General features: G+C 66.5%; 56 protein-coding genes and 1 tRNA gene (2 of these 57 running past the window's edge). 26 read left to right on the top strand and 31 right to left on the bottom strand.

Features of this window, described 5'->3' with window-relative positions; translation table 11 throughout:
* Positions 1 to 144: the end of a hypothetical protein gene (locus F3J15_RS06090; protein ID WP_166888717.1), read on the top strand. 150 nt of this gene lie to the left of the window's left edge; the window shows 144 of its 294 coding nt (coding positions 151-294); the start codon falls outside the window, past its left edge; the stop codon is at positions 142 to 144.
* 182 nt (positions 145 to 326) lie between these two features.
* On the opposite strand, the gene F3J15_RS06085 is transcribed toward F3J15_RS06090, so the two are convergent.
* The 9 genes from F3J15_RS06085 to F3J15_RS06045 form a co-directional block, all read right to left on the bottom strand.
* Complete coding sequence (locus F3J15_RS06085) at positions 327 to 944, bottom strand: 3'-5' exonuclease (RefSeq protein ID WP_089445852.1); 618 nt, start codon at positions 942 to 944, stop codon at positions 327 to 329.
* A 347-nt stretch (positions 945 to 1,291) separates the two neighbouring features.
* The gene (locus F3J15_RS06080; protein ID WP_166888714.1) at positions 1,292 to 1,756 is read right to left on the bottom strand and encodes an acetyltransferase; all 465 of its coding nucleotides are present in this window, start codon (positions 1,754 to 1,756) and stop codon (positions 1,292 to 1,294) included.
* Positions 1,757 to 1,871: 115 nt separating this feature from the next.
* Positions 1,872 to 2,363, bottom strand: a complete 492-nt coding sequence (locus F3J15_RS06075) for an NUDIX hydrolase (RefSeq protein ID WP_166888712.1) — start codon at positions 2,361 to 2,363, stop codon at positions 1,872 to 1,874.
* Positions 2,364 to 2,413: 50 nt separating this feature from the next.
* Positions 2,414 to 3,298, bottom strand: coding sequence for an NAD(P)-dependent oxidoreductase (locus F3J15_RS06070; RefSeq protein ID WP_166888708.1), 885 nt, complete (start codon positions 3,296 to 3,298; stop codon positions 2,414 to 2,416).
* A 97-nt stretch (positions 3,299 to 3,395) separates the two neighbouring features.
* Complete coding sequence (locus F3J15_RS06065) at positions 3,396 to 3,683, bottom strand: DUF971 domain-containing protein (RefSeq protein WP_089445848.1); 288 nt, start codon at positions 3,681 to 3,683, stop codon at positions 3,396 to 3,398.
* Entirely contained in the window at positions 3,680 to 4,675 is a 996-nt protein-coding gene (locus tag F3J15_RS06060; protein WP_166888705.1) for a HEAT repeat domain-containing protein, read from the bottom strand. The genes F3J15_RS06065 and F3J15_RS06060 overlap by 4 nt, the downstream gene beginning before the upstream one ends.
* Positions 4,676 to 4,706: 31 nt before the next feature.
* Positions 4,707 to 4,952, bottom strand: a complete 246-nt coding sequence (locus F3J15_RS06055) for a ferredoxin family protein (RefSeq protein ID WP_166888702.1) — start codon at positions 4,950 to 4,952, stop codon at positions 4,707 to 4,709.
* 10 nt (positions 4,953 to 4,962) lie between these two features.
* Positions 4,963 to 6,702 (bottom strand): fumarate reductase/succinate dehydrogenase flavoprotein subunit, encoded by a 1,740-nt coding sequence (locus F3J15_RS06050; RefSeq protein WP_166888699.1) that lies wholly within the window; start codon positions 6,700 to 6,702, stop codon positions 4,963 to 4,965.
* A complete protein-coding gene (locus F3J15_RS06045; protein ID WP_166888696.1) occupies positions 6,699 to 7,469 on the bottom strand; it encodes a GntR family transcriptional regulator in 771 nt (256 codons plus the stop codon). The genes F3J15_RS06050 and F3J15_RS06045 overlap by 4 nt, the downstream gene beginning before the upstream one ends.
* A gap of 323 nt (positions 7,470 to 7,792) precedes the next feature.
* Between F3J15_RS06045 and F3J15_RS06040 the strand changes: the two genes are divergently transcribed.
* The 11 genes from F3J15_RS06040 (at position 7,793) to F3J15_RS05990 (ending at position 17,998) form a co-directional block, all read left to right on the top strand.
* Positions 7,793 to 9,013, top strand: coding sequence for an MFS transporter (locus F3J15_RS06040; protein ID WP_089445843.1), 1,221 nt, complete (start codon positions 7,793 to 7,795; stop codon positions 9,011 to 9,013).
* A 277-nt stretch (positions 9,014 to 9,290) separates the two neighbouring features.
* A complete protein-coding gene (locus tag F3J15_RS06035) occupies positions 9,291 to 9,692 on the top strand; it encodes a DnaJ family domain-containing protein (RefSeq protein ID WP_006478536.1) in 402 nt (133 codons plus the stop codon).
* The gene (gene tadA, locus F3J15_RS06030; RefSeq protein WP_089445842.1) at positions 9,689 to 10,285 is read left to right on the top strand and encodes a tRNA adenosine(34) deaminase TadA; all 597 of its coding nucleotides are present in this window, start codon (positions 9,689 to 9,691) and stop codon (positions 10,283 to 10,285) included. The genes F3J15_RS06035 and tadA overlap by 4 nt, the downstream gene beginning before the upstream one ends.
* A 118-nt stretch (positions 10,286 to 10,403) precedes the next feature.
* Positions 10,404 to 11,342: a muramoyltetrapeptide carboxypeptidase gene (gene ldcA / locus F3J15_RS06025; protein ID WP_089445841.1), complete on the top strand. Its 939-nt coding sequence runs from the start codon at positions 10,404 to 10,406 to the stop codon at positions 11,340 to 11,342.
* Between the two features lie 309 nt (positions 11,343 to 11,651).
* Entirely contained in the window at positions 11,652 to 12,356 is a 705-nt protein-coding gene (locus F3J15_RS06020) for a GntR family transcriptional regulator (protein ID WP_089484138.1), read from the top strand.
* 150 nt (positions 12,357 to 12,506) lie between these two features.
* On the top strand, positions 12,507 to 13,991 hold the full coding sequence (locus tag F3J15_RS06015; RefSeq protein WP_089445839.1) for an NCS1 family nucleobase:cation symporter-1: 1,485 nt from the start codon (positions 12,507 to 12,509) through the stop codon (positions 13,989 to 13,991).
* A 10-nt stretch (positions 13,992 to 14,001) separates the two neighbouring features.
* Complete coding sequence (locus F3J15_RS06010; protein WP_166888694.1) at positions 14,002 to 14,793, top strand: aspartate/glutamate racemase family protein; 792 nt, start codon at positions 14,002 to 14,004, stop codon at positions 14,791 to 14,793.
* A gap of 148 nt (positions 14,794 to 14,941) precedes the next feature.
* Complete coding sequence (gene puuE, locus F3J15_RS06005) at positions 14,942 to 15,895, top strand: allantoinase PuuE (protein WP_069248242.1); 954 nt, start codon at positions 14,942 to 14,944, stop codon at positions 15,893 to 15,895.
* Positions 15,892 to 16,413 (top strand): 2-oxo-4-hydroxy-4-carboxy-5-ureidoimidazoline decarboxylase, encoded by a 522-nt coding sequence (uraD, locus tag F3J15_RS06000; protein WP_039342817.1) that lies wholly within the window; start codon positions 15,892 to 15,894, stop codon positions 16,411 to 16,413. Before puuE ends, uraD begins: the two co-directional genes overlap by 4 nt.
* A gap of 62 nt (positions 16,414 to 16,475) precedes the next feature.
* Positions 16,476 to 17,489, top strand: coding sequence for an allantoicase (gene alc, locus F3J15_RS05995; RefSeq protein WP_166888691.1), 1,014 nt, complete (start codon positions 16,476 to 16,478; stop codon positions 17,487 to 17,489).
* The gene (locus tag F3J15_RS05990; RefSeq protein WP_043187989.1) at positions 17,486 to 17,998 is read left to right on the top strand and encodes an ureidoglycolate lyase; all 513 of its coding nucleotides are present in this window, start codon (positions 17,486 to 17,488) and stop codon (positions 17,996 to 17,998) included. The genes alc and F3J15_RS05990 overlap by 4 nt, the downstream gene beginning before the upstream one ends.
* A gap of 144 nt (positions 17,999 to 18,142) precedes the next feature.
* Here F3J15_RS05990 and F3J15_RS05985 read toward each other — a convergent pair whose 3' ends face one another.
* On the bottom strand, positions 18,143 to 19,072 hold the full coding sequence (locus F3J15_RS05985) for an aminotransferase class IV family protein (protein ID WP_166888688.1): 930 nt from the start codon (positions 19,070 to 19,072) through the stop codon (positions 18,143 to 18,145).
* Positions 19,073 to 19,092: 20 nt separating this feature from the next.
* Between F3J15_RS05985 and F3J15_RS05980 the strand changes: the two genes are divergently transcribed.
* Complete coding sequence (locus F3J15_RS05980) at positions 19,093 to 20,013, top strand: LysR substrate-binding domain-containing protein (protein WP_166888685.1); 921 nt, start codon at positions 19,093 to 19,095, stop codon at positions 20,011 to 20,013.
* Positions 20,014 to 20,085: 72 nt separating this feature from the next.
* Entirely contained in the window at positions 20,086 to 20,496 is a 411-nt protein-coding gene (locus tag F3J15_RS05975) for an ACT domain-containing protein (RefSeq protein WP_166888680.1), read from the top strand.
* Between the two features lie 99 nt (positions 20,497 to 20,595).
* Here F3J15_RS05975 and F3J15_RS05970 read toward each other — a convergent pair whose 3' ends face one another.
* Positions 20,596 to 21,789 (bottom strand): urate hydroxylase PuuD, encoded by a 1,194-nt coding sequence (locus tag F3J15_RS05970; protein WP_039342830.1) that lies wholly within the window; start codon positions 21,787 to 21,789, stop codon positions 20,596 to 20,598.
* A gap of 52 nt (positions 21,790 to 21,841) precedes the next feature.
* Positions 21,842 to 22,195 (bottom strand): hydroxyisourate hydrolase, encoded by a 354-nt coding sequence (uraH, locus tag F3J15_RS05965; protein WP_011352401.1) that lies wholly within the window; start codon positions 22,193 to 22,195, stop codon positions 21,842 to 21,844.
* Between the two features lie 510 nt (positions 22,196 to 22,705).
* Here uraH and F3J15_RS05960 point away from each other — a divergent pair.
* The gene (locus F3J15_RS05960; protein ID WP_069248236.1) at positions 22,706 to 24,118 is read left to right on the top strand and encodes an 8-oxoguanine deaminase; all 1,413 of its coding nucleotides are present in this window, start codon (positions 22,706 to 22,708) and stop codon (positions 24,116 to 24,118) included.
* 102 nt (positions 24,119 to 24,220) lie between these two features.
* On the opposite strand, the gene F3J15_RS05955 is transcribed toward F3J15_RS05960, so the two are convergent.
* Together F3J15_RS05955 and F3J15_RS05950 are read right to left on the bottom strand one after the other, a co-directional pair.
* Entirely contained in the window at positions 24,221 to 25,150 is a 930-nt protein-coding gene (locus F3J15_RS05955; protein WP_006762467.1) for a LysR substrate-binding domain-containing protein, read from the bottom strand.
* 220 nt (positions 25,151 to 25,370) lie between these two features.
* Positions 25,371 to 25,580 carry a dodecin gene (locus F3J15_RS05950; protein ID WP_021160372.1) on the bottom strand — a complete coding sequence of 70 codons (210 nt, stop codon included), beginning with the start codon at positions 25,578 to 25,580 and terminating at the stop codon, positions 25,371 to 25,373.
* A gap of 135 nt (positions 25,581 to 25,715) precedes the next feature.
* Between F3J15_RS05950 and F3J15_RS05945 the strand changes: the two genes are divergently transcribed.
* Complete coding sequence (locus F3J15_RS05945) at positions 25,716 to 26,609, top strand: NAD(P)-dependent oxidoreductase (protein WP_166888677.1); 894 nt, start codon at positions 25,716 to 25,718, stop codon at positions 26,607 to 26,609.
* 66 nt (positions 26,610 to 26,675) lie between these two features.
* Here the strand turns inward: F3J15_RS05945 and F3J15_RS05940 are convergent, their stop codons facing one another.
* From F3J15_RS05940 to F3J15_RS05925, 4 genes are all read right to left on the bottom strand, one after another.
* Positions 26,676 to 27,122, bottom strand: coding sequence for a hypothetical protein (locus tag F3J15_RS05940; protein WP_027784713.1), 447 nt, complete (start codon positions 27,120 to 27,122; stop codon positions 26,676 to 26,678).
* Positions 27,123 to 27,455: 333 nt separating this feature from the next.
* On the bottom strand, positions 27,456 to 27,887 hold the full coding sequence (gene mscL, locus F3J15_RS05935; RefSeq protein WP_006487991.1) for a large conductance mechanosensitive channel protein MscL: 432 nt from the start codon (positions 27,885 to 27,887) through the stop codon (positions 27,456 to 27,458).
* 232 nt (positions 27,888 to 28,119) lie between these two features.
* Positions 28,120 to 29,283, bottom strand: coding sequence for a tetratricopeptide repeat protein (locus tag F3J15_RS05930; RefSeq protein WP_166888675.1), 1,164 nt, complete (start codon positions 29,281 to 29,283; stop codon positions 28,120 to 28,122).
* 88 nt (positions 29,284 to 29,371) lie between these two features.
* A complete protein-coding gene (locus tag F3J15_RS05925; RefSeq protein ID WP_069248233.1) occupies positions 29,372 to 30,052 on the bottom strand; it encodes a PspA/IM30 family protein in 681 nt (226 codons plus the stop codon).
* A 444-nt stretch (positions 30,053 to 30,496) separates the two neighbouring features.
* On the opposite strand from F3J15_RS05925, the gene F3J15_RS05920 reads away from it, so the two are divergent.
* Positions 30,497 to 33,010 carry a penicillin-binding protein 1A gene (locus F3J15_RS05920; RefSeq protein WP_166888671.1) on the top strand — a complete coding sequence of 838 codons (2,514 nt, stop codon included), beginning with the start codon at positions 30,497 to 30,499 and terminating at the stop codon, positions 33,008 to 33,010.
* 88 nt (positions 33,011 to 33,098) lie between these two features.
* Here F3J15_RS05920 and F3J15_RS05915 read toward each other — a convergent pair whose 3' ends face one another.
* From F3J15_RS05915 to mfd, 4 genes are all read right to left on the bottom strand, one after another.
* Positions 33,099 to 33,530: a DUF3574 domain-containing protein gene (locus F3J15_RS05915; protein ID WP_166888668.1), complete on the bottom strand. Its 432-nt coding sequence runs from the start codon at positions 33,528 to 33,530 to the stop codon at positions 33,099 to 33,101.
* Positions 33,531 to 33,675: 145 nt separating this feature from the next.
* Positions 33,676 to 34,695 (bottom strand): threonine/serine dehydratase, encoded by a 1,020-nt coding sequence (locus F3J15_RS05910; protein ID WP_046545939.1) that lies wholly within the window; start codon positions 34,693 to 34,695, stop codon positions 33,676 to 33,678.
* Between the two features lie 60 nt (positions 34,696 to 34,755).
* Positions 34,756 to 35,976 carry an acetylornithine deacetylase gene (gene argE, locus F3J15_RS05905; RefSeq protein ID WP_089484130.1) on the bottom strand — a complete coding sequence of 407 codons (1,221 nt, stop codon included), beginning with the start codon at positions 35,974 to 35,976 and terminating at the stop codon, positions 34,756 to 34,758.
* A 105-nt stretch (positions 35,977 to 36,081) separates the two neighbouring features.
* Positions 36,082 to 39,552 carry a transcription-repair coupling factor gene (gene mfd / locus F3J15_RS05900; protein WP_166888665.1) on the bottom strand — a complete coding sequence of 1,157 codons (3,471 nt, stop codon included), beginning with the start codon at positions 39,550 to 39,552 and terminating at the stop codon, positions 36,082 to 36,084.
* Between the two features lie 107 nt (positions 39,553 to 39,659).
* On the opposite strand from mfd, the gene ispD reads away from it, so the two are divergent.
* Entirely contained in the window at positions 39,660 to 40,370 is a 711-nt protein-coding gene (ispD, locus tag F3J15_RS05895; RefSeq protein WP_166888662.1) for a 2-C-methyl-D-erythritol 4-phosphate cytidylyltransferase, read from the top strand.
* A gap of 28 nt (positions 40,371 to 40,398) precedes the next feature.
* A complete protein-coding gene (ispF, locus tag F3J15_RS05890) occupies positions 40,399 to 40,884 on the top strand; it encodes a 2-C-methyl-D-erythritol 2,4-cyclodiphosphate synthase (protein ID WP_021160386.1) in 486 nt (161 codons plus the stop codon).
* Positions 40,885 to 41,018: 134 nt separating this feature from the next.
* Here the strand turns inward: ispF and F3J15_RS05885 are convergent, their stop codons facing one another.
* The 4 genes from F3J15_RS05885 to ompR form a co-directional block, all read right to left on the bottom strand.
* Positions 41,019 to 41,546, bottom strand: a complete 528-nt coding sequence (locus tag F3J15_RS05885; protein ID WP_011352388.1) for a carboxymuconolactone decarboxylase family protein — start codon at positions 41,544 to 41,546, stop codon at positions 41,019 to 41,021.
* A 76-nt stretch (positions 41,547 to 41,622) separates the two neighbouring features.
* The gene (locus F3J15_RS05880; RefSeq protein ID WP_006478563.1) at positions 41,623 to 42,171 is read right to left on the bottom strand and encodes a peroxiredoxin; all 549 of its coding nucleotides are present in this window, start codon (positions 42,169 to 42,171) and stop codon (positions 41,623 to 41,625) included.
* Between the two features lie 189 nt (positions 42,172 to 42,360).
* A complete protein-coding gene (locus F3J15_RS05875) occupies positions 42,361 to 43,722 on the bottom strand; it encodes an ATP-binding protein (protein ID WP_069248226.1) in 1,362 nt (453 codons plus the stop codon).
* Positions 43,723 to 43,762: 40 nt separating this feature from the next.
* Positions 43,763 to 44,488 (bottom strand): two-component system response regulator OmpR, encoded by a 726-nt coding sequence (gene ompR / locus F3J15_RS05870; RefSeq protein WP_004199523.1) that lies wholly within the window; start codon positions 44,486 to 44,488, stop codon positions 43,763 to 43,765.
* Positions 44,489 to 44,755: 267 nt separating this feature from the next.
* Here ompR and F3J15_RS05865 point away from each other — a divergent pair, with 267 nt between their 5' ends.
* The 3 genes from F3J15_RS05865 (at position 44,756) to F3J15_RS05855 (ending at position 47,957) form a co-directional block, all read left to right on the top strand.
* Positions 44,756 to 45,034, top strand: coding sequence for a hypothetical protein (locus F3J15_RS05865; protein WP_011352385.1), 279 nt, complete (start codon positions 44,756 to 44,758; stop codon positions 45,032 to 45,034).
* A 132-nt stretch (positions 45,035 to 45,166) separates the two neighbouring features.
* A complete protein-coding gene (locus tag F3J15_RS05860) occupies positions 45,167 to 46,669 on the top strand; it encodes a DUF1800 domain-containing protein (RefSeq protein ID WP_166888659.1) in 1,503 nt (500 codons plus the stop codon).
* A gap of 67 nt (positions 46,670 to 46,736) precedes the next feature.
* Positions 46,737 to 47,957 (top strand): DUF1501 domain-containing protein, encoded by a 1,221-nt coding sequence (locus F3J15_RS05855; RefSeq protein WP_166888656.1) that lies wholly within the window; start codon positions 46,737 to 46,739, stop codon positions 47,955 to 47,957.
* A 10-nt stretch (positions 47,958 to 47,967) separates the two neighbouring features.
* Here the strand turns inward: F3J15_RS05855 and hpnD are convergent, their stop codons facing one another.
* Positions 47,968 to 48,801: a presqualene diphosphate synthase HpnD gene (gene hpnD / locus F3J15_RS05850; RefSeq protein ID WP_166888653.1), complete on the bottom strand. Its 834-nt coding sequence runs from the start codon at positions 48,799 to 48,801 to the stop codon at positions 47,968 to 47,970.
* A gap of 237 nt (positions 48,802 to 49,038) precedes the next feature.
* Here hpnD and F3J15_RS05845 point away from each other — a divergent pair.
* Positions 49,039 to 49,125, top strand: a tRNA-Leu gene (locus tag F3J15_RS05845).
* Positions 49,126 to 49,398: 273 nt separating this feature from the next.
* Here F3J15_RS05845 and F3J15_RS05840 read toward each other — a convergent pair.
* Positions 49,399 to 50,163, bottom strand: coding sequence for a fimbrial protein (locus F3J15_RS05840; protein ID WP_166888650.1), 765 nt, complete (start codon positions 50,161 to 50,163; stop codon positions 49,399 to 49,401).
* 582 nt (positions 50,164 to 50,745) lie between these two features.
* Between F3J15_RS05840 and F3J15_RS05835 the strand changes: the two genes are divergently transcribed.
* Complete coding sequence (locus F3J15_RS05835; protein ID WP_166888647.1) at positions 50,746 to 51,039, top strand: hypothetical protein; 294 nt, start codon at positions 50,746 to 50,748, stop codon at positions 51,037 to 51,039.
* Between the two features lie 102 nt (positions 51,040 to 51,141).
* Here the strand turns inward: F3J15_RS05835 and F3J15_RS05830 are convergent, their stop codons facing one another.
* Entirely contained in the window at positions 51,142 to 51,378 is a 237-nt protein-coding gene (locus tag F3J15_RS05830) for a hypothetical protein (protein WP_089445820.1), read from the bottom strand.
* Between the two features lie 222 nt (positions 51,379 to 51,600).
* On the opposite strand from F3J15_RS05830, the gene F3J15_RS05825 reads away from it, so the two are divergent.
* Positions 51,601 to 52,599, top strand: a complete 999-nt coding sequence (locus F3J15_RS05825; RefSeq protein ID WP_166888644.1) for a 2-dehydropantoate 2-reductase — start codon at positions 51,601 to 51,603, stop codon at positions 52,597 to 52,599.
* A gap of 273 nt (positions 52,600 to 52,872) precedes the next feature.
* Here the strand turns inward: F3J15_RS05825 and F3J15_RS05820 are convergent, their stop codons facing one another.
* Both F3J15_RS05820 and F3J15_RS05815 read right to left on the bottom strand, forming a co-directional pair.
* Positions 52,873 to 53,322: a MarR family transcriptional regulator gene (locus F3J15_RS05820; RefSeq protein WP_166888641.1), complete on the bottom strand. Its 450-nt coding sequence runs from the start codon at positions 53,320 to 53,322 to the stop codon at positions 52,873 to 52,875.
* A 62-nt stretch (positions 53,323 to 53,384) separates the two neighbouring features.
* Entirely contained in the window at positions 53,385 to 54,530 is a 1,146-nt protein-coding gene (locus F3J15_RS05815) for a glycerate kinase (RefSeq protein WP_166888638.1), read from the bottom strand.
* Between the two features lie 389 nt (positions 54,531 to 54,919).
* Here F3J15_RS05815 and tig point away from each other — a divergent pair, with 389 nt between their 5' ends.
* Positions 54,920 to 55,769, top strand: partial view of a trigger factor gene (tig, locus tag F3J15_RS05810; RefSeq protein WP_089445816.1) — the 5' portion only. 497 nt of this gene lie beyond the right edge of the window; 850 of the gene's 1,347 nt are visible here — the first part of the coding sequence; its start codon is at positions 54,920 to 54,922; the stop codon falls past the right edge of the window.

Below are 55,769 nucleotides of genomic sequence, written 5' to 3'. Positions count from 1 at the left end.
GAAGTGGATGCCTCGAACACGGCGTTGCTGATCCAGATTGGAAACGCGGTCACAGCGCTTGGACAGAAGCAGAAGGTTGTGGCCTATCTGGGAGACCTCAGCCACGGCGGTACCCTCAAGGTGCTCCTCATCGGCCTTGCATAACACGAAAACAAGTTGCCGCTCAGTCGGTCAGCGTCGTGGGCGGCCACAAAATGGCCGTCCTGCCGTTGCCTTGTATTCCGAATCAACCGGAAGACTGCTGCGACAAGAAAACGGCTTGGCAGGTTGCCAAGCCGTTTTTCATTCATGGATTGCGCGAGTCGGAACCCTCGCGACCCGGATGCTCACGCGTGCGAACCCATGAGCGACCGCAGGTACGTCGGCACTTTCGCTTTTGCGGTGGCCTGCACACGCGTCATGAGCGCGTGATCGATGCGATTCAGTCCGTAAGTCCGCGCAATGTCGTGCTGCAATCGGCACCACAAGTGGCCGGCCATCTCGGCGTCGACCATCGCCCGGTGCGCACGGCCCGATTTCGGCAACCGCAGCATATCCACCAGGCTCGACAGGCGGTGACTCTGGGCATCCGGGTAGATACGTCGCGCCACGAGCATCGTGCACGCAAAGGCATGCTCGGCCGACATGCCAAGCAGCCCGAGTTCGGATTGCCAGAACCGTTTGTCGAAACCGGCGTTGTGGGCGACGACCGCATGCTTGCCGACGAACGCCGCGGCTTCCTTCATGACTGTCGACGCAGGCGGCGCCGCTGCGATCATCTCGTTCGTGATGCCGGTCAGTGCGACGACATCGGACGGTATGCGCCTGCCTGCATTCATCAGGCTCTGGAAACGATCGACGACTTCCCCGTCCCGGAGCAGGATGACGGCGATTTCGGTCGCTCGGTCGCCCATGTTCGGCGAAAGTCCGGTTGTTTCGAAGTCCAGTACCGCAACGGTTTGCATGGTCGAATCCTGTTGCTTCACGCGGTGTCGTTTAGAGTGGCCGAGAGGGTAGCATCTTCAGGCCCGCGACAGGCGTTCAGCCCGAGAAACGACCATCCGTGCGGCGCACGTCGACCCGATTGATAACCCTGAACGCCCGCGAATTCGTCTCGATCGGCCGTCGATTCGACAGGACGCTCGACGATGCAACAGGATGCTGGCTGCCGACTATTGGCCGCTCATTGATCCGCGCGTCATGCCGCAAGCCCGTTATCGCCTTCAACCATCCGGATCGGGCCGTGGTTTGTCCCGCACCCTGCCTGATGCTGAGTTCGATCAGGTCCTCGTCAATCTCGCGCCGGGCACGGCTATGCGTGCTGCGGCGAGGTCAGGGGTGCCGCGCGATAGCGCAGATGGATCAACGGATAAGCGCGCCCCTGCCCATCGAGCGCCGATCGCCCGGTGCGCTCGAAGCCGAGCCGTTCATAGAATCCCGCTGCCGATTCGTTCTGTTCGTTGACGTCGGTCGACAGGTCGGGGTGACGCTTGAGCGCGTCTTCCACAAGCAGGCGCCCGACACCCGCGCCATGGTGAGCGGGATCGACGAACAGCGCTTCCATGTGATTGCCGTCGAGCAGCATGAAGCCGATCGCGCGGTCGGTATCGTCGACGGCGAGATCGAGCGGTGCACCGGGCAGGAACGCGACGACTTCGGATTCGATCGCGCGTCGGTCGTCATCGCTGAGGAAATGGTGCGTGGCGTCGACCGCGTTGCGCCAGATATCCAGCACGTGTGTGCCGTCGGCCGGGGTGGACTTGCGAATTCTGATCATGGGTTGGCCCGTCTTTGATGTGTAATGGGAAGTTCGTCGGCGCGTAGCCGGCACCGTCATGGTCCCGGTCGGGCCGCTCGCAACGGCTGCGTGAAAGACGGCGGTATTTCAGGTTTCAAGTATTGGCCGGACGCTGCGCGTGACCCAGGACCGCCGCACGCTCGATCGCGCGTCGTGCGACATCGCGAACGCCTGCGCTCATCGGCAAGTCATCGCGGTCGAGTTCAGCGAGATCGAACCAGCGCGCGTCGAGCGCATCATCGCCGGCGGCAGGCGTGCCGCGCAACCATCGGCACAGCACCGCGACCATCACGAAATGCTGACGCACGTCGCCGCCGGCATCGTAATCGAACGCATCCAGCGCGGTAAAGGCGTCGAGCGCCTCGACGTCCATGGTCGTCTCTTCGGCGATCTCGCGCACGACCGCGTTCGCAATCGGTTCCCCCGCTTCGATCTTGCCGCCGGGAAAGCCCCAGCAGCCCGCATCTGGCGGATTGGCGCGACGCACCAGCAGCACGTCGCGCTCCCGCAGGACGATGCCGATCACGGCGGGAATCGGGCGGACGGAAGCGGGGGTGCTGGTTGGGGAGCGGGGTGAGTCGGACATGTGGTGCTACGCGCGGGTGCGTTCGAGTGTATGGGGCGGCCGGTGAAGATTCATTGCGCGCCGTCGGTGCGCTGCTCGATCGCGCGGATCACGGCGACCATGTCGTCCGCGCCATGTCCGGCCCGCTCGGTCTCGCCGTAGAGCGCATGGCAGATGTCGAGCAGCGGCGACGCGATGCCGATGCCGCGCGCGGATTCGGCGACGAGGCGCGCATTCTTCAGCACGTCGGTGATCGCGGCCTGCACCGAGAAATCGGCCGCGACGAGTTTGCCGAGCTTCACGCGCGACACGTCGCTCGCCATCGGACCCGCGTTCAGCACGTCGGCGAAGCGGGCGAGATCGATGCCGTGGCGTTGCGCAAAATGCGTGGCTTCGGTCAGGCCGGTGACCATCGTGATCAGGAACAGGTTCACGGCGAGCTTCATCGTCAGCGCCGACGGCACGTCGCCGCACACGAAGCTGTCGCGGCACAGCGGCTTCACGAGCGCACGGACGGCGTCGACGTCGTCCGGTGCGCCGGCGAGCATCACGACGAGTTGACCGGCTTCGGCCGGCTTGCGCGACCCCGACACGGGCGCTTCGACATAACGGCCCGATGCGGCGGCGATGTCGTCGGCCAGCGCGCGCGAATACTCGGGTGCGTTCGTGCCCATGTTCACGATGGTGTGGCCGCCGACACGGGCGGCGAAGCCGGTCGTGCCGCGCGCGAGGGCGCCGTCGATCGCCGCGTCGTTCGCGAGCATCAGGATCACGGTGCGGCAGGCCGCGAACACGTCGTCGATGTGCTCGGCCACGCGCGCGCCTGCGTCGCGCAGCGCATCGTCGCTGCCGTGCGACCGGCTCCATACGACGAGCGGCGTGCCGGCCCGCGCAAGATTGAGCGCCATCGGCGTGCCCATCACGCCGAGGCCGATGAATCCGACTGCGGTTTGCATGTTCTGGCTCCCACGGTGGGTGGAGACGAACGTGGGCGTCAGTATCGCAGCGTTTCCGCAGGCCTGCCATGTCATCCGCGCAGCCGCGGGAGCGACGTCACGGCCGCGCCGTCATGCCCGCCAGATACGGCCACGGATAGATGCCGCGCGCATGACCGTCGCCGAACACCACGCGGATGCCGTAGCCGGCTGTTTCAAGGCTGTCCAGCGTCAGGTCGGGCCGCGCATCGACACGACCGCCGTCGTGCCGGATCCGTCGACATTCCGCACACGGGCAATCACCGCGCAACCGGGCATAGCTGACGCGTTGCGTGTGACCGTCCGGCCAGCGGAGTGTCAACGTGCGCGCCGGATGATCGAGCACGATGTCGGTCGGGGAGATCATCGCGACGCCTCGTCGATCTGCCGGATCGCGATCCGCACGGCCTTGCGGACTTCCGGATCGTGATCCTCCACTGCGTGGGTCAGTGCGGGTAACGTCGCGCCGTCCCGCAATTCACCGAGCGCAAGCGCGGCTTCCTTGCGCAGGTTGCTGATCGCGTGCGAGAGCAGCACGACGACGGCCGGCGCCGCGGCCGCATCGCGCAGTTGCCCGAGCGCACGCGCGGCACGCAGGCGCACCTGCCAGTAGTCGTCATCGAGCGCGGCGACGAGCGGTTCGCGCGCGGTCGCGACGCGCAGCTTGCCGAGCGTCGTGGCCGCTTCCTCGCGCACCTGCCATTCGCGGTCGCGCAACGCGGCAAACAGCGCGTGGATGACGGTCGCATCGTCGGGTGTCGCGAACCCGATCGCGCCAACCGCAATACGTCGCACCTCCGTCGCGGCATCGGTTGTCGCGGTGCGCGCGAGCGGCGGCAGCGCACGCGGATCCTTGAGCCAGCCGAGCACCGCCACGGCTTCGACGCGCACCTCGGCGTGTTCGGCATCGAGCGCGTGCAGCGCGGGCGCGAACGCGCCGGGGTCGCGCACCTCGCGCAATCCGCGCAGCACGGCACGGCGCACGAACGGCTCGGGCCGGTCGGCCCATCGGCACAGCACGGCGCCCGATGTAGCGTCCTTCACTTCGGACAGGCTCTGCGCGGCGGCGTCGCGCACGTCGGCGTCCGGATCGAGCAATGCGCTGCACAGCGCGTCGACGACGTCGGGCTGCTCCCACGCGCCGAGCACGCGGGCGGCTTCGCCGCGCACGTCGGCCGACGGATCGTCGCTCAGCGCGGCGATGAACGCGGGCACGAACCCGGGGTCCTCGAGGTCGGCGAGTTCGAACAGGGCGACGCGGCGCACGGCGGCATCGGGCGCGGCGAGACGGGCGACGAGTGCGGCTTCGTCGGGGGCGTGTGCGCGAGGCGACGCGCTAGCGAAGGTGGAGTCGGGCATGGGCGACAGGAAAAGGCGTTGAGGGACACGGTCAGCGCAGCAGGTAAGGGATGTCGACCTTGACCGCGCCGGTCGGGCAGTCGCGCTCGCACGGCATGCAGTACCAGCATTCGTCGAACTGCATATAGGCCTTGCCCTTGGTCAGGTCGATCGCGAGCAGGTCGAGCGGGCATACGTCGACGCAGACGGTGCAGCCCTTGTCGGCGATGCACAGGGTCTCGTCGATCGTCACGGGTGCGCTGCTGCGCTGGAGGATGTCGTGCGGGGTATGGGGCATGGCAGGTTCCTCAAAGGGCGGCCGCGAGCGCGGCCGGCTCGCGGATGCGCAGATTCGTGTAGGCGCCGCGCTCGTCGTCGGCAAGCGGCACGACATACGGTTCGACCGGCCGCTTCTCGCTGCGCATCGCGCCGTCGGTGTCCTTGCGCAGCCAGGTATGGCAGAACCATTCGGCGTCGTTGCGATGTGGAAAGTCCACACGGTGGTGGTACAGCCCCCAGCGGCTTTCGGTGCGGAACAGCGACGCGCGCGCGGCCATTTCAGCGCAGTCGCGGATCGCGCGTACCTCGGCGGCGCGCATCAGTTCGTGCGGATGGTTCGCCTTTATCTCTTCGATATCCTCAGCAATGGCGTCAAAACGTTGAAGACCGATTTCCATCTTGCGTGTCACCTTCGGCGGTTGCAGATAATCGTTCACCATGCGGCGCAGCTTGTATTCGACCTGCGCCGGCGCGAGGCCGCGCTCGCGCAGCAGCGGGGCAAGCACACGGGTGCGTTCGGCGGCGACCTGTTCGTCGTTCACCGGCGCATGCTCGCGGCCGGCCACGTAGTCGGCCGCATTCTGGCCGGCAAACCAGCCGTACGTGAATGCGCCGAGCATGTAGTTGTGCGGGACGGCCGCCATGTCGCCGGCCGCGTAGAGCCCGGGCACGGTCGTCTCCGCGCGGGCGTTCACGTACACGCCGGATGCGCTGTGCCCGCTGCAGAAGCCGATCTCGGAGATGTGCATCTCGACCATCTGGCTGCGGTAATCGGTGCCGCGCCCGGCATGGAAGCGGCCGCGGCTCGGCCGCTCGTTCGTATGCAGGATCTGCTCGATGGTCTGGATCGTTTCTTCCGCGAGATGGTCGAGCTTCAGGAACACGGGGCCGTTGCCGCTTTGCAGTTCCTGGTAGAACTCCCACATCATCTGGCCGCTCCAGTAATCGCATTCGATGAAGCGTTCGCCCTTGCCGTTCGCGGTGAAGCCGCCGAGCGGGCCCGTCACGTACGCGCACGCGGGGCCGTTGTAGTCCTTGATCAGCGGATTGATCTGGAAGCATTCGAGATTCGCGAGCGCGGCACCGGCGTGATACGCCATCGCGTAGCCGTCGCCCGCGTTGGTCGGATTCTCGTAGGTGCCCATCAGGTAGCCCGAGGCCGGCAGGCCGAGGCGACCGGCTGCGCCGCAGCAGAGAATCACGGCCTTCGCGCGGATCACGTGGAACTCGGCGGTGCGACAGTCGAAGCCGAGTACGCCGCTCGCGCGGCCCTGCGCATCGGTCAGCACGCGCGTTGCGACGATCCGGTTCGTGATCGCGATGCGCGCGCGCTTCAGCTGCCGGTACAGCATCTTCTTGATGTCGTGTCCTTCCGGCATCGGCAGCACGTACGAGCCCATGTGATGGACCTTCTTCACCGCGTAGTCGCCGGTGCCGTCCTTCTCGAACTTCACGCCCCAGCGGTCGAGCTGCTCGATCGTCGCGAAGCTGTGCGTCGCATACGCGTACACGGCTTCCTGGTCGACGATCCCGTCATTGGCGATCGTGATCTCGCGCGTGTACTGCTCGGGCGTCGCATGCCCGGGGATCACGGCGTTGTTCAGGCCGTCCATCCCCATCGAGATCGCGCCGCTGCGCTTCACGTTGGCTTTCTCGAGCAGCAGCACGCGCAGGGACGGGTCGCGCTCCGTCGCCTTGATCGCCGCCATCGGGCCGGCGGTGCCGCCGCCCACCACGACGATGTCGTATTCGAGCACATGGGTAGTCATCGCTGTTTCCTTGCAGGTTTGCGCGGTTTCTGCCGGTCGATGCGCAGCCGGTACTGGAAGGCGTCGCCGCGGAAGTAGAGGTATTCGAAGTCGATCGGTGCGCCCGACGCGTCGTGCGTGAGGCGCTCGATGCGCAGTACGGGGCTGCTTTCCTCGACGTGCAGTGCATCGACGATCTCGTCGTCGGCGAGGATCGCGTCGATCGACACGTCGGCATGGCCGAGGGGGATGCCGCAGTCGTTTTCCAGGACCAGGAAAATGTCGCGGGTTGCGAGATCGGCGCCCGCGAGGCGCTTGCCGAGGGCTTCGGGCACCCACGTCTGTTCGAGCGACACGGGCTCGCGATTGAGCAGCCGCACACGATGAATCTCGACGAGCGGCGCGCCTTCGGGCACGTTCAGCTTCGTGGCGAGATGGCGGTCGGCCTTGACGGTGCGGAAGCTGCGCACCTGGTTGACGATCTCGTAGCCCATCGACGACATCGCCTCGGCGAAGCCCTGCAGCGAGGTCACGTTCTGGAATGCCTTCGGCTTCGACACGAAGGTGCCCTTGCCGTGCAGCTTGAACAGCAGTCCTTCCTTTTGCAGATCGCCGAGCGCCTGGCGCACCGTGATGCGACTGACGTCGAACATCGCGCAGAGTTCGTGCTCGGAAGGCATCCGGCTGTGCGGCGCATAGGTGCCGTCGAGAATGCGCGTGCGCAGCGTGTCCTTGATCTGCACGTAGAGCGGGGCCGCGGACAGCGGCACGACGTTGGAGGAGGTCATCGGTCAACTTGTTATGACAAGATCGCTCGAGTGTAGTCAGCCGGGTCGCGCGCCCCAACCAACTATTTCTGATTTCGACTTTCCGATTCCGGAAAAGCGCGGCGCCAGGGGCCGGACCGAACAGTCGATCCGACGTGCGGCGACGGCCGGTCCGCCCGTTGCGGGCGGAGCGGATCCGCGGACAATCAGAAAATTCGCCGGCGTGTGTGCCGCGCATGTCGATTTCGCGGTGCGCCGCCCGTCGTATCCATGTCGACCGGGCATTGCGCGAAGCAGGTGGCGCCTGGTTACCGAGGATCGCCGTAACGAAAAGGAGGTACCCCATGCCGGATTCCCGATACCGCTGGGTCATCGTCGCTGCGGGCGGCCTGATGGGCTGCATCGCGATCGGCGCGATGTTTTCGCTGCCGGTGTTCCTGCGCGCGATCGCGCGCGACACGGGCTGGTCGATGACCGGCATTTCCGGCGCGATGACGCTCGGCTTCATCGCGATGGCTTTCGCGAGCATGGGGTGGGGCAGCCTGTCGGACCGCATCGGCACGCGCCCGGTCGTCATCACGGGCGCCGTCCTGCTGTCGGCAAGCCTGGCGCTGGCGAGCCGCGCGCCGTCGCTGCTCGCGTTCCAGCTCACTTTCGGCCTCGCCGTCGGCGGCGCGACGGCTGCGATATTCGCGCCGATGATGGCGTGTGTGACGGGCTGGTTCGACACGCACCGCAGCCTCGCGGTGTCGCTCGTGTCGGCCGGCATGGGGATGGCGCCGATGACGATGGCCCCGCTGGCCGCGTGGCTCGTGTCGGTGCGCGACTGGCGCACGTCGATGCTGCTGATTGCGGCGCTGGCGGCCTTCGTGATGATTCCGGTGTCGCTGCTGGTACGCCGGGCGCCCGCGCTCGACGGCGCGCAGGCGGCTCCTGCGGCGTCGGCGCCTGCCGGCGAGCCTGCGGCGATGTCGGTCGCGGATGCGCTGCGTTCGCCGCAGTTCATCGTGCTGCTGCTGACCAATTTCTTCTGTTGCGCGACGCATTCGGGCCCGATCTTCCATACGGTCAGCTACGCGGTGACCTGCGGGATCCCGCTGATCGTCGCGGTGTCGATCTACAGCGTCGAAGGGCTCGCCGGCATGGCCGGACGGATCGCATTCGGGATCCTGGGCGACCGCCTCGGCGCGAAGCGCATGCTGGTGGCCGGGCTGCTTGCGCAGGCGCTTGGTGCGCTCGGGTACTACTTCGTGCGCACGCTCGACGGGTTCTACGCGGTCGCGATCGTGTTCGGCTTCATCTACGCGGGCGTGATGCCGCTGTATTCGGTGCTTGCGCGCGAGAACTTCCCGCTGCGGATGATGGGCACCGTGATCGGCGGCTGCGCGATGGCCGGCAGCCTCGGGATGGCCGCGGGCCCCGTCGCCGGGGGCCTGATCGTCGATACGTTCGGCAGCTACGGCTGGCTGTATCTCGGCTCGTTTGCGATCGGTCTCGGCGCGTTCCTGATCGCGATGATGTTCCGCCCGTTCGCGAATGCGCGGCGGGAAACGGTGGCTGCGTGACCCTGCGACCGAAGCGGGGACGGCTTCCGTTTCACCGGATCGGCGCGGCGTGGTCGGCGTTGCCACAGAAAAACAGGGCCCCACACCGTACCCGTTGGACGGTGTGCGAACGGCCCGCAGCCCGCTGCGGCGCAGCAGAGCGGCAAATGAGACCGATCGGCGTGCACGCCCCGCGATTCGGCCCCTAAAAATACAATATCGAGCATATATTCGAAGGGCCTGTCATACCTGCGTCACCCTGCTAGAATTCGGCCTGCCGCATTGTTCCGATTGACTGATGAGATTGCTTGACGCCCTGGTCGAACAACGTATTGCCGCCGCCGCCGCGCGGGGCGAGTTCGACGATTTGCCGGGTACCGGCGCGCCACAGGCGCTGGACGACGACCTGCTCGTGCCCGAGGAGGTGCGGGTGGCCAACCGTATCCTGAAGAATGCGGGCTTCGTGCCGCCGGCCGTCGAGCAATTGCGCGCGCTGCGCAACCTGCACGACGAAGTGCAGGCGGTCAGCGACCGCGCCGCGCGGTGCCGGCTGCAGGCGAAGATCCTCGCACTCGACATGGCGCTCGAATCGCTGCGCGGCGGCCCGATGGTGATGCCGCGCGACTACTGCCGGCGCATTGCGGAGCGCCTGTGCGAGCGCGGGCTCGACGAAGCGTCCGCCGAAGCGGGGCCGATGTGACGTCCGACGCGCTGCACGACGCAGCCCGGTCGGCAACCGCCCCGGCGGCCGAACCCGCCGCCGATTCCCCCGTTCCCGAAGCCGCGCCCGTATCGGCGCGCGACCTGCATTTCATGCGTCTCGCGCAGGCTGCCGCCGAAGAGGCGCGCGCGGCCGGCGAAGTGCCGGTTGGCGCGGTGCTCGTGCGTGGCGACGAAGTAATCGCACGCGGCTTCAACCATCCGATCGGCGGGCACGACCCGTCGGCCCATGCGGAAATGGCCGCGCTGCGCATGGCCGCGCAGCATCTGCAGAATTACCGGATGCCCGGCTGCGAGTTGTACGTCACGCTCGAGCCGTGCCTGATGTGCGCGGGCGCGATCATGCATGCGCGCATCGCACGGGTCGTCTACGGTGCCGCCGATCCGAAGACGGGCGCGTGCGGCAGCGTGATCGACGCATTCGCGAATCCGCAACTGAACCACCATACCGAAGTGACCGGCGGCGTGCTCGCCGACGAGTGCGGCGCCGCGCTGAAGTCGTTCTTCGCCGAGCGCCGTCGCGCGCTGCGCGAAGCACGGCTCGCCCGCGACGCCGAATCCGGCGCGTCATAGGCCCGCCCGCCGCGCCCGTCGCTCGATGCTCTACGCGAGCCGGGCGCACACGGTTCCGTGAACCGGAGACGGTTCGGACCCTCTAAGCAGGTTTGACGACCCGACACCTTTCTTCGCCATGTCCTTCCAGCCCGCCGCGTCCTACACCATCCGCCTGCTTGCGCCGTCCGGCTATCCGCACGACCCGGATGCGATCAATCGCGCGCTCGAGCGCCTCAGCACTGCACAGCATCGCATCGAGAACATCGAAGCGACGCAGCGGCGCTTCCAGCGGTTCGGCGGCACCGACGGCGAACGGGCAGGCGACCTGAACCGTCTTGCCGATCCCGAGCGGCCGCTGCCGGACATCGCGCTCGCGGTGCGTGGCGGCTATGGCGCCGCGCGCATCCTGCACGGGCTCGACTATCGCGGGCTCGAGCGCAGGCTGCGCGACCAGCCGGTCGCGCTCGTCGGCCACAGTGATTTCACGGCGCTCCAGCTTGCGCTGTACGCGAAGGCGCGCATCAAGACGTTCGGCGGCCCGATGCTGTCCGCCGACTTCGGCGCGGAAACGCCGAGCGACTTCACGATGCAGCACTTCTGGCAGACGCTGACGCAGCCGAGCACGACGATCATCGCCGAAGCGCCGCAGGTGCAGAGCGTGAACGTGACGGGCACGCTGTGGGGCGGCAACCTCGCGATCCTCACGTCGCTCGTCGGCACGCCGTACATGCCCGACATCGAAGGCGGCATCCTGTTCATCGAGGACGTCAACGAGCAGCCGTTCCGGATCGAACGGATGATCTATCAACTGCATCTGTCGGGGCTGCTCGCGCGCCAGCAGGCGCTCGTGCTCGGCCAGTTCACCGGCGCGCGGCCGTTCGAGTACGACAACGGCTACGACATGCAGGCGATGATCGAACAGGTGCGCGCGGTGATCGGGATTCCGGTCGTGACGGGGCTCCAGTTCGGCCACGTGCCTGACCTGCTGACGCTGCCGTTCGGCGCGCAGGCGCAACTGGTCGCGAATGCGCACGGTTTCCGGCTCACGTTGTCGGACTATCCGCACCTCGGTTGAGGCGGTCGGAGTCGGTCGAAAGGCGGGGGGTTCCCGCCTTTTTCTTTATGTAAGTGCGCAACTAACGGTCAAGTATTTTCGTCGACAGCAGCAAGGTCGTCACCGGATCTTGCACCAGTTTTGTCAACAAAATGACCGGGAGGGTATACGACGAGAAGCGCGCCTGTCATACGTATCAGCCTTGTCATGCATGGATTCGACGCATCGTGCACCGGACAGGGTCACGTCGATGCACACCGATTGTGCGCAATGCCGGAAAAGAATTGTTGACAATCTTTATGTCCACCCTAGGATGAGGATCATCACACGATGCCGATCATGAACGAGCCCGAATCCCACCCGTCCGGTGCAGCCAGTCCCGAAGCGATCGCCGAGCGGATCCGCACGGCGATCCTCGAGCATCGGCTCGCGCCGGGCGCGAAGCTGACGGAGGCGCAGCTCTGCGACGTGTTCAACGTGAAGCGCGGGGCGATCCGCCAGGCGCTGGCGCAGCTCGCGACCGACAAGCTGGTCGATCTCGAGCCGAACCGCGGCGCGTTCGTCGCGAGCCCGACGCTGCAGGACGTGCACGAGGTGTTCGAGATGCGCCGGATCATCGAGCTCGCCGTGGTCGAGCGGCTCGCGACCGGGCCCGGCGCGAAGCGGCTGAAGGGCGTCGCCTCGCTGATCGAGAAGGAACGCAAGGCGTTCGAGCGGCAGGACTTCGCGGCCTGGATCCGCCTGTCGGGCGAATTCCATACGGCGCTCGCCACGCTGATGGGCAATGCGACGCTCAGCGAGTGCCTCGAAGGGCTCGTCGCACGCTCGACGCTGATGTCTGCGCTGTACGAGTCGCACGGGCGCAGCCCGTGCTCGTGCGACGACCACGACGAGATCCTCGGTGCGCTGGAGGCCGGCGATCCGAAGCGGGCGGTGACGCTGATGGCGCACCACCTGCAGCATGTCGAACTGAAGATGCTGGACCGGCCCGCACAAGGGCAGGTCGATTTGCGCGAAGTGTTCGGCGGCGCCTGAGCGGCGACGCGAACCCGGCCACGCGCCACAAGAACGAGCGAAATGCAGGCCCGCGGCGTGTGCCGCGGGCCGCTGGTCCGACTCCGGGCGTCGATCCGGAGCGATATCGATGACGGTGGAGCGGCCTCCCGGCCGCGTCAAGGAGAAGTCATGGCTCAGTTCAGTGTGGCGCACGATAGCGCCTATCCGGCGGAAGAAGGCGGCGAGGGCGGTGATCCGACACTGCCGAATGGTTACAGTGAACGTCTGTACAACGAAGATTTGGCACCCCTGAAAAATCAGACATGGGGTTCGTACAACATCTTCGCGTTCTGGATGTCGGACGTGCACAGCGTCGGTGGCTACGTATTCGCGGGCAGCCTGTTCGCGCTCGGGCTGACGAGCTGGCAGGTGCTGATCGCGCTGATCGTCGGGATCGGCTTCGTGAACCTGCTGTGCAACCTGATCGCGCGGCCGAGCCAGCAGATCGGCGTGCCGTATCCGGTCGCATGCCGCGCGACGTTCGGCGTGCTCGGCGCGAACGTGCCGGCCGTGATCCGCGGGCTGATCGCGATCGCGTGGTACGGGATCCAGACCTATCTCGCGTCGAGCGCGCTCGTGATCGTCGTGCTGAAATTCTTCCCGCAATGGCTGCCTTACGCGGACGTGCATCGCTACGGCTTCCTCGGGCTGTCGGCGGTCGGCTGGGCCGGCTTCATGCTGCTGTGGGTGCTCCAGGCGTTCGTGTTCTGGAACGGGATGGAGACGATCAAGAAGTTCATCGACTTCGCGGGGCCGGCCGTCTACGTCGTGATGTTCATCCTCGCCGGCTACATGGTGTGGCGCGCGGGCTGGCGCAACATCGGCCTCAACCTCGGTGGCGTGAAGTATCACGGCGCGGAAGTGATTCCGGTGATGATCACGGCGGTGTCGCTGGTCGTGTCGTATTTCTCGGGGCCGATGCTGAACTTCGGCGATTTCTCGCGCTACTGCCGCTCGTTCGGCGAAGTGAAGCGCGGCAATTTCTGGGGGCTACCGGTCAACTTCCTTGCGTTCTCGCTCGTCACGGTGATCACGACGGCCGCGACGCTGCCGGTGTTCGGCGAACTGATCACCGATCCCGTCGAGACGGTCGGCCGCATCGACCATCCGACCGCGGTGATCCTCGGTGCGCTGACGTTCACGATCGCGACGATCGGCATCAACATCGTCGCGAACTTCGTGTCGCCCGCGTTCGACTTCTCGAACGTCGCACCGCGCCTGATCAGCTGGCGCGCGGGCGGGATGCTCGCGGCCGTCGCATCGATCTTCATCACGCCGTGGAACCTGTTCAACAACCCGGCCGTGATCCACTACACGCTCGACGTGCTCGGCGCGTTCATCGGTCCGCTGTACGGTGTGCTGATCGCCGACTTCTATCTCGTCAAGCGCGGCCGGCTCGTGCGCGACGACCTGTACACGATGTCGGAAAGCGGCACGTACTGGTACACGGGCGGCGTGAACCGCCGCGCGCTTGCCGCGCTGTTGCCGGCCGCGGTGATCGCGATCGTCTGCGTGATGGTGCCGGGCTGGCAGGGCGTCGCGAACTTCTCGTGGTTCATCGGCGCGGGGCTCGGCTTCGTGTTCTACCGGCTGCTCGTGAGCACGAAGGCCTGAGGAGCATGCGATGAAGATCCGACTGATCAATCCGAATACGACGCAGCGGATGACCGACGCGATGGGCCGCTGCGCGCGCGAGGTCGCCGCTGCCGGCACGGAGATCGTCGCGGTGAGCCCGCAGATGGGGCCGCCGTCGATCGAAGGGTATTACGACGAGGCGCTCGCGACGCCGGGGCTGCTTGCCGAGATCGCGCAGGGCGAGCGCGACGGCTGCGATGCGTACGTGATCGCGTGCTTCGGCGATCCGGGCCTGTACGCGGCGCGCGAGCTCGCGCGCGGGCCGGTGATCGGCATTGCCGAGGCCGCGATGCATGCGGCGAGCGTGCTCGCGCCGGGCTTCTCGGTCGTCACGACGCTCGCGCGCACCTGCGGGATGGCGTGGCATCTCGCCGAACGCTACGGGATGAAGCGGTTCTGCCGCAACGTGCGCGCGACCGACGTCGCGGTGCTCGAGCTCGACCGGCCGGGCTCGGCCGCGCGCCGGGTCATCGTCGACGAATGCCGGCGCGCGCTCGACGAGGACGGCGCCGACGCGATCGTGCTCGGTTGCGCGGGGATGGCCGAGTTCGCGCACGAGATCGAGCAGCAGATCGGCGCGCCGGTGGTCGAGGGCGTCACGGCGGCCGTCAAGTGGGCCGAGGCGCTCGTCGCGCTGCGTCTCGCGACCGCGAAGCGCGGCGACTACGCGCGCCCGCTGCCGAAGCGCTACGACGGCGCGTTCGCCCGCTTCAGCCCGCCGGACGGGGATCAGGCGGAACCGGTCGCGAATTTGCCGCAACCGCACATACACACCGTCTGACACGCACTATCTGCGCCGCTGTATGGGCGCGTATGGGCGTTTTCGCTAAACTGGGCCGTCATCGCATCGGCTTGCGCAGCCGGCCTCCGGCACCCGCGCAGTCGATGCGAACCCATTATTTCAGCGAGCTTTCGCCGCTCTTCGAACCATGTCACTCGATCCCAACTATCCTCGCGACCTGATCGGCTACGGCCGCCATCCCGTTCAGGCGAACTGGCCGGGGCGCGCCCGCGTCGCCGTGCAATTCGTGCTGAACTACGAGGAGGGCGGCGAGAACTGTGTGCTGCACGGCGATCCGGGCTCCGAGCAGTTCCTGTCGGAAATCGTCGGTGCGGCCGCGTATCCCGACCGCCACATGAGCATGGAGTCGATCTACGAATACGGGTCGCGGGCCGGCGTATGGCGCATCCTGCGCGAATTCGAGAAGCGCGGGCTGCCGCTGACGGTATTCGGCGTCGGCATGGCGATCGAGCGCCATCCTGAGCTTGCGCGCGCCTTCGTCGAGCTGGGCCATGAAATCGCGTGCCACGGCTGGCGCTGGATCCACTACCAGAGCATGACGCCGGAACTCGAGGCCGAGCACATGCGCCTCGGGATGGAGGCGATCGAGCGCGTGACGGGCGAGCGCCCGCTCGGCTGGTACACCGGCCGCGACAGCCCCAATACGCACCGCCTGGTCGCGGAATACGGCGGCTTCCTGTACGACTCCGACAACTACGGCGACGACCTGCCGTTCTGGATGGACGTTGAAGTATCGGGCGGCAAGAAATCGCCGCAGCTGATCGTGCCGTACACGCTCGACACGAACGACATGCGCTTTGCGACGCCGCAGGGCTTCAATACCGGCGATCACTTCTTCGACTACCTGCGCGATGCATTCGACGTGCTGTACGCGGAGGGCGACGAGGCGCCGAAGATGCTGTCGATCGGCATGCACTGCCGGTTGCTCGGCCGGCCGGGCCGGTTCCGCGGGCTGCAGCGTTTCCTCGATCACATCGAGAAGCACGATCGCGTATGGGTGACGCGCCGTGTCGATATCGCGCGTCACTGGCGTGAACATCATCCGTATCAGCCCAATCATCGAAACGAAGGGAAAGCATGAAGGCGATGCGCTACACGTTGGAACAACTGAACACGATGGCGCCGAGCGCATTTGTCGCGGCGTTGTCGGGGATTTTCGAACATTCGCCGTGGGTGGCCGAAGTCGCCGCGGGCGAGCGGCCGTTCGCGAGCATCGACGCGCTGCACAAGACGATGTCGGGTGCGGTGGAAACGGCCGGCGAAGTGCGCCAGCTCGCGCTGATCAACGCTCACCCGGAGCTGGCCGGCAAGGCCGCCGTGCGTGGCGAGCTGACCGCCGAGTCGACGCGCGAGCAGAGCGGCGCGGGCCTCGACCAGTGCACGCAGGAAGAGTTCGACAAGCTGCTGACGCTGAACCGCACGTATCGCGAGAAGTTCGGCTTCCCGTTCATCCTCGCGGTGCGCGGCTATGACCGGCACGGCATCATCGCGAACTTCGAGTCGCGCGTGAATCATTCGCGCACCGAAGAACTGCGGGCGAGCCTCGACCAGATCTACCGGATCGCGCGCTTCCGCCTCGACGACCTGATCGACGCCTGACACCGCAATACGGCCTGCTGCGTCGCAGCGGCCTGATCGTCTCACTGAAACAAGGAAACATCATGGCTGTTCCGCTTCTCGATCCCAACGCACCCGACTTCACGCGGCGCTACGTGAACCTCGCCGACCCGCGTCTCGGTGCGCAGGCGCTCAAAGCCAGCGACGATTTCTTCGCGCCGAAGGACCGGATGCTGAACCCCGAGCCGGCTGTGTTCATCCCCGGCAAGTACGACGACCACGGCAAGTGGATGGACGGCTGGGAAACGCGCCGCAAGCGCACGACGGGCTACGACTGGTGCATCGTCAAGCTCGCGCGCCCGGGCGTGATCAAGGGCTTCGACATCGACACGAGCCACTTCACCGGCAACTTCCCGCCGGCCGCGTCGATCGAGGCCGCGTTCGTGGCCGACGGCGCGCCGACGCATGCGACCGAGTGGGTCGAGATCGTGCCGTCGACGACGCTGCAGGGCAATAGCCATCACTACGTCGAAGCGAGCGATGCGCGCGCCTTCACGCACCTGCGCGTGAACATCTATCCGGATGGCGGCATTGCACGCCTGCGCGTGTACGGCCAGCCGCAGCTCGACTGGGCCGGCGCGAGCGCGACCGAGCAGTTCGATCTCGCGGCGATGGAAAACGGCGGTTACGTGGTGGCCGCGAACAACCAGCACTTCGGCGTCGCGTCGAACCTGCTGCTGCCGGGCCGCGGCGTGAACATGGGCGACGGCTGGGAAACCCGTCGTCGCCGCGAACCGGGCAACGACTGGGCGATCATCGCGCTCGCGCAGCCGGGCGTGATCCGCAAGATCGAAGTCGATACCGCGTTCTTCAAGGGCAACTATCCGGACCGCTGCTCGATCCAGGCCGCGTACGTGTCGGGCGGCACGGACAGCTCGCTGATCACGCAATCGATGTTCTGGCCGGTGCTGCTCGGCGAACAGAAGCTGCAGATGGACAAGCAGCACTACTTCGAACAGGACATCGCATCGCTCGGCCCCGTCACGCACGTGCGACTGAACATCATTCCGGACGGCGGCGTGTCGCGCCTGCGTCTGTGGGGGACGCTCGACAAATGAAGACGCTTGCCATCGAACCGCTGACCAAGGAAGCATTCGCGCCGTTCGGCGACGTGATCGAGACGGAAGGGGCGAAGCAGATCCCGATCAACCTCGGCACGACGATCCGCTTTCACGATCTCGCGAAAGTCGACGTGACCGATGAAGACGGCCGCACGCTCGTCAACCTGTTCCGCGGCCAGCCGCGCACGCTGCCGTTCGAAGTGAAGATGCTCGAGCGGCACCCGCTCGGCAGCCAGGCGTTCGTGCCGTTGAACGACCAGCCGTATCTCGTCGTCGTGGCGCCCGCAGGCGATCTCGATCCGGCGAAGATCCGCGCGTTCGTGACGAGCGGCTGGCAGGGCGTCAACTATGCGAAGGGCGTGTGGCATCACCCGCTGATCGCGCTCGGCGGCGTCAGCGACTTCATCGTCGTCGACCGCGGCGGCGATGGCCTGAACCTGAACGAGCAGGACCTACAGGAATCGCTGTGGCTCACCGACGAGGCGCTGCACGCGCTGACTGCGTGACTCGCTCGCGCCTTCGCGACTGACTGCTTGTCGAAACCCGCGCAATTCGCGCGGGTTTTTTTATGTATGGTCGCTTGCTCGCGATTCAGGTCGCTTTGGTTTTGCGTGCGGCGCGCGAACCGTGGCCGCCGCGACGCCAGCGCGTCACGGCGCGACCGGCGGCTCCTGTTCGTATGCGCGATGCAGCAGCGCGACGAACGACGATGCGTCGGGCAGTGTCGTCGCGCCGAACCGGCGCACGGCGATCCCGGGCGTCCACGAATTCATCACGACGGCGCCGGCCATCGACGGCAGGTCGGCCGGCGTCAGTTCGCGATCGTGCTGCGCGACGCCCAGGCGCGCCAGTTGCCGGCGCAGGATACGCATCGTGACCCCGCCGAGCATGCCGGCCACCGGCCATACGACCGCGTCGCCGGTCCAGAACGCGAGATTCCAGATCGAGCCTTCGCTGATGCGCCCGTGGCGATCGATGAAGGCCGCATCGTCGAAACGCTGCGCGATCGCGCGGCGCAGGAAGTGCGTCTTCGCGACTTCGCCGACGTGCTTGATGTCCGGCAGCACGCGCTCGTATTCGAACAGCGCGAGATCGAGCGGGCCCGCCGGGCCCGACGACGGCGGTGCCGTGCGGACCAGCACGTCGAGCGTTTCGTCGTCGCGCGGCGCGACGAATTCGCCCGTCGTCGCATGCACGGTTGCCGTCAGCGACAGCGCCGACGGCGCGCGCTCGAGCGCTGCACGCAGGAGTGTGCGGATCCTGTCGTCGGGCAGTGCCTGGCCGAACAGCGTGTTCGACGCATCGCGCAGCCGCGCGAGATGCAGGTCGAGGCCGCGTACGTGGCCGTCGCGAACCTGCATCGCGGTGAAATGCGCGTGGCCCGCGAACGCGAGCGCGGCGAGCGCGTCCGGGGCGGCGACGACGCCGTTGAGCTGGGCGACGGACGGGAACGGGGCAACGGTCATCGATGGATCTCCGGGTTCGGCCGCGCGCACGGGGCGGCGCGCGACATCTTCAAGAAAGCCTATTGTTTGCTTATTGATGCTGTCTTGAAAAACGAGTAATTTTGGAACGCTCATCAAATCCGGTTTGAAGATCGATGGAACGCATGTGGCCCGGTACGCGCGCGCTGAGGACGTTCGATGCAGCGGCGCGGCACCTGAATTTCTCGCGGGCGGCCGACGAGGTCGGGCTGACGCCGGCGGCGGTCAGTCACCAGATCAAGGAAATCGAGGCGCAGCTCGACATGGCGCTGTTCGTCCGCACGAGCCGCAGCATCCGGCTGACGCCGGCCGGTGTCGTGCTGGCTGCTGCGGCTGCCGAGGCGCTGGCGGGGATGCAGCGCGCGACTGCCCGGGCACGGCGCGTCGCGCGGGAGCAGGCGGAGTTGCGCGTATCGGTCGGCGCGCGCTTCGCGACACACTGGCTGCTGCCGCGCCTGCCGCGTTTCAGGGCCGAGCATCCTGCGTTCGAGCTGTCGTTCGATATCACCGACCGGTTGCGCGATTTCGATGACGACGACGTCGATGCCGCGATCCGCTTCGGCACCGGGCGTTATCGCGATGCGTGCGCGCAGCGCCTGTTCGATACGTCGGTCGTTGCGATCTGCAGCCCGGCTCTGTTGTCGGCCGGCCCGCCGTTGCGCAAGCCGCGCGATCTGCTGCGCCACACGCTGTGCCACGTGGACTGCGAAGTCGACGGCGTGACCTGGCCGCGCTGGTCGGCATGGATGGCCGCTGCCGGCGTCGACGGTTTCGACGACAGCCGGTGCGTCGCGTTTCCTGATTCGAGCCACGTCGTGCAGGCCGTAATGGACGGTATGGCGGTCGGGCTGGCGGAGCCGCACATGATCGCGCGCGATCTCGCGGAAGGGCGCCTCGTCCGGCTGTTCGACGTGAACGTCGACGTGGCGCCGGGGCTTGCCTATCACGTCGTATATCCGGAGCACACACAGGACGATCCGCGCATCGTCGCATTGCGCGACTGGCTCGCGGATGAAGTCACGACGATGCGCGCGTAGCGGTGACGGTGGCGCGTGCTATCGTGCCCGCATCTCCACCGCGCGATGCCCGATTCCGGGTATGTTCCTCCGATGAGCCAACCTGAAAACGACCTGGCGATCCTGCTGAGCACGATGCAGCCCGAACTGCATCCGGGTGCGTTCGCCTTCGTATCATTGCCGACCGGCGCAGACGTATCGTTATCCGAAGTAATCGCAACGTTCCGCGAAGCGGAAGGGCTGACGGTCGTGGTCGAAGAGGAGACGGCAGCACGTCACGGCTGGCCCGTGCTGTTCCGTGCGGCCTGGATCACGCTGACCGTGCATTCCGACCTTGCGGCTGTCGGCCTCACGGCGGCGTTCGCACGCGCGCTCGGCGCGGCCGGCATCAGTTGCAATGTGATGGCGGCGGCCTGCCACGATCACATCTTCGTGCCGTTCGACGACGGCCCGCGCGCACTCGATGCGCTCGTCGCGCTCCAGCGCGACGCGATGCGGGGCTGACGCGCGAAGGGCGTCCGGGACTCGCAAAAAAAAGGGCCCGTCACCGGGCCCGAGAACGGAGAGGATTGCGCCGGAAAATCACACCCGGCGCACGGCGGCTTACTTGTTCGCGCCACCCTCGAACCAGGCGGCGAGCTTCGTGCGCTCGTCGTCGGTCATGTGCGTGACGTTGCCGATCGGCATCGCCTTCAGGCGCACGGCCTGTTCGTAGATGCGCTGCGCGTTCTTCGACACTTCGTCCGGCGTGTCGAACATCACGCCTGCGGGCGCGCTGCCCATCAGCGTCGGCTTTGCCGAGTGGCACTCGACGCAGCGCTGCTGCAGGATCGGCATGATGTCGTTGATCACGACCTTCGGCGCGTTCGCGGCCTGCGCTTCCGGTGCGACCGGCTTCGGCGTCGTCCAGACCAGTGCGCCTGCCAGCAGCGCGACGCCGCCGATCGGCAGGTACCACAACTGCTTGCCGCGGTGGCGCATCACGAAGAACTGGCGAATCAGCGCACCGGCCAGCATGATCAGCACGAGCACGACCCAGTTGAACTTGTTCGTGTACGTCATCGCATAGTGGTTCGACAGCATCGCGAACACGACCGGCAGCGTGAAGTACGTGTTGTGCACCGAGCGCTGCTTGCCGCGCTTGCCGTAGATCGGGTTCGGCTCTTCGCCCTTGAGCATCTTGTCGACCATCTTGCGCTGGCCGGGGATGATCACGAAGAACACGTTCGCCGACATGATCGTTGCGAGCATTGCGCCGACGATCAGGTAGGCGGCACGACCCGCGAAGATGTGGCACGCGAGGTAAGCGGCGGCGACCACGTAGATGCCGACGCAGATGCCGAGCACGCGGTCGTTGGTGCCGAGGATGCGGCACAGCGAGTCGTAGACGATCCAGCCGGCGGCGAGGAAGCCGAGTGCGGACGCGACGGCGACCACCGGGCCCATGTCGAGCACGCTCTTGTCGATCAGGTACGTGTTCGGTGCGAGCAGGTACAGCACGAAGAACAGCGAGAAGCCCGACAGCCAGGTCGTGTACGACGGCCACTTCGACCAGTGCAGGTCATCCGGCATTTCCGGCGGGGCGACCGTGTACTTCTGCATGTTGTAGAAACCGCCGCCGTGGACGTGCCACAGCTCGCCGAACACACCGCGCTTGCGCTGGTTCGGGTCGGTCGGCGGCTTCAGGCTGTTGTCGAGCGCGACGAAATAGAACGACTCGCCGATCCACGCAATGGCGACGATGACGTGCAGCCATCGCAGCGCGAGGTTCAGCCAGTCGGTGATGAAGCCTTCCATGAAACTCCTCCAGACTCAAATCGTTTGTTTGATGCGGGCGCTGATTCGAATGTCAGCTGCCGCGATAGGTGCTGTACGACCACGGCGACACGAGCAGCGGCACGTGATAGTGCGAGCCGGTGTCGGCGATGCCGAAGCGGAGTACGACGCGATCGACGAAACGGGGTTCGGGCACCTTCACGCCGAGCGACGCGAAGTAGTCGCCGGCATGGAACACGAGTTCGTATTCGCCGGCGGCGAGCGCGGCGCCTTCGAGCAGGGGTTCGTCGCAGCGGCCGTCGCTATTGGTCAGCACGGTCTTGATCGCGCGGCGCGATTCGCCGTCCAGCGCGTAGAGGTCCACCTTGATTGCAGCGCCGGGACGGCCGTGCGCCGTATCGAGTACGTGGGTAGTGAGCTTTCCCATTCGTTGTGTCCTTGTGTGAATGCGAGGTTCGGCGGCGACTCGATCCATTGACTGTGCGGCGGATCGAGGCTCCACGTCACGTGGCTACATACCCGTCGGCGAGATTGAAGCGAGCGCCGTGCAGGCATTGTAAAAAGGTTCCCCGCGCAAATACGGGCGCGATATCAAAGATAATGCGCCGCGCATGAGCGACTGTCGACGGCACGCCGGATACGGCTTCCGGCAGGCGTTTCGGGCCGCCGGCAGGGTGTTGCGCGGCGTACCATATCGAAACCGTGAAACGCGGTATTCCGGATCGCGCATTGTGTGCGGCGCGCGCTTGGGCGATCCTCCCGCCGTGCGCGTCGGCCTGAGGCCCGCGCGTACCCCGAAGACGGCGAGCACGCCGGGTAACCGGGCCAGGGCGTTCGAACGGACGCAGGCACCGGCGCGTGCCGCGATTCAGCGTTCGAACGGCTGTGTGACGACTTCCAGGATCAGCCCCTGGAAGCAGACCGACGCGGAGAACGCATGAATCTCGAGCAGCACGCTGGCGCACGCGCGCCGAACACCTCCTCATCCCGCCCGACAACCCTGCTGGTCAAGCACGCCGACGTGCTCGTGACCATGGACGACACGCGTCGCGAGCTGCGCGATGCGGGGCTCTACATCGAAGACAACCGGATCGTCGCGGTCGGCCCGACCGCCGAGCTGCCCGAGACGGCCGACGAAGTGCTCGACCTGCGCGGCCACCTCGTGATCCCGGGGCTCGTGAACACGCATCACCACATGTACCAGAGCCTGACGCGCGCGGTGCCTGCGGCGCAGAACGCCGAGCTGTTCGGCTGGCTCACGAACCTGTACAGGATCTGGGCGCACCTGACGCCCGAGATGATCGAGGTGTCGACACTGACCGCGATGGCCGAACTGCTGCAGTCGGGCTGCACGACGTCGAGCGATCATCTGTACATCTACCCGAACGGCAGCCGCCTCGACGACAGCATCGGCGCCGCGCAGCGGATCGGCATGCGATTTCACGCGAGCCGCGGGGCGATGAGCGTCGGCCAGCGCGACGGCGGGCTGCCGCCCGATTCGGTCGTCGAGCGCGAGCCCGACATCCTGCGCGACACACAGCGCCTGATCGAGACCTATCACGACGAAGGTCGCTACGCGATGCTGCGCGTGGTCGTCGCGCCGTGCTCGCCGTTCTCGGTGAGCCGCGACCTGATGCGCGATGCGGCCGTGCTTGCGCGCGAATACGGCGTGTCGCTGCACACGCACCTCGCGGAGAACGTCAACGATATTGCGTACAGCCGCGAGAAGTTCGGGATGACGCCAGCCGAATATGCGGAAGACCTGGGCTGGGTCGGCCACGACGTGTGGCACGCACACTGCGTGCAGCTCGACGATGCGGGTATCAGCCTGTTCGCGCGCACCGGCACGGGCGTCGCGCACTGTCCGTGCTCGAACATGCGGCTCGCGTCGGGTATCGCGCCGGTGAAGAAGATGCGTCTCGCGGGCGTGCCGGTCGGCCTCGGCGTCGACGGTTCCGCGTCGAACGACGGAGCGCAGATGGTCGCGGAAGTGCGGCAGGCGCTGCTGCTGCAGCGGGTCGGTTTCGGCCCCGATGCGATGACCGCGCGCGAAGCGCTCGAGATCGCGACGCTCGGCGGCGCGAAGGTGCTGAACCGCGACGATATCGGTGCGCTGAAGCCCGGCATGGCCGCGGACTTCGCCGCATTCGACCTGCGCCAGCCGCTTTTCGCGGGCGCGCTGCACGATCCGGTCGCGGCGCTCGTGTTCTGCGCGCCGTCGCAGACGGCGTACACGGTGGTGAACGGGAAGGTGGTGGTGCGGGAAGGGCGGTTGGCGACGCTCGATCTGCCGCCAGTCATCGAGCGTCACAACGCGCTTGCACATGCGCTCGTCGCGGCATCGCGCTAACCCACGCTGAAATCGTCAGGCGGCCGCCTTGCAGGGCGTGCCGCCGGCGGTCGTCGTGCCGCGAGGTGTCGCGCGCTACGACGGCGCGGGCGGCTTAGGCCGCTACGCCTCGATCAGCGTGCGGGTGGCTTCGGCGACGAGGCTGCGCAGCCAGCGCACTTCGTCGGAGTAATGGCAGCGCTCGTGCCACAGCTGGTAGTACTGCATCGGCGGGAAGTCGAGCGGCGCCGGCACGACCGACAGCGGCAGGAACTTCGCGTAGTGATCGGCGAACAGTCGCGTCGTCGTGAAGATCAGGTCGGACTTCACGAGCACGTACGGTGCGAGGTTGAAGTACGGCAGCGTGACGACCACGTGGCGCTTGAGCCGTTCGCGCGCGAGATGCACGTCGATCGCGCCGCGCTGGCCGACCGAGTACGGCGTCGGCGCGAGATGCGGGGCGTTCAGGTACTGGTCGAGCGTCAGCCCGCCGCGTTTCGCGAACGGGTGCGTGTTGCTCATCAGGCAGACGATTTCGTCGACGAACAGGTTCGACAGGTGCAGCTGCTCGGGCGGCTCGGGCCAGTTGCCGACGACGATGTCGAGCTTGCCGTCTTCCAGCGCGAGTTCGTAGTCGAACGCGGGGCCGAGCGAATGGAACTCGAGCGTCGCGTTCGGCGCGGCCTGGCGGAAGCGCTCGACGACGGTCGGCACGAACAGCACGTTCAGGTAGTCGGGGCAGCCGATCCGGTAGCAGCGGATCGACGTGGCCGGGTCGAAATTGTGCTGCTGGAACTTGATGCGCTCGATTTCACGCAGCGCGTTCTGCACCGGCTCGAGCAGGCGCAGCCCGTATTCGGTCGGCACCATGCCGGATTTGCCGCGCACCAGCAGCGGATCGCCGGTGATGTCGCGCAGGCGCCGCAGCGCGGCGCTGATTGCCGGTTGCGACTGGTTCAGTTTGACGGCCGCGCGCGTGACGCTGCGCTCCATCAACAAGGTGTGCAAGACGCGCAAGAGGTACGTGTCGATCGCCTCGCGTTGCTGACTCATGTTATCTCCGGTTTATATGGCTGGGCTGATCGAGGGGTGGGGTGGGTATATCGTTTTTAATATGAACGAAAATCAGCGTCAAGAGATGGATACCCGCAGGGACCCGCCGGCCGGGCCGCGACAAGGGGCCTGAACGGGGCGGATTGCGGTGCGCGCGGCGCCGCGCGGAAGCGCGTTGCACGGATCCGGATAGCGGCGCGGCGTGTGATGCAGGGGCGCGTCAGTCGTCGATGCGCATGCCGACCTTCAGCGTGACCTGCCAGTGCACGACCTGGTCGCCTTCGATGTGGCCGCGCGTTTCGGTCACCTGGAACCAGTGCAGGTTGTGCAGCGTCTTGCCGGCTTTCGAGATCGCATTGCGGATGGCGTCGTCGCTCGATTGCTGCGACGAACCGGTCAGCTCGATCATCTTGTACACGTGGTCGCTCATGATGCGCTCCCTGGGATGTCGGTATGAATGGCCGGCGCAAGCCGTGGTCCCGAAGCGGCGCCGCGCGTGCCCGGCTTCTTGAGTGATAGGTATGATGGGCGGCAAGTTCAACCCATATCGGAGACGAGGAGCATCGTGGAAGTCGGATTTTGCGGACCGGGATTGATGGGCGCGCCGATGATTCGGCATTTGCTGGCGGCAGGGCATCGGGTCAGCGTGTGGAATCGCTCGCGCGACAAGGCCGAGGCGCTCGTGAAGGACGGCGCGCAGGTGGTCGGCACGCCGCGCGAACTGGCGGAACGCGTCGAGACGGTATTCGTGTGCGTGCTCGACGGCCGCGCGGTGGGCGATGTCGTATTCGGCGAGCACGGCCTGCTCTCCGGCGATGCGCCCGCGCGCCGCCTGCAGCGCATCGTCGATCATTCGAGCATTCCGCCCGCCGCCACGCGTGATTACGCGGCGCGTGCCGCGGCGCTCGGCGTCGGCTGGGTCGATGCGCCGGTGTCGGGCGGCGTGCCCGGCGCGCAGGCAGGCACGCTCGCGGTGATGGCCGGCGGCCGCGCGGCCGATCTCGACGCGGTGCGGCCGCTGATCGACACGTACGCGTCGCGGATCACGCATATGGGTGACGCGGGCGCGGGGCAGACGGCGAAGCTGTGCAACCAGGCGATCGTCACCGCGACGGTGACCGCGATCGCCGAGGCCGTCGGTCTGGCGCAGGCAAGCGGCATCGACGCCGCGCGGCTGGCCGAAGCGCTGGCCGGCGGCTGGGCTGATTCGGTGCTGCTGCAGACGTTCGTGCCGCGCATGACGTCGGGCGGTCATGCTCCGATCGGCGCGCTCAGCACGTTCCAGAAGGACGTCGATGCGATCGCCGACGCGGCGCGCGACACGGGCGCGGTGATGCCCGTATCGGCCACCGTGCAGCAGGTGTTGCGGCTCGGCGCCGCGCAAGGGCTCGCCGGTGCCGATTTCGCCGCGTTCATCGACATCGTGCGACCCGGCAACGGGCGTCAGCAGATGTCGTGACGGGCAAGCGGGGCGCGTGAATGGCAGATGGGCCGCCCGGAGGCGGCCCATCGAATGGCAGGGTGATCAGCCGAGGGAGCGTGGTGTCGTGTCGCCGGCATTCTGGCGACCGAGCCCGCCGCGCAGGCTCGCTTTCGTGCCTGCACCAAACTCGGGCAGGATGCGCGCACGCGCACGGCTGGCGAACACGAGGAAGCCGAAGCCGTTTGCTTCATACCAGTAACCGCCGTTCTCGAGGCCGTCCAGCGGTTGCTCGAGCGCGTTGGCGATCGATTCGATGCAGCGCTTGCGCAACTCGGCGATGGCGGGATAAGGCGGTTGGGCGCCGCGTACGCTGCACAGGAGCACGTCGAGACCGGGCAGCACATGTGCGTACAGGACGGGTTCGTCCTGCGCACGGGCGCGGGCAATCTTGGTGTCGAGCTGGGCAAACGGTTTCGAGTGGCGCAATACCGCGAGGAATGACTCCTGGCCATCCTGCTGGGCACGCCGACGTTTTTTCGGGAAGGACATAAACACTCGCCTCAAAAACAATTGCAAGAAATGCGGCACTTTCATGCGACCCACTCCCGGCTATGTACGCCGCATGTCGATCCTTTATAGCACACGAAAATGCTGCCTTCGTGCAGTACGACGATCAATGTCTCCCGTCGACCTGCTCGCCATGATCGACACAGCCAGCGTCTTGGCGCCCGTACTGTCGTTTAGTCTCCATCATAGACCTGCTTTCCCCGCGCGTGCATTCGCCCGTCACAAAAAAGTGAGATAGGCCGCATGCGGCGGCGCATCGCGCGCGCAATAAAAAGGCCCGCTCGGGGCGGGCCTGGCTGGCGGGGCGCTTGGCGATCAGCGCTGCTTCAGCGAATCGCGGATCTCGCGCAGCAGCACCGTGTCTTCCGGCGTCGCGGCCGGTGCGGCTTCTTCCGGCTTGCGCAGCTTGTTGATGAATTTCACCATCAGGAAAATGATGAACGCGAGGATGACGAAATTGATTGCCACCGTGATGAACGAGCCGTAGCCGAACGCGGCGACACCCGCGGCCTGCAGGTCCTTGAACGAATCGGGATTACCCTTGAACGTCGGGGGGATGGTGCCGAGCAGAACGAACTTGTTCGAGAAATCCAGGCCGCCGGTCAGCACGCCGATGACCGGCATGATGAGGTCTTTCACGACCGAGTCGACGATTTTCGAGAACGCGCCGCCGATGATCACGCCGACGGCGAGATCCATGACGTTGCCCTTGACGGCGAACTCCTTGAATTCCTTGATGATGCTCATGAGCGGCTTTCTCCTGTTTGGGGCGAGGGGAGGCGTGCCGCGACGCGCAGGGATGCAGAGCGTCGAATGAGGGTCGGTGGCACGCCGATGGCCGCATGATAGCGAACGCTCCCCATTGCCGGTAGTCCATCTTGAAATGATTGACAAATCCGCGCGTCGGCGCGGCCGGCCATGCAGGGGAGCGTGGCGTGCGTTGCAGCGCGTCGCGGGGGCGTCGACGCGCTGCGCAACTTCAGGTGTTGTCGTCGGTCCAGCCGTCGTCGTTGCTGCCGAGATCCATGCCGCCGCCGCCGTTGCCGTCGCTCCAGTTCGAACTGTCGCCACGGCCGAGGTCGACACCCGGGTCGTTTTCCTGCCGGCGGCGCTCGCCGTCGACGATCACGTCGCGTTCGACCACGCGCTCGCGGCCGCCGGACATCGCCTCGCCGAGCAATACGCCGGTCAGCAATCCACCCATGCCGCCGCCGAAACCACCGCCGCCTTGCTGGATCACTACCGGCGGTTGCTGCTGCGGGTAGGGCTGCTGCGGATACGGCTGGCCTTGCGCGCCCGTCATGCGATCGGCTTCCTGCGCATACACGGAGCCGCTGCCGTTCGCCGGGGCCGCGGGCTGCGCGGCCGGGTCGGGACGGCCTTCGACGCGTGCCTTCACGCTGGCATGACGCTGTTCGAGTTCATCGACGCGATACGGCGGCACCGGATTCTTGCCGTTCGACAGCGATTCGACGAGCGTGCGCGCATCGGTCTCGATCGCTTCGAGCTCGCCCGTGAGCGCTGCGGCGCCGGGCGCCGTCGACAGCTTCGCGTCGAGTTTCAGCGGGCGGATGTCGTTCAGCACGTCGGTGGCGCGCTTGAGCTGCGTGCGGCGTTCGTCGTCGGCGCGGCTGTCGTCGGCCGTGCGTGCGCGCCGCAGCGTCCAGCGCAGCACCAGCGCGATCACCGCGACGATCAGCCCGAGGCCGATCCACATGCCGGTCGACGGACCGTGTTTTTCGGCCGGCGCGACAGCGGGAGCGAGCCCCGGCTGCAGCGTCCCTGCCTGCGTGGCCGACGGCACGTTGCCGCTCACGCGCGCGGCGTCGGCGCGGATGCGCGACTCCGTCTGCGCGAAGCGCGATGCGTCGGTGAACTTGAGTTGCGGATCGAGCGACTTCGCGCGCTGCAGTTGCTCGAGTGCGTCGGACGCGCGGCCTTCGCGGTCCAGCACCTGTGCGTACAGGTAGCGCGCATGCGCATTGTTCGGATGGGCGTCGATGACTTGCGACAGCTGCGTGTCGGCTTGCTGCCAGTTGCGTTGCGCGATCGATTGCTCGACCTGCTGCAGCGACGGGACCGCAAACGCGGCGGACGACAGCACCATCAGCGAGAGGCCGAGTGCGGCGAGAGATTTCTTCATGGTCGAACCGGGCGCAGGCGCCCGTCTCCTGACGATCGGTTCGCGCCGCGCCCGGGGCGGGCGGCGGCGCGGTGGCCCGCAGTGGCCGTTACTGCGCGGGCGTATCGAGCTGCTTCTTCAGCGCGGCGAGGCGATCCTCGACCGACGGGCCCTTGTTCAGCGCGGCGAGCTTGTCGTCGAGCGCCTTGCCGCTCGACGTGTCGGCCGAATTCAGGCGCGCGTCCGAGCGTGCGTTCTGCAGCGCGACCTTGTCCTCGAGCTTCTGGAAGTCCTCGGACAGGTTCTTGCCGCCGATGCCGCCCAAGGCGCTTGCCGCGACGTCCTTCGCCTGCGCGATTTCCTGCTTGGCCTGCAGGATGTTCGAGCGTGCATTCAGGTCGTTGCGGCGCTGACGCATGTCGGCGATCTGCCCCTTCAGCTTCTCGACCGACGGCTCGAGCGTCGTCAATTCGGCTGCGAGCGCGTCACGCTCGGCTTCGGCGTTCGACTGCGCGCCGAGCGCCTCGCGTGCGAGTGCTTCATTGCCGGCCTGCAGCGCGCGCTTCGCGCCGTCCTCGTACTTCTTCACCTTGTCGTCGGCCGCATCGCGCTTGCTGCGCTGGGTCGCGACCTGTGCCTCGATCTCGATCAGCGAATTCTCGGCACGGCCGATGCTGTCGTCGAGCTCCCGCACGATCTGCCGTGCGTCGCGCGACGGATCCTGGACCGAATCGGCCGCATCGTTCAGCAGGCCTTTGATCGTGCGCGAAACAGAGTCGAAAAGCGACATGAAATCCTCCGTGGTTGAAAGGCGCCGCGTGAGAGCGGCAGTGCCCGTTGCGAGCCGGTTCCGACCCGCATGAGCCGGCGGATATTACACCACCGGTTCACTTAAATACGGCTTAAACGCGCGAGTTCAAGCGGCTTGCGCATCAGGATGCCGAACCTTTCGCGATTGAAAGAAAGTTGGCGCGTGCGCGCGATATTGCGTGTCCATGATAGGCAGAGGATGCCGACAATACGTTCCTTAAATCACGGCATTGCGGGAATTTTTACAAAAAATCGCGAAGGCACCCGGTCGATTTCATTAAAATGCGCTGTCACGTCGCGGGAACGGATCGCCGCGCGGCGGGGTCTGTCGACGTGACAGCTGCATCACGCTGTATCCGCTCTGATCCATTCGCCTGCATTTCCGCATGCGTCCGAGGGCGCCACGACCGCCCGCCATTCCGACATGCCAATTATCAAACGACCGCCTTCTTCTTCCGACAGGAACGAACCCCACTACACGCTGCGCCGTTCGCCGTCCGGAGCCTATTACCCCGATGACGACGATCGCGACGACGACCGCCGCACCCAGCGCAGCGGCGGAGGGCGCGGTCGCTCGTTCGGCTCGCGCGTCATGCTGTGGTTCGCCGGCCTCATCGCGACGTTGGCGATCGTCGGCGCGCTGATCGTCGGCTACGCGCTGGTCGTGATGGCGCCGCAACTGCCGTCGCTCGATGCGCTGACCAACTACCAGCCGAAGGTGCCGCTGCGCGTGTTCACGGCCGATCATGTGCTGATCGGCGAGTTCGGCGAGGAGCGCCGCAGCCTCGTGCGCTTCCAGGACATTCCGGACGTGATGAAGAAGGCGGTGCTCGCGATCGAGGACTACCGCTTCTACGAACACGGCGGCGTCGACTTCGTCGGCATCCTGCGCGCGGGTGTCGCCGACCTGATGCACGGCGGCGCGCGCCAGGGCGCGAGCACGATCACGATGCAGGTCGCGCGCAACTTCTTCCTGTCGAGCGAGAAGACCTACACGCGCAAGATTTACGAAATGCTGCTCGCGTACAAGATCGAGAAGGCCCTGACGAAGGACCAGATTCTCGAGCTGTACATGAACCAGATCTATCTCGGCCAGCGCTCGTACGGCTTCGCGGCCGCCGCGCGCGTGTATTTCGGCAAGGACCTGAAGGACATCACGCTCGCGGAAGCGGCGATGCTCGCGGGGCTGCCGAAAGCGCCGTCCGCGTATAACCCGGTCGTCAATCCGAAGCGCGCGAAGGTGCGCCAGGAATACATCCTGAAGCGCATGCTCGAGGTCGGCTACATCACGCAGCCGCAGTACGACGCGGCCGTGAAGGAAGAGATCCACGTGCGCACGCCGGGCAACCAGTACGCGGTGCACGGCGAGTACGTCGCCGAGATGGTGCGGCAGATGATGTACCAGCAGTACAAGGACGAAACCTATACGCGCGGGCTGACCGTCACGACGACGATCAACTCGTCCGACCAGGAAGCCGCGTACCAGGCCGTGCGTCGCGGCATTCTCGACTACGAGCGCCGCCACGGCTATCGCGGGCCGGAAGCGTCGATCAAGCTGCCCGCGGCCGGCGACGACCGCGACGAGGCGATCGACGACGCGCTCGCCGATCACCCCGACAACGGCGACCTGCAGTCGGCGGTCGTGCTGTCGGCATCGCCGAATGCGGTCGAGGTGCAGTTCGTCGGCGGCGCGACCACGACGATCGGCCCGGCCGGGCTGCGCTTCGTGGCGGGCGCGCTCAGCCCCCGCGCGAACGACACGCTGCGCATCAAGCCGGGTTCGGTCGTGCGCGTGCTGAAGGACGGCAAGACGGGCTGGCAGGTCGTGCAGCTGCCGCAGGTCGAAGGCGCGCTCGTCGCGATCGCGCCGCAGGACGGCGCGATCCGTTCGCTCGTCGGCGGCTTCGACTTCAACAAGAGCAAGTTCAACCACGTGACGCAGGCATGGCGGCAGCCGGGCTCGTCGTTCAAGCCGTTCATCTACTCGGCGTCGCTCGACAAGGGGCTCGGGCCGGCGACGATGATCAACGACGCGCCGCTGTACTTCCCGCCGAGCGTGCCGGGCGGCACCGCCTGGGAGCCGAAGGACGACGACCAGCCGGACGGCCCGATGACGATGCGCACCGGCCTGCAGCGTTCGAAGAACCTCGTGTCGATCCGGATCCTCGCGTCGATCGGCACGCAGTATGCGCAGGAGTACGTGACGCAGCGCTTCGGCTTCGATCCCGCGAAGACGCCGCCTTACCTGCCGATGGCGCTCGGCGCGGGCCTCGTGACGCCGCTGCAGCTTGCGACCGGCTATGCGGTGTTCGCCAACGGCGGCTACAAGGTCGATCCGTACCTGATCGCCGAAGTCGACGACGCACGCGGCCAGCCGCTACAGAAGTCGCAGCCGGTGCTCGCGGGCAGCACGGCGCCGCGCACGATCGAAGGCCGCAACGCGTACGTGATGAACAGCCTGCTGCATTCGGTCGCGACGGCCGGCACGGGCGCGGGCACCAACGCACTGGGCCGCAGCGACCTGCAGGGCAAGACGGGTACGACGAACGACGCGAAGGACGGCTGGTTCGCCGGCTACCAGCAATCGCTCGTCGCGGTCGCGTGGATGGGCTTCGACCAGCCGAAGAGCCTCGGCAGTCGTGAGTTCGGCGCGCAGCTCGCATTGCCGATCTGGGTGAACTACATGCGCACCGCGCTGAACGGCGTGCCCGAGCAGCAGATGCCGATGCCGGACGGCCTGACCTCGATCGACGGCGAGCTGTACTACGCTGATCGCACGCCGGGCAACGGCTTCGTCGCGAATGTCGACATCAACCCGGCCGAGAACGCGATCAGCGCGAACGACGCGCTCGGCTCGGCTGGTGCGGCGGGGCTTGCGCCGCCGCCCGTCACGCCGCAGGAGAAGCAGCAGATCATGGACATGTTCGAGAACAAGTAAGCGGCACGCTGCGGTTCCGGCATGCGACGGGCGCCTTCGGGCGCCCGTTTTTTTTTGCGCGGATTGCCGGCAGATGGAGAAGGGGAAATCAGAACGATGCGCAGGCCGGCACGACCGTCATGCCGACCGATTGCTGATGGAAGCGTTGCATGTACGTTTGCCGGATCGCGGCGAGCCGCGTACGCGTGTCGGGCGTATCGTCGGCGATGATACGGATCACGAAGCTGTCTTCGCGCGTGGTCCCGCCGCTTGCCCGGTCGCGCCACTGGCCGTGCGTGTCCCAGTAGGTGAGGCCGTCGGGGAACCGTGGTGTGACCGTGTCGGCGAGGAATGCCGCGCGCTCCGCATCGGTGACGGGGCCGCGCCCCGTGATGTCGCGCCCGAACAGCAGGTCGGCCTGCAGCATGGAGTTTTCGCCCGGCTGCGTGCAGGCCGACGGCGCGCCGGCGACGGGCGAGCGCGGTGCCGCGCAACCGGCGAGCAGTGCGATCGCCATGACGCATGCGGCCAGCGACCGCATCTGCCCATTTCGTGACGATCGACCTCCGCGCGCGCAAAACGCTGCGCGCTCAACCACTTGCGTGCTTGTCCGGCGGGTTATCAACAGGGCTGTCAACATTATCTGGGGATAACCCTAGGTTCGTTCACGTGTGCCCGAGGTGGGGTCAGTGCTGCAGTTTCGCGTGCGCGAGATGCATGCCGAGCGTGGCGGGGTCGGTATTGGTGCCCGACAGCAGCACGCCGACCCGCTTGCCCTGCAGCGTTTCGCGCAGCGGGCCGAGCAGGGCGGCCAGCGCGGCCGCGCATGCCGGTTCGACCGACAGTTTCAGTTGCGAGAACAGGAACAGCATCGCGGCCCGCAGCGCGTCGTCGGACACGGTGACGATGCGGTCGACGTGGCGCCGGCACAGCTGGTAGCTGTATTCCTCGGTATGCGGCGCCATCAGCGAATCGGCGATCGTCTGCATCGCGCTCATCTTGATCGTGTGATTCGCCGCGAAGCTGCGGCTCATCGCGTCGGCGCCTTCCGGCTCGACGCCGTACACGTGTACGCGCGGGTTCGCGAGCCGCAGCGCGGTCGCCATGCCGGCCGCGAGCCCGCCGCCGCCGATCGGCACGATCACCGCGTCGAGGTCGGGCGTCTGGGTCGCCCATTCGTAGCCGAGCGTCGCGGTGCCGAGGATCGTGTGATAGCCGTTGAACGGATGGATGAAGAAGCGGCCTTCCTCGGCCTCGATCCGCCGGACCAGATCGAATGCCTGCGATGCGCTGCCGGCCAGCACGACTTCCGCGCGGTACTGCTTGCACTGCGCGATGCGTGACGGACTTGCGGTATGGAACATCACGACCTTGGCGCTGCTGCCGAGCCGCATCGCCGCGTACGCGACGGCCGCCGCGTGATTGCCGGCCGACACGCAGGTGACGCCGGCGTTCTTGCGCGCCTCGTCGAGCGCGAGCAGGTGCGTGAATGCGCCGCGCGCCTTGAAGCTGCCGCTGACCTGCAGCAGCTCGAACTTGAAGTTGACGTGCGTGCCCTCGAGGGACGGCAGGTCGGCGCGTTCGAACACGGGCGTGCGCGCGACCCACGGCGACAGCGCGAAATGCTGCGCGGCGATTTCGTCGAGCGTCGGGATCGGCTCGCCGTCGATCGTCGTATGGGCGGTGCCCTGTTGTTCAGTCGACATGACGTGGCGGGTGGCGGAGTGGGCCGGCCCGCACACGCGGGCCGGCGTGGCGGGAGGCAGTCAGTGTGCGTCGACCGACATGCTGCGGATGAACTTGCGCAGGAACTGCTCGCAGCCGGCGAGTTGCGCGAGCTCGACATATTCGTTCGGCTTGTGCGCCTGCTCGATGTTGCCGGGCCCGCACACGACGCTCGGGATGCCCGCTCGTTCGAACAAACCGGCTTCGGTACCGTACGCGACCTTGCGCTTGTCCTGGTCGGCCGTCAGCGCGCGCACGAGCTGCGTGATCGCGGCCTGTTCGGTCGCGTCGAGGCCGGGCGCCGCGGCGATCTTCGAGAACTCGATCGCGGCATTCGGATGCTCGCGCAGCATCTGCGGCAGCAGCGTTTCCTGCGCATACGCTTCGATGCGGGTGAAGATCTGCTCGGGATCGAGCGTCGGCAGGTTGCGGAACTCGAAGTCGAAGCGGCATTCGGCCGGCACCGTGTTGATCGCGTTGCCGCCCTGGATCGTGCTCGTCTGCGCGGTCGTGAACGGCACGTCGTACAGTTCGTCGAACGGGCCTTCGGCGCGAAAGCGCTCGGCGATGTCGCGGATGTGGCAGATGAGGCGCGCCGCATACTCGATCGCGTTCAGCCCCTTCGGCGTCAGCGACGAATGCGCGGCGTGGCCGCGCACGCAGCAGCGGTACGCGTTGATGCCCTTGTGCGCGATGATCGGCCGCATGCTGGTCGGCTCGCCGACGATGCAGCCGGACGGCTGCACGCCGCGCTTGACCAGATCCGCAATCATCAGTGGCGCGCCGGCACAGCCGATTTCCTCGTCATAGGACAGCGCGAAATGGATCGGCTTCGCGAGCTTCGTCGCCTGCATCTCGGGCAGCAGCGCGAGGGCCGCGCCGATGAAGCCCTTCATGTCGCAGGTGCCGCGGCCGTACAGGCGGCCGTCGCGGATTTCCGGCGCGAACGGGTTGCTGTCCCATTGCTGGCCATCGACCGGCACGACGTCGGTATGCCCCGACAGCACGATGCCGCCGTTCGTCGAGCCGTCGTGCGCGGGCACGGTCGCGAACAGGTTCGCCCAGCCTTCACGCGGATCGTGCGTGATCGTCGATGCGATGCCTTTCGCGGCGAGCGCGTCGCGCACCGTTTCGATCAGGCCGAGATTGGGCACGCGGCTCGTGGTGTCCATCGACACGAGTTGCTTGATCCAGGGCAGGCTGACGAGCGACGCTTCGCCCGGAGTTGCGGCGGAAGGCGCTGTCGCGTCGAGAGTGGACATGGCAAAACTCCGTCTGATGAATGGGAAAATCATACTCAAAAACGCGTCGGCCCGCCTTCGTCGGGCGCGATGCGGTGCAGCAACGTCGCGCCCGTCAGGATTGCGTCAGCGGGCCGCGACGGCCGCCCCCTGTTTCGGGCCGAGCGCGCGCAGCGTTTCCTTGATCGTCGACACGCGGATCGCGAGATCGGGCGAGCGCGTCTCGATGCGCAGCTTGTCCTGGCCCGCGAGCTTGATGTGCCGGTGCTTCTGCACCATCTCGATGATCCGCATCGGATCGATCGGCGGACTCGGCTCGAACTGCAGCCCGATCGCCACCTCGCTCGCATCGATCTTCACGATGCCGAGCGGTTTCGCGGCGATCCGCAGCCGGTGTGTCTCGACGAGCGCGTGCGCCTGCGGCGGCAGCTTGCCGAAGCGGTCGATCAGTTCTTCCTGGATGCCGTCGATCGCGTCGCCGTGCTCGCAGTTCGCGAGACGCTTGTACAGCGACAGCCGCTCCTGCACGTCCGCGCAGTAGTCGGCCGGCAGGATCGCCGGCGCATGCAGGTTGATTTCCGTCGTCGCGGCGAGCGGGGCGGTGAGGTCGGGCTCCTTGCCGTTCTTCAGCGCCTTCACCGCGTCGTTCAGCATGTCCGTATAGAGCTGGAAGCCGATCTCGTGGATTTCGCCGGACTGCTTGTCGCCGAGCACTTCGCCGGTGCCGCGGATCTCGAGGTCGTGCATCGCGAGATAGAAGCCGGAGCCCAGTTCCTCCATCTGCTGGATCGCTTCCAGCCGGCGCTGTGCCTGCTTGGTCAGCGCCTGCGGATCGTGCACCAGCAGGTACGCATACGCCTGGTGGTGCGAGCGGCCGACGCGGCCACGCAGCTGGTGAAGCTGCGCGAGGCCGAACTTGTCCGCGCGGTGCATGATGATCGTGTTCGCGCTCGGCACGTCGATACCGGTCTCGATGATGGTCGTGCAGAGCAGCACGTTCGCGCGCTGCGCGACGAAATCGCGCATCACCCTTTCGAGTTCGCGTTCGTGCATCTGGCCGTGCGCGATCACGATGCGTGCTTCGGGCACGAGCGCCTCGAGCATCGCCTTGCGGTTCTCGATCGTCTCGACCTCGTTGTGCAGGAAGTACACCTGGCCGCCGCGCTTCAGCTCGCGCAGCATCGCCTCGCGGATCACGCTTTCTTCCTCGCGGCGCACGAAGGTCTTGATCGCGAGCCGCTTCTGCGGCGCGGTCGCAATGACCGAGAAATCGCGCAGCCCTTCGAGCGCCATCCCGAGCGTACGCGGGATCGGCGTCGCGGTGAGCGTCAGCACGTCGACTTCCGCGCGCAGCGCCTTCAGCGCTTCCTTCTGACGCACGCCGAAGCGGTGTTCCTCGTCGATGATCACGAGGCCGAGGCGCTTGAACTGCACATCCGACGACAGCAGCTTGTGCGTGCCGATTACGATGTCGACGCTGCCTTCGTTGATCTGCGCGATCGCTGCGTTGACTTCCTTCGTGGTCTTGAAACGCGACAGCTCGACGATGCGCACCGGCCAGTCCGCGAAGCGATCGGCGAAGGTCTGCGTGTGCTGCTCGGCGAGCAGCGTGGTCGGCGACAGCAGCGCGACCTGCTTGCCGCCCAGCACCGCGATGAACGCGGCACGCAGCGCGACCTCGGTCTTGCCGAAGCCGACGTCGCCGCACACGAGGCGGTCCATCGGCTTGCCGCTCGTCATGTCGCCGATCACGGCCGCGATGGCGGCCGCCTGGTCGGGCGTTTCCTCGAAGCCGAAGCTTTCCGCGAACTTCACGTAGTCGCGCGGATCGAGCGAGAACGCGTGGCCTTCGCGGGCCGCGCGGCGCGCGTACAGGTTCAGCAGTTCGGCGGCCGTATCGCGGATCTGCTGCGCGGCCTTGCGCTTCGCGCGCTCCCACTGGCCGGAGCCGAGCGCGTGCAGCGGCGCGCTGTCGGGATCGGCGCCGCTGTAGCGCGAGATCACGTGCAGTTGCGCGACGGGCACGTAGAGCTTGCTGTCGCCCGAGTATTCGAGATGCAGGAATTCGGTCTCGCCTTCGCCGAGATCCATCGACACGAGGCCCATGTAGCGGCCGATGCCGTGCTGCGCGTGGACGACCGGGTCGCCCACCTTCAGCTCCGACAGGTCGCGCACCATCGCGTCGACGTTGCTCGCCTGTTCCTGCCGGCGGCGGCCCGCGCGGCGGCCGAGCGCGCCGTACAGCTCGGTTTCGGTGACGACCGCATAGCCTTCGCCCGGCACCGCGAAGCCGTTGGCGAGCGGCGCGACGCCGAGCGCGAAGCGTGCGTCGCTCTCGAGCCAGCCGGCGAAGTGGTCGTTCGACGCGGGGCGCAGATGGTGTTCGGCGAGCAGCTGCAGGATCGTTTCGCGGCGGCCGGCCGATTCGACGGTCAGCAGCACGCGCTTGCCCGACGATTCGACGAACGTGCGCAGCGACGCGAGCGGATCGTCGGCATGGCGATCGACGGTGAGCTCGGGCAGCGCCGTCGCCCAGCCGCCGGCCGGCTGCGCGGGCAGCACGACGCGCGCGAACGGCTTCGCGAACGCGAAGAAGTCCTCGTCGGACAGGAACAGGCGCTGCGGCTCGAGGATCGGCCGCTCGCGATCGTGCGCGAGGAACGCATGGCGCTGCTTCGTATCGGCCGTGAAGCGGCGGATCGACGCTTCGAGATCGCCGGTGAACACGAGGTGCGCGTCCTGCGGCAGGTAGTGGAACAGCGTGGCCGTCTCGTCGAAGAACAGCGGCAGGTAGTACTCGATGCCGGCCGACGGCACGCCGTTGCCGATGTCCTTGTAGATCGGCGCGCGGCTCGGGTCGCCTTCGAAGGTTTCGCGCCAGCGGCTGCGGAAGGCCGTGCGTGCGGCTTCGTCGAACGGAAACTCGCGACCGGGCAGGAGGCGCACGTCGCGCACTGGGTAGAGGCTGCGCTGCGTGTCGGGGTCGAACGCGCGGATCGAGTCGACCTGGTCGTCGAACAGGTCGATCCGGTACGGCAGCGGCGAGCCCATCGGGTACAGGTCGATCAGCGAGCCGCGCACGCAGTATTCGCCGGGCCGCACGACCTGGCTCACGTGCTCGTAGCCGGCCAGCGTGAGCTGCGCCTTCAGCTTTGCCTCGTCGAGCCGCTCGCCCTGCGCGAATGCGAACGTGTACGCGGCCATGAACGACGCGGGTGGCATCCGGTACAGCGCGGTGGTCGCGGGCACGAGCAGGATGTCGCAGCGGCCCTCGCCGAGGTCATGCAGCGTCGCGAGACGCTCGGACACGAGATCCTGGTGCGGCGAGAACGTGTCGTACGGCAGCGTTTCCCAGTCCGGCAGCAGGCGCACGCGCGCGTCGGGCGAGAAGTAGCGGATTTCCTGCGAGAGCCGCTGCGCGTCGACCGCGTTCGCGCAGATCACCGCGAGGAGCGGCACGTCCTGGCGGTTGTCGGCGAGATAACGGGCGATGGCGAGCGCGTCGGCGGAGCCGTGCGCGCCGTCGAAGGCGAAGCGCTGGCCGGGCTTGACGCGGGCAACGGGCGAGGCGGACGGGGTGGAAGCGTTATCTGGCATAGGGACGACAGGGGTGGCGTGCACGGGCGCATCGCGGTGCGCCGGTCGAGACGAAAGACCTATTATAAAATCCGCTTCTCGATTTCATCTTTCCGGCGTTTCCTTTCGTGACTCCCCGACTTTTCGCCCTGATTCCCTGTGCCGGCACCGGCAGCCGTTCCGGCTCGGCCGTGCCGAAGCAATACCGCACGCTGGCCGGCCGCGCGCTGCTGCATTACACGCTTGCCGCGTTCGACGCGTGCAGCGAATTCGCGCAGACGCTCGTCGTCCTCGCGCCCGACGATTCCCACTTCGACGCGCGCCGCTTCGCGGGCCTGCGCTTCGCGGTGCGCCGCTGCGGCGGCGGCTCGCGCCAGGCGTCGGTATTGAACGGGCTGCTCGAACTGGCCGAATTCGGCGCGACCGACCACGACTGGGTGCTGGTGCACGACGCCGCGCGCCCGGGCATCACGCCGGAGCTGATTCGCACGCTCGTCGCGACGCTGAAGGACGATCCGGTCGGCGGCATCGTCGCGCTGCCGGTGGCCGATACGCTCAAGCGCGTGCCGGCCGGCGGCGACGCGATCGCGCGCACCGAGTCGCGCGACGCGCTGTGGCAGGCGCAGACGCCGCAGATGTTCCGCATCGGCATGCTGCGCGACGCGATCCTGCGCGCGCAGCGCGAAGGGCACGACCTGACCGATGAAGCGAGCGCGATCGAATGGGCCGGCCATACGCCACGCGTCGTGCAGGGTAGCCTGCGCAACTTCAAGGTCACGTACCCGGAAGATTTCGCGCTCGCGGAAGCGATCCTCGCGCGCTCCACGAACGCTTCCTGACTTTCACCCCCTCACAATCGGAATACGCATGGATTTCAGAATCGGACAAGGCTACGACGTGCACCAGCTCGTCGAGGGGCGCCCCCTCATCATCGGCGGCGTGACGATTCCGTACGAACGCGGCCTGCTCGGCCACTCGGACGCGGACGTGCTGCTGCACGCGATCACCGACGCGCTGTTCGGCGCGGCGGCGCTCGGCGACATCGGCCGTCACTTCTCCGACACGGACGCGGCGTTCAAGGGCGCCGACAGCCGCGTGCTGCTGCGCGAGTGCGCCGCACGCATCAAGGCGGCCGGTTTCACGATCCAGAACGTCGACAGCACCGTGATCGCCCAGGCGCCGAAGCTGGCGCCGCATATCGACGGGATGCGCGCGAACATCGCGGCCGATCTCGGGCTGCCGCTCGATCGCGTGAACGTGAAGGCGAAGACCAACGAGAAGCTCGGCTATCTCGGCCGCGGCGAGGGGATCGAGGCGCAGGCTGCCGCGCTGCTGGTGAAGCAGGGCGGCTGATGCCCGGCTGCGGCGGCGCGCGGTTCGCCCGCCGCGCCGCGCGGCGGAAATGAAAAATGCCACGCGGATGCGTGGCATTTTCGTTTGGCGCGGCGACCGGGCCGGCGCGACTGCCGGCCGGGTGGCGCAACCGCTTATTCGCCTTCTGCGGCGATCACTTGCGCGGCGGCGTTGATCACCGACGCGATACGGCCGACGTCGCGCAGCTGCGTGACGGTCATTCCTTGCTCGTTCTTCAGCAGCGCATAGTGCGACTTCACGCAGAAGTGGCACTTGCCGACGATCGACGCGGCGAGCGCGTACATCTCGAACTTGCGCTTGTCGACGCCACCGTGCGTCGCATACGCGCCCATCCGCAGCTCGGCGCGTTGCGTCTTCAGGTCGGCATCGTCGGCCATCTCGACATACGGATACCAGGTGTTGTTCATCCCCATCAGCGCGGCCGCCGTCAGCACGGCGTTCGTCTCTTCGGGCGACAGGACGCCGGCTTCGCGGATCGTCTTGATGAGCACCGTGCTCTTCGCCGCGATGGCCGCCGCCAGCGCGACGCCGACCGCGTCGGTGCCTTCGAGCGACGAGCGCGAGATCGTGCCGTCGAGGTTCAGGCGAATGTCCTTCGCGTAGTCGGGAATACGCGCCTTAATCGAATCGATGAATTCCATTGATATCTCCTATGGGTTGGCCGTTAAAAAAGCCCGCAGGCAGGACGTGCGCCGCGGGCTTCGTGCATCGATGCGCTTACAGCGTTGCGCCGCCGACTGCACGGTTGCACGGGCACAGTTCGTCCGTTTGCAGGCCGTCCAGAATCCGCAGGACTTCTTCCGGGCTGCGGCCGACGTTCAGGTTGTTCACCGAAACGTGCTGGATCGTGTTGTCCGGATCGACGATGAACGTCGCGCGCAGGGCCACGCCGGCTTCCTTGTCGCGCACGCCGAGCTGGTCGATCAGCTCGCCCTTGACGTCGCCGAACGAGTAGTGGTTCAGCTTGTCGAGGTCCTTGTGCTCACGGCGCCATGCGAGCTTGACGAATTCGTTGTCCGAGCTGCCGCCGAGCAGGACGGCATCGCGCTCTTCGAACTGCTTCGTGAGCTTCGCGAATTCGACGATTTCCGTCGGGCACACGAACGTGAAATCCTTCGGATAGAAGTAGATGATCTTCCACTTGCCCGGGAACGACGCTTCGGTGACGGTCTCGAACGCCGACTGGCCGTTTTCCTCGTGATTGTTGAAGCCCGGCTTCGCGGCTACGACGGTGAAAGCTTCGAGTTTATCGCCCACGGTTTTCATGCGGATACTCCTGTATGAGTTGGGAAGAAGACTGAGTCAAGCTACCTCGGTGCTGCAACGATGATGTGACAGCATGGGTAAAACTATAACACTATTAGCTATTTACTTCAATAGATTTTGACTAACGATCTTCATAGCTTTTTTCAACCGGATCGATAGTGTGCAGCGCAAGAAGCGTGCGCGAGCGCGTCACGCAGTCGCACGCGCCTTGCCGGCGCCGGGGAATTCGAGCGTGACTTCGAGGCCCGCTTCCGGGTTGCGGTTGCGCAGGCGCAGCGCGCCGCGATAGCGGCCGACGAGGCGCAGCACGATCGCCATCCCGAGGCCCGTGCCGTCCGCCTTGGTGCGCGCGGTGTCGACGCGGTAGAACGGCCGCATCACGAGCGGCAGCTGATCCTCGGGGATGCCGGGGCCTTCGTCGCTCACCGACAGTTCGACGCGCGCGTGCGACACGCGTGTCTCGAGCGTGATGCGCGACACGCCGTCCTGCTTGCTCTGGCCATACTTGCGCGCGTTCTCGACGAGGTTGCCGATCACGCGGCGCATGTCGGTCTCGTCGGCTTCGATCACCGCGCTCGGCGCGAGCCGCGTGCGGATCTCGACGCCATCCTCGCCCGACACGCGGGCGGCGACTTCCTGCGCGATCGACGACAGGTCGACGGGCTCCGGCTTGCGTTGCGACGGGCGTGCGTAGTCGATGAAGGCCGCGATGATGCGGTCCATCTGCTCGATGTCGTCGACCATCGCATCCTTGGTCGCCTGGTCGGACGGGCTCATCTCGGTTTCGAGCCGCAGCCGCGCGAGCGGGGTGCGCAGGTCGTGCGAGATGCCCGCGAGCATCAGCGCGCGGTCGGCCTCGAGCTGCTCGAGGTCGCGCACCATCTGGTTGAAGCTGCGATTGGTCTCGGCCGCGACGCCCATCCCGCGCTCGGGCAGCAGCTCGGGTGTCTGGCCCGAGCCGATCTGCCGCGCGGCCAGCGCGAGTCGCGAGAACGGCCGGTTCACCAGGCTGGTGATGAACGCGGAGCCGAACAGCGACAACGCGAGCGCGAACAGCCCCCAGCCGGCCCACTGCAGGCCCGTGACGTTGTCGAGCTGGTCGCGGTCGAGCGCGACCCAGTAATCGTCGTCGTCGATCTTGAAGCTGATCCACACGCCGGGAATGTCGTTGACCGACTGCGCGATCACGGTATCGTCGCCGAGGCGGCTGCGGATGTCGTGTTCGATCAGGCGGTTCAGCGATTCGTCGGGCTGCAGCTTGAACTTGTCGGTCTTCTCGCGCGGGTAAACGCGCACGCCCTCGTTGCTCTCGAGATCCTGCAGCAGCGCGCGCCGCAAATCGGGATCGGAATAGAGCAGGGCGGTGCGCGTGAGCTTCACGACCGCGACGAGCTGGAGAGCCACGCGCTGCGCACGCGGCTCGCGCTCGATCACGCGAAAGCTCTGGAACCACGCGGCGAGACTGACCGAGATCAGCAGCGCGATCAGCAGGAAGGTGCGCCAGAACAGCCCGCCGAACGCGAGCTGAAGGAGGCGCCGGTCGATACGCATGGGACGGGCCGTGGGCGGGCGAAACCGGAAAGGAAAAAGATCAGGCGGCGCCGTCCGGGATGAACACGTAGCCGAGGCCCCAGACGGTCTGGATGAAACGCGGGCTGCCCGGATCCGGTTCGATCAGCTTGCGCAGGCGCGAGATCTGCACGTCGAGGCTGCGGTCGAACACTTCGTATTCACGGCCGCGCGCGAGCTCCATCAGCTTCTCGCGCGACAGCGGCTGGCGCGGGTGACGCGCGAACACCTTCAGCACCGAGAACTCGCCGGTGGTGAGCGGAATTTCCTGGCCGGACTTCGTCAGCGTGCGCGTCGCGAGGTTCAGCGAGAACTCGCCGAACTCGAACACCTCGGTGGTTTCCGACGGCGCGCCCGGCAGTTCGGCCGGCGCCTGGCGGCGCAGCACCGCATGAATGCGCGCAACGAGTTCGCGCGGGTTGAACGGCTTCGGCAGGTAATCGTCGGCGCCCATCTCGAGGCCGACGATGCGATCCACATCCTCGCCCTTCGCGGTGAGCATGATGATCGGCGTGCGGTCGTTGCTGCCGCGCAGGCGGCGGCAGATCGACAGGCCGTCTTCGCCCGGAAGCATCAGGTCGAGCACGAGCAGGTCGAAACGCTCGCGTACCCAGAGCTTGTTCATTGCGGTCGCGTTTTCCGCGACGTAGACATTGAAACCCTGCTCGCCGAGATAGCGGCGCAGCAGATCGCGCAGGCGCGGGTCGTCGTCGACGACGAGAATCTTGGAGGGGTTTTTCGTTTCCATGATCGGCATCTTATCGCGAATGGGAATTGGCGCACGGCCGTGTATTTTCGGGCGTTACAGTCGGTTACAAAATTTACCCGTAGTGTCGCGCCGAGTAAAGGCAGGCTATAGAGATTCCTTTACTCGAAGCCGAAATTCGGTAGATACTCCCCTGCACTCCATCATTCATCTTTGCACACCCGAATTCCGCAGGGTTTTTCAAGTACCAGAGGTAGCCGGTTGCCGCGTGACGAAGGGAACAAATCGACCAAAGAAGCGAGGACGGTCATGCGATCTGCCCGGATTGCACTGATGCTGACGATCGCGCTTGCCGGTCCGTATGCGTCGAACTTCGCGTATGCGCAGCGCCCCGAGCAGGGCGCATCGTCGCGCAAGCTGCCGCGCGGCAAAGCGCCGCAGTCCGATCGCACCGCCGAGATGACGGTCCGTTCCGCCGTGCCTCCCGATCTCGAACAGCGCCGCCGCGACGGGCACATGACGCCCGAGGAACGCCACCTTTTGCGCCAGCACATCGAAGACGCCGTTCGCGAGCTGTACAAGCGCTGACACGCCGTCTTTCGCCCTCCGCGAAATACTTCGCGTGGAAAAGATTCGTAGCAATTTTTCCGTCAACTTTCGCCTGTCGATTGCCGTTGTACCGGCATCCGCACCGCCGGTGCGCTCCGGGAGTCCATGACGATGAAAGCGAACGCTGCCGCACCGGCGCCGTCGCCCGCCATGCAGTCGCCGCTCGACGCCGACGATGCATTGTTTTTCCTGAGTCGCACCGGTTTTTCTCCCGCGCCCGCCGACGTTGCGCGCGTCGTCGGCATGACGCGCGCGCAGGTCGTGGCCGACACGCTCGGCAACGTTCGCCGCGACCCCGTTACGACCTGGCCCGACTGGATCGCCGAGTTGCCGCCGACGCGCGCGCAGCGCCAGGCGCTGACGCCCGACATGCGGCGCGACGAGCAGCGCGAGCGCAACGTTCGGTACGATGCGCTGCGCGCGGCGTGGGTCAACGAGATGATCGTCACGCCGTCGCCGCTCACCGAGCGCATGACGCTGTTCTGGCACGGGCATTTCACGTCGGGGCAGGACAAGGTGCCGTACCCGCAGACGATGGCGGCGCAGAACGCGCTGTTTCGCCGCGAGGCGCTCGGCAACTTCGGCGTGCTGCTGCATGCGGTCGCGAAGGATCCGGCGATGCTGCAGTACCTCGATGGCGCGAGCAATCGCAAGGGGCGTCCGAACGAGAATTTCGCGCGCGAGGTGATGGAGCTGTTCACGCTCGGCGAAGGGCATTACACGCAATACGACGTGACCGAAGCCGCGCGTGCGATGACGGGCTGGACGGTCGATCCCGATACGTATCGCTTCGAGGTGCGGCAGGATTGGCACGACGCCGGCGACAAGACGATCCTCGGCGAAACGGGGCCGTTCGATGGCGACGGCTTTCTCGACATCCTGCTGAAGCGGCCCGGCACCGCACGTTTCATCGCCGCCAAGCTGTGGCGCGAGTTCGTGTCGGATACGCCCGATCCGGGCGCGCTCGATGCGGTGGCCGAGCGGTTTCGCTCGAGCGGCTACGACATTCGCACGGCGCTCGCCGCGCTGTGGTCGACCGACGCCTTCTGGGATCCTCGCAACCGCGGCGTGCTCGTCAAGTCGCCGGCGGAATTCGTCGTCGGATCGGTGCGGTTGTTCGACGTGTCATACGGCGATCCACAGATGCTGGCGAACACCGTGCGCACGCTCGGGCAGAACCTGTTCTATCCGCCGAACGTGAAGGGCTGGCCGGGCGGCGCGCTGTGGATCAACAGCACCACGCTGCTCGCGCGCAAGCAGTTCGTCGAGCAACTGTTCCGCGCGACGGAGACGGCCGGCATGCACCCGCCGGCGCATGCGATGGCGCCGCCGACGAATGCCCGTGCGCACGCGATGCCGGTAGTCGAGACGGCATCCGCAGCCGGCATGCACGGAACGCCTGCCAAGCCCGCGCGCGCCGGCCTGCGATTCGACCTCGAACGCTGGCTTGCGCAATATCGCGCGCGGCCGCAGGCGATCGCCGGTTTGTCGACCGAGCTTCAGCTGCAACATGCGGTGCTGCAGTTGTCGCCGGTCGCGGCGATCGACACGGATTCGACCGGCAGTGCGTATCTCGAGGCGCTGCTGATGGATCCGGCCTACCAACTGAAATGATTCGAACGACGATGAAGCGGGGAGCCGGTGCGGCAAAGGTGCCGGGCGGCGAACCAAAGGATGCGCGATGAACCGACGTGATTTTCTGACGCTGACGGGCGCCGCGGCCGCGGCCGGCGTGTCGATGTGGCAGGCCCCTGCGATGGCGGCTTCCGTGGCGCAGACGAGGCGCCCATCGGCGGCCGGGTACGCGAACGTGCTGATCCTCGTCGAGCTGAAGGGCGGCAACGACGGCCTCAACACGGTGGTGCCATATGCGGACCCGCTGTATTACCAGTTCCGCCGCGGCATCGGCATCAAGCGCGAGCAGGTGCTGCAACTCGACGCGCACACGGGGCTGCATCCGTCGCTTGCGCCGTTGATGTCGCTATGGCGCGACGGGCAGGTCGCGGTCGTACAGGGCGTCGGCTATCCGCAGCCGAACCTGTCGCATTTCCGCTCGATCGAGATCTGGGATACCGCGTCGCGCTCGGATCAATATCTGCACGAAGGCTGGCTGACGCGCACGTTCGCGCAGGCGCCCGTGCCGCCCGGTTTCGCGGCCGACGGCGTCGTGCTCGGCAGCGCCGAGATGGGGCCGCTCTCGAACGGTGCGCGTGCGATCGCGCTCGTCAATCCCGCGCAGTTCATTCGTGCGGCCCGGCTTGCCGAGCCTTCGTCGCTGCGCGAACAGAACCCCGCGCTCGCACACATCATCGACGTCGAGAACGACATCGTGAAGGCGGCCGACCGGCTGCGTCCGCGCGGCGGGATGCGTGAATTCCGGACGGCCTTTCCGGCCGGCGCGTTCGGCACGTCGGTCAAGACCGCGATGCAGGTGCTGGCCGCGTGCGAAGCGTCCGGGCCGGGTGCGCAGGATGGTGTCGCGGTGCTGCGCCTGACGCTCAACGGCTTCGATACGCACCAGAACCAGCCGGGGCAGCAGGCTGCGCTGCTCAAGCAGTTCGCGGAAGGGATGAGCGCGATGCGCGGCGCGTTGATCGAGCTCGGGCGCTGGAACCAGACGCTCGTGATGACGTATGCGGAATTCGGCCGGCGCGTGCGCGAGAACCAGAGCAACGGCACCGATCACGGCACGGCCGCGCCGCATTTCGTGATGGGCGGCCGCGTGGCTGGCGGGCTATACGGTGCGCCGCCGGCGCTCGGGCGGCTCGACGGCAACGGCAACCTGCCGGTCGCGGTCGATTTCCGCCAGCTCTACGCGACCGTGCTCGGGCCGTGGTGGGGGCTCGACGCGACCCGCGTGCTGCAGCAGCGCTTCGATACGCTGCCGTTGTTGAAGGCGTGAGGCGCGAGGGTCAACGCCGGCGTGCAGCGCGCCACGCGATCCACAGCTTGCGGATCGGCGTCAGCGCGATGCGCTGGTGCAGTACCTGGTAGCCGTCGCGCTCGATTTCATCGAGCAGTGAGCCGGTCAGTGCGATCTGCGCGCGCAGCGTGCGCTGCGCGCGGCGTTCGGATGCGGGGATCGCTGCTTCGGCGGCCACGAGCGCTTCGCGCGCGCGGGCTGTCTGGAATTGCAGCAATTCGGTGAAGGCCGGGCTGTAGCGGCGGTTCAGCAGATCGGCCGCGGTGACGTTGTAGCGCTGCAGTTCGTCGATCGGCAGGTAGATGCGGCCGTGGCGCGCATCGTTGCCGAGGTCCTGCACGAATTGCGCGAGCATCAGCGCGCGGCCGGCGTCCGCGGCCCACGGTTGCGGGTCGGCCGGGTTCGCGGCGCTGGCGCGCGCGACCAGCGACGCGAAGACGCCGCCGACTTGCGCGATATAGCGCTGCAGGTTCGCAAAATCGAGGTAGCGCGCCTGTTCGAGATCCATCCCGTAACCGTTGACGAGCGTGCGCAATGCATCGGCCTCGGCGGCGATCGCCGGATGATGCTGCGCAAGCGCCTTCGTGACCGGGTGCGACGGCTGCCCGTCGACCAGCGCCGCGAGTTCCTTGTGCCACCACGCGAGCTTCGTGTGTCCGATGGTCGGGTCGCTGGTTTCCTTGACGGTTTCCTCGAGTTCGCGGCGCAGCGCGAACAGGGCGGTCAGGCGCGGTTGCGTGGCGAGCGGCGCCTGGCGCAGCGCGTAGTAGACGCTGGAGCCCGCGGGGGCGGCCTTTTGCTGACAGTAGTCGTCGAAGTTCATGGGCGGAATCGTGTGGGGAGGCGGGTTCGGGGGACGCGCGGCGGCGCGGTGCCGAAACGTCGAGCGCGGCATTCTAGCATCGCTGCACGACGGGTGCCGGCAAGGGCGAGACAAGCCCGCACGGATCGGGTAGAATCTCGCGCTCGCCTGATCGGGCGTGCCGGATACAAGACGGCGCGATGTCCGGCACGCGTGGCAACGCATCTTTCGTGCCGCGTGATCAGGCAACAGAAATGCGCGTGAGTGGCGAAATTGGTAGACGCACCAGGTTTAGGTCCTGACGCCCGCAAGGGTGTGCCGGTTCGAGTCCGGCCTCACGCACCACAGTTCAGTAACGCACCCGTCGCGGCTACCCCTAAGAGCGATTGCAAGGTGGTCGATCCAGGCACGGTTGTTTTTTGTCGATAGCCGGCAACGTGCCGGCTACCCTCTGCCCCCTGCACGAACCCGGCCTGTTCGCTGATTCGCCGGACGTGCAACCGCAAATATTCATCCCGGTTTGATCACGCTACGCGAATACGCTGCCCCTGTTCGTGGACGGGGCTGGGTTTAGCCGCTTGGCGCGATGCACGTCGCGTATGCATTCGATGTGCGAGATCATTGATACGACATCGTGAACGAGAGTTGCCCATTTACCGATCCCGGCTGCATCGCATCCGACGTGCGCAGATATCTCGCGACTAGCGGAATGCTGAAGCTGTTTCCGGATGCCTGGCCGGCGCTCCACTGATTCGGGTTGCCGGCGGTTGCGGCGTCGGGGCCGAAATTGACCGGGGCCGAGTTACGGAGGACTTGGTAGCCGATCCCCTGTGCGGTCGATGATTTGGTCAGGGACACGATATTCGATCTATTTCCCGGATTCGAGACATCCGTCAGGGTCACGTAAACACCCAGGCCGGGCGAGCACGAATTCAGATCGATGGAGAATTTCGTGTCTCCTGCCGTTGCTCCGACTTTGTTCAACTCCTTGGCCATTACCTGTGGCATCGGGACGTTGATCGATGAGTCCGAGACCTTGCATGTCTGGCCTTTCACGGACAGGATGCCATTGACCCGCAGGACGTAACTTGTTCTGGCCCCGCCCTGTGTGACTCGCCAGGTCATGGTGGGAAGGGTGCTTCCGTCGGCCGTTCCGGATTGAATGGGGCCGGTCACGACAAGCGTGACGCCGGCGTTGAAGACCCTTGCGATTAGGGCGTCCGGACTGGCCGACATACTGAATGGGGCGAGCTGGGTGTTGCTGAAGCCGGGAACCGCAGCACGGAACTGAATACCGATTCCCGGTATGCCGGTTTCGTATACGTTTGTATAGCCGGGCACGAGTTTCCCGTTGCTGATTTCGGCTGTTGTTTGTGCTGACATTACCGAAGTGCAGTACGTGAAAATCGTATCCCACCCGTGAGCGTACGCCGTATCCGTACTTCCGACGGCCTTGTCGCGCGGTATCAACCGCTCGCTCACGTTTAGGGCCGGAGAGAGAGGGCTGGGAAGGCGGTTGTTGGATGGGTCTACGAAGTAGCAGTCTGCCCACGAATAACTTGAAGCAAGGATCGTTATGGCTAATAGCGTGACTTTGATGGGTGAGATCATATTCATTTTGTGAAGGGCGAGCTATTGCATGATTCTTTTAACCAGGATATTGGTTGGTAATAATTTATATTTAAATTTCACCGTTTATTATAGATAAACTCCGACTCCTATTGTTTGGGACAAGTACGAAAAATTATTCGTTTTTTGTGTCTATGCGCAGTCGGCGGGGGGGGCGCCATGCATCAGACGTTTGACAGTTACGACGATGAATGGGTATTCGCCTCAAGGGCGATCCATGCTCGATTGAGTGAATGCCGGTCGATTGATATGTTGAATTCAACGGCGGTTCATCAAGATCGGACGCGTGTAATATTGACCACTTCCATGCAAGAAGCACATTCCACGAGGCCACCGATGAAGAGCGCCACCCGCATGCCGATTCCCGTTCTGGCGCTGATGTTGGCTGCGCCGGTATTGGCGTCGACGCCTGCCGACAACATCGCCTGGAGCGCCAGGCCGGTGCAGTTGGCCGGGCCGTCGTCGGCGTGCTCGGCTTACTCGGGGCGGGTGATGTCGGGCGGTGAGCCGCTGTCGACCGAAACCGTGCTGAAAGCGGTCGGCACGTCGCTGGCCGGCTCCGCGCTAGGCCTCGCCATTGGCGGATATCAGGGCGCAGCCCCCAATCCGTGTGCCCGCCCGGGTCTGTGATCGGCTCGCGGGCGAACCGCACGGATCGCCGCTTCACCTGACCAGTTCGACAACAAGCGCCGCGCGTCGCCCGACCGCGGCGCTTCGTCGTTTCAGGCGCGCTTAGTCCCAGAAACTCCGAATCGCTACCGCCACGATCACCGGTACCGAAAACACCAGCGGAATCGCGAAATACTGCGCTTCGCGATCGACGATCCAGCTATGGATCACCCACGCCGCACCGATTGCGAACGTAATGAGGCCGGCCAGCACGGCGATGAGATTCTGGATTCGCTTCGAAGGCTGGCGGCGCGCCGGGGTGGCATCGGCGTTCTTGTCATCGTGCGGGGACGATTTCATCGGGAAAGGGCGGCTTCGGGCCTGCTCGAACGGACATAGGAGCAGGAGACCGCATTTGGGCGGATCGCGCAAGGGCCGGCGTGCTCGGCGGGATCGGCGGCGAGCCGTGGCGTCGTGCAGCCGCGCGCGCAAGCCGGGGCGCCGGGCGGCTAGTGCGGCAATGGTTGTATCCGCAACCATTGGGCGTTATGCTCGGCAGCTCCAATAAGACGGAATGCCATCATGAACGACACGAATTCAGGGTCGGTGCGTGCGGCGGTGGTCGGTGTCGGCGCGATCGGCGGATTGCTCGCGGCTGCGCTGTCGCGGGCCGGCATGACCGTGAGCGCCTACGCGCGCGGTGCGACGCTCGATGCGCTGAACGCGCACGGCGTGCGCGTGGTCGACGAGGCGGGCGCCGTATCGTCGGTCCAGGTGCGTGCGAGCGACGACGCGGCCGTGCTCGGTGTGCAGGACTACGTGGTGATCGCGCTGAAGGCGCAGGCGCTGCCGGCGCTGGCCACGCGCATCGCGCCGCTGGTCGGGCCCGACACGGTGATCGTCGCCGCGATGAACGGGCTGCCGTGGTGGTTCACGCACGGGCTCGCGGGCCCGATCGACGGCGTGCCGCTCGACGCGGTCGACCCGGCCGGCGCGGTGTCGGCGGCGCTGCCGCCCGCGCAGGCGATCGGCTGCGTCGTGCACCTGTCGTCGAGCACCGATGCGCCGGGTATCGTGCGCCGCGGCCGCGGCAACCGGCTGATCATTGGCTCGCCTGATACGCGGCTCGACGCGCCGGCCGCACGGTTCGCGTCGGCGCTTGCCGCGGGCGGCTTCGACGTCGAATTGACGCCGGTGATCCGCACCGAGATCTGGGCGAAGCTGTGGGGCAACATGAACATGAATCCGTTGAGCGCGCTGACGGGTTCGACCGCCGAGCAACTGCTCGACGATCCGTTCACGCAGGACCTCGCATTGCGGATGATGGAGGAGGCGGCCGCGATCGGTGCGAAGCTGGGTCTCGCAACGGGGATGAGCGGGCCGGAGCGGATCGCCGTGACGCGCAGGCTCGGCGCGTTCAAGACGTCGATGCTGCAGGATTTCGAGGCCGGACGACCGCTCGAGATCGGTCCGATCCTCGGCGTGTTTCCGGAGCTGGGACGCAAGCTCGACGTGCCGACGCCGTATTGCGACGCGGTGCTGGGGCTGCTGCGTCAGCGCGCGGCGAACAGCGGGCTATAGCGGACGGGGATCGCGGCGGCGATAGCCCGTGAGCCGTGATGATGAACGATGAGCCGACGTTCGGTGCGTGTGCGGGAGCGGGAACGGGAAGCCGGGCCGCCACCGATGCGCTCACGCGACTCGACGGCCCGCGGATTCATAGGAACAAAGCAACGAGTGTCGATGCGCGCCGCGACGGACTCCGGCGGCCGCCACCGCGATTCCGGCGCATGCCGGCACGGGCGCCACTCCGTTGAAACGCGGACGTGGCACGGGTTGCATCCGCCGTGCGACTCACTCGTCCCGTTCGATCGCGTGCGCGACAATCTTGTCGAGCAGCCGCTCGAACGTCTGACGTTCGCCGTCGGACAGGCACGCGAGCAGGCCGTCGTTCCACTTGCGCACGATCGGCATGATCTTGCGATGCAGCGCGCGGCCGTCGGCGGTCAGCGCGATCAGCACGATCCGGCCGTCCTCCTCGCTTGCACTGCGTGCGAGCAGCCCCTGGCGCAGCAGCGCCTCGGCCGCCCGGCTCGCCTGGCTCTTGTCGAGGTTGGTGTGGCGCGCGAGATCCATGATCGAGAACGGGCCGAAGGCGCCGACGGCGGCGATCACGCGCGCCTCGGGCAGCGAGATGTCGAGCTTGTGCCGGTACACCTCGCCGATCCCGCGGTCGGAGCGCTTCGTGAGCGCGTGGAGGCGATAGGTCAGAAACTGATCGAGCCCGGCTTGACGGCCTTTCATGTCGAATCCTGAAGAAAAAGGGCGGGCCCGATTGTTCCTGTATCGCGCGCTCGGGTCAACGGTCAGTGTGCGCCGTATTTCAGGCGCGTCAATTGCTCCGCTTCGTTCGCGAGCAGATTGGCCGCGTCGCGGATCGCGACGTCGAGCGTGATCGGCCCGGGAGCCGGCGAGAAGCAGCCGGAAAAATGTTCGGACAGGCGCGGCAGCGCGGCCGGGTCGACCGCGCCGGACAGCAGCGACGCGGGCACGCCCGCGGCCTGTGCGTGGCGGCACGCGATGAACGGCGCCTTGCCGTGCAGCGTCTGCACGTCGGAGCGGCCTTCGCCGGTGATCAGCCAGTCGGCGCCGGCGAGCGCCGCGTCGAGGCCGACTTGCCGCGCGACTACTTCGGCGCCCGCTTCGAACTGCGCGCCGAGCATATGCAGCGCGAAACCGAGGCCACCCGCGGCACCGGCGCCCGGCAGGTCGCGGCCACGGCGGTCGAGCGCGGCTTCGAGCAGGTCGGCGAAGCGGGCAAGGGCGGCGTCGAGGGTCGCAACTTGCTCGGGCGTTACGCCTTTTTGCGGGCCGAACACGGCGGTCGCGCCGTGCGCGCCCGTCAGCGGGTTGTCGACGTCCGACATGCCGATGAATTCGGTTTCCGTCAGGCGCGGGTCGAGCCCCGACGCGTCGATGCGCGCGATGTCGGCGAGCCGCGACGGCACCGGTTCGACCGGCTGGCCGCCTGCGTCGAAGCACTGCATGCCGAGGCCGGCGAGCAGCCCGGCGCCCGCATCGTTGGTGCTGCTGCCGCCGAGCGCGACGAAAAAGCGGCGCACGCCTTCGTCGAGCAGCGTGCGGATCGCCTCGCCCATTCCGCGCGTGCTGCGCGCGTCGACCGGCACGCTCATGCCGACCGGATCCGTGATGCCGACGATCTCGGCCGTCTCGACGATCGCGGTGCGCGCATCGATCACGCCGACCGCCGCGTCGCGTGCCGCGAGCGACGCGCCGGCCACCCGCAGCGCGCGCCGCGTACCGCCGCCCGCCAGCATCGCGTCGAGCGTGCCTTCGCCGCCATCGGCCATCGGGCAGCAGCGCACGACCGCATCGGGCCGGGCGCGGCGGATGCCGGTGGCGATCGCATCCGCGACCTGCTCGGCTGAAAGCGAGCCTTTGAACGAATCGGGCGCGATGACGACGACAGGCGCGGACGGGTGTTGCGGCATGGTGTCTCCGGAAGGCGTGATTGGTGTGAGGAATGAATGGGGCCGCGACGGCGGCATACCTTCAATCGGAGCTTACAGGATGGCGGGCCCGTGGTGGATACGGCGTTCGGCATAGCGGCGATCCGCGCGCATTGCCGTGCAGAGGGCTGCCGATGCGGGGCAGACGCACGCGCGTCGCGCCGATCTGGCGGTGTGATGAAAATTGTTTGCTAGAATAGTCGATTCTTCCGGCCAAAGCCGTGCTCCGAGCCGCTTGCGCTAGCCATCCGGCGCGTGCAGGGATGGCGTGGCGCTCCGGCGCGGCGAGTGGATGTGGCACACATCACGCCGCAGGCAGGCACGGCAAGGAAAACCCGATTCGCTCGAATAATTTTAGGACGATTGAAGCCATGGCTAACGTTGTTGAGAACCTCGGCAAGCTTGAACGCCGCGTGACGATTTCCCTGCCGAAAGACACCGTGCAGAAGGAAATCGACGCCCGTATCCAGAAACTCGCGAAGACCGTGCGCATGCCGGGTTTCCGCCCGGGCAAGGTGCCGGTGAAGATGGTCGCGCAACAGTACGCGGGTCAGGTCGAAGCAGAAGTGCTGAGCGACAAGATCGGCCAGGAATTCTTCACGATCAGCCGCGCGGAAAACCTGCGCGTCGCTGGTCAGCCGAGCTTCGAGCCGAAGCAGGAGCAGGCTGAAGGTGCATACGCGTTCGACGCAACGTTCGAGGTCTACCCGGAAGTGAAGATCGGCGATCTGGCGACGGCTGAAGTCGAGCGCTCGACGACGTCGATCGGCGACGCCGAAATCGACCGCACGCTGGACATCCTGCGCAAGCAACGCGTGCACTACCACGCACGCGGCGAAGCCGGCGAGCACGGCGACGGCGGCGCGGACACCGCAGCCAAGGACGGCGACCGCGTGACGGTCGACTTCGTCGGCAAGATCGACGACGTCGCGTTCCAGGGTGGCACGGCCGAAGATTTCCCGTTCGTGCTCGGCGAAGGCCGCATGCTGCCGGAATTCGAAAAGGCTGCACTGGGCCTGAAGGCCGGTGAATCGCGAACGTTCGACCTGGCGTTCCCGGAGGATTACCACGGCAAGGACGTCGCGGGTAAGACGGCGCAATTCACGGTCACGATGAAGAAGATCGAGTGGCCGCACCTGCCGGAAATCGACGCGGAATTCGCGAAGTCGCTCGGCATCGAAGACGGCGACCTCACGAAGATGCGCGCCGAGATCAAGGAAA

This window comes from Burkholderia sp. Ap-955, assembly GCF_011753045.1.
GTDB lineage: Bacteria > Pseudomonadota > Gammaproteobacteria > Burkholderiales > Burkholderiaceae > Burkholderia > Burkholderia lata_D.
The sequence above is the reverse complement of the archived record's forward strand: the minus strand, read 5'-3'. Positions and strand labels throughout refer to the sequence as shown.

Coding starts and splice junctions, on each gene's coding strand:
- uraD (WP_039342817.1), top strand. CDS start 15,892: ATGAAGGCGATGCGCTACACGTTGGAACAACTGAACACGATGGCGCCG.
- F3J15_RS05980 (WP_166888685.1), top strand. CDS start 19,093: ATGGAACGCATGTGGCCCGGTACGCGCGCGCTGAGGACGTTCGATGCA.
- argE (WP_089484130.1), bottom strand. CDS start 35,976: ATGTCCACTCTCGACGCGACAGCGCCTTCCGCCGCAACTCCGGGCGAA.
- F3J15_RS06085 (WP_089445852.1), bottom strand. CDS start 944: ATGCAAACCGTTGCGGTACTGGACTTCGAAACAACCGGACTTTCGCCG.
- ispF (WP_021160386.1), top strand. CDS start 40,399: ATGGATTTCAGAATCGGACAAGGCTACGACGTGCACCAGCTCGTCGAG.
- F3J15_RS05970 (WP_039342830.1), bottom strand. CDS start 21,789: ATGGAAGGCTTCATCACCGACTGGCTGAACCTCGCGCTGCGATGGCTG.
- F3J15_RS05840 (WP_166888650.1), bottom strand. CDS start 50,163: ATGTCAGCACAAACAACAGCCGAAATCAGCAACGGGAAACTCGTGCCC.
- F3J15_RS06035 (WP_006478536.1), top strand. CDS start 9,291: ATGAGATTGCTTGACGCCCTGGTCGAACAACGTATTGCCGCCGCCGCC.
- F3J15_RS05920 (WP_166888671.1), top strand. CDS start 30,497: ATGCCAATTATCAAACGACCGCCTTCTTCTTCCGACAGGAACGAACCC.
- F3J15_RS05875 (WP_069248226.1), bottom strand. CDS start 43,722: ATGCGTATCGACCGGCGCCTCCTTCAGCTCGCGTTCGGCGGGCTGTTC.
- F3J15_RS06010 (WP_166888694.1), top strand. CDS start 14,002: ATGAAGATCCGACTGATCAATCCGAATACGACGCAGCGGATGACCGAC.
- F3J15_RS05865 (WP_011352385.1), top strand. CDS start 44,756: ATGCGATCTGCCCGGATTGCACTGATGCTGACGATCGCGCTTGCCGGT.
- F3J15_RS06070 (WP_166888708.1), bottom strand. CDS start 3,298: ATGCAAACCGCAGTCGGATTCATCGGCCTCGGCGTGATGGGCACGCCG.
- puuE (WP_069248242.1), top strand. CDS start 14,942: ATGTCACTCGATCCCAACTATCCTCGCGACCTGATCGGCTACGGCCGC.
- ompR (WP_004199523.1), bottom strand. CDS start 44,488: ATGGAAACGAAAAACCCCTCCAAGATTCTCGTCGTCGACGACGACCCG.
- F3J15_RS06060 (WP_166888705.1), bottom strand. CDS start 4,675: ATGCCCGACTCCACCTTCGCTAGCGCGTCGCCTCGCGCACACGCCCCC.
- mfd (WP_166888665.1), bottom strand. CDS start 39,552: ATGCCAGATAACGCTTCCACCCCGTCCGCCTCGCCCGTTGCCCGCGTC.
- F3J15_RS05960 (WP_069248236.1), top strand. CDS start 22,706: ATGAATCTCGAGCAGCACGCTGGCGCACGCGCGCCGAACACCTCCTCA.
- F3J15_RS05925 (WP_069248233.1), bottom strand. CDS start 30,052: ATGTCGCTTTTCGACTCTGTTTCGCGCACGATCAAAGGCCTGCTGAAC.
- F3J15_RS06050 (WP_166888699.1), bottom strand. CDS start 6,702: ATGACTACCCATGTGCTCGAATACGACATCGTCGTGGTGGGCGGCGGC.
- F3J15_RS05950 (WP_021160372.1), bottom strand. CDS start 25,580: ATGAGCGACCACGTGTACAAGATGATCGAGCTGACCGGTTCGTCGCAG.
- ldcA (WP_089445841.1), top strand. CDS start 10,404: ATGTCCTTCCAGCCCGCCGCGTCCTACACCATCCGCCTGCTTGCGCCG.
- alc (WP_166888691.1), top strand. CDS start 16,476: ATGGCTGTTCCGCTTCTCGATCCCAACGCACCCGACTTCACGCGGCGC.
- F3J15_RS06075 (WP_166888712.1), bottom strand. CDS start 2,363: ATGTCCGACTCACCCCGCTCCCCAACCAGCACCCCCGCTTCCGTCCGC.
- F3J15_RS06040 (WP_089445843.1), top strand. CDS start 7,793: ATGCCGGATTCCCGATACCGCTGGGTCATCGTCGCTGCGGGCGGCCTG.
- uraH (WP_011352401.1), bottom strand. CDS start 22,195: ATGGGAAAGCTCACTACCCACGTACTCGATACGGCGCACGGCCGTCCC.
- F3J15_RS06065 (WP_089445848.1), bottom strand. CDS start 3,683: ATGATCTCCCCGACCGACATCGTGCTCGATCATCCGGCGCGCACGTTG.
- F3J15_RS05985 (WP_166888688.1), bottom strand. CDS start 19,072: ATGAGCGTTCCAAAATTACTCGTTTTTCAAGACAGCATCAATAAGCAA.
- F3J15_RS05990 (WP_043187989.1), top strand. CDS start 17,486: ATGAAGACGCTTGCCATCGAACCGCTGACCAAGGAAGCATTCGCGCCG.
- F3J15_RS05915 (WP_166888668.1), bottom strand. CDS start 33,530: ATGCGGTCGCTGGCCGCATGCGTCATGGCGATCGCACTGCTCGCCGGT.
- F3J15_RS06055 (WP_166888702.1), bottom strand. CDS start 4,952: ATGCCCCATACCCCGCACGACATCCTCCAGCGCAGCAGCGCACCCGTG.
- F3J15_RS05825 (WP_166888644.1), top strand. CDS start 51,601: ATGAACGACACGAATTCAGGGTCGGTGCGTGCGGCGGTGGTCGGTGTC.
- F3J15_RS06015 (WP_089445839.1), top strand. CDS start 12,507: ATGGCTCAGTTCAGTGTGGCGCACGATAGCGCCTATCCGGCGGAAGAA.
- F3J15_RS05930 (WP_166888675.1), bottom strand. CDS start 29,283: ATGAAGAAATCTCTCGCCGCACTCGGCCTCTCGCTGATGGTGCTGTCG.
- F3J15_RS05975 (WP_166888680.1), top strand. CDS start 20,086: ATGAGCCAACCTGAAAACGACCTGGCGATCCTGCTGAGCACGATGCAG.
- F3J15_RS06045 (WP_166888696.1), bottom strand. CDS start 7,469: ATGACCTCCTCCAACGTCGTGCCGCTGTCCGCGGCCCCGCTCTACGTG.
- F3J15_RS05820 (WP_166888641.1), bottom strand. CDS start 53,322: ATGAAAGGCCGTCAAGCCGGGCTCGATCAGTTTCTGACCTATCGCCTC.
- F3J15_RS05880 (WP_006478563.1), bottom strand. CDS start 42,171: ATGAAAACCGTGGGCGATAAACTCGAAGCTTTCACCGTCGTAGCCGCG.
- F3J15_RS05815 (WP_166888638.1), bottom strand. CDS start 54,530: ATGCCGCAACACCCGTCCGCGCCTGTCGTCGTCATCGCGCCCGATTCG.
- F3J15_RS05855 (WP_166888656.1), top strand. CDS start 46,737: ATGAACCGACGTGATTTTCTGACGCTGACGGGCGCCGCGGCCGCGGCC.
- F3J15_RS05860 (WP_166888659.1), top strand. CDS start 45,167: ATGAAAGCGAACGCTGCCGCACCGGCGCCGTCGCCCGCCATGCAGTCG.
- mscL (WP_006487991.1), bottom strand. CDS start 27,887: ATGAGCATCATCAAGGAATTCAAGGAGTTCGCCGTCAAGGGCAACGTC.
- F3J15_RS06020 (WP_089484138.1), top strand. CDS start 11,652: ATGCCGATCATGAACGAGCCCGAATCCCACCCGTCCGGTGCAGCCAGT.
- F3J15_RS05830 (WP_089445820.1), bottom strand. CDS start 51,378: ATGAAATCGTCCCCGCACGATGACAAGAACGCCGATGCCACCCCGGCG.
- F3J15_RS05940 (WP_027784713.1), bottom strand. CDS start 27,122: ATGTCCTTCCCGAAAAAACGTCGGCGTGCCCAGCAGGATGGCCAGGAG.
- F3J15_RS06080 (WP_166888714.1), bottom strand. CDS start 1,756: ATGATCAGAATTCGCAAGTCCACCCCGGCCGACGGCACACACGTGCTG.
- F3J15_RS05955 (WP_006762467.1), bottom strand. CDS start 25,150: ATGAGTCAGCAACGCGAGGCGATCGACACGTACCTCTTGCGCGTCTTG.
- hpnD (WP_166888653.1), bottom strand. CDS start 48,801: ATGAACTTCGACGACTACTGTCAGCAAAAGGCCGCCCCCGCGGGCTCC.
- F3J15_RS05835 (WP_166888647.1), top strand. CDS start 50,746: ATGAAGAGCGCCACCCGCATGCCGATTCCCGTTCTGGCGCTGATGTTG.
- F3J15_RS05910 (WP_046545939.1), bottom strand. CDS start 34,695: ATGTCGACTGAACAACAGGGCACCGCCCATACGACGATCGACGGCGAG.
- F3J15_RS05885 (WP_011352388.1), bottom strand. CDS start 41,546: ATGGAATTCATCGATTCGATTAAGGCGCGTATTCCCGACTACGCGAAG.